Annotated in this window: 41 protein-coding genes (2 of these 41 only partly in view); 28 read left to right on the top strand and 13 right to left on the bottom strand. The window is 34.8% G+C overall.

Annotated features, from left to right (window positions below):
• The 9 genes from FG27_RS15385 to FG27_RS15425 form a co-directional block, all read left to right on the top strand.
• On the top strand, positions 1–355 hold the final stretch of the coding sequence (locus FG27_RS15385) for a class I SAM-dependent DNA methyltransferase (RefSeq protein ID WP_037320637.1). Its footprint begins 1,199 nt before the window's first position; only the last 355 of its 1,554 coding nucleotides appear in the window; the start codon falls outside the window, past its left edge; it ends in the stop codon at positions 353–355.
• Positions 355–1,491, top strand: a complete 1,137-nt coding sequence (locus tag FG27_RS19020; protein WP_156101244.1) for a restriction endonuclease subunit S — start codon at positions 355–357, stop codon at positions 1,489–1,491. The genes FG27_RS15385 and FG27_RS19020 overlap by 1 nt, the downstream gene beginning before the upstream one ends.
• Positions 1,492–1,569: 78 nt before the next feature.
• Entirely contained in the window at positions 1,570–1,917 is a 348-nt protein-coding gene (locus FG27_RS15395) for a hypothetical protein (RefSeq protein WP_037320639.1), read from the top strand.
• A gap of 9 nt (positions 1,918–1,926) precedes the next feature.
• The gene (locus FG27_RS15400) at positions 1,927–4,905 is read left to right on the top strand and encodes a cold-shock protein (protein ID WP_037320642.1); all 2,979 of its coding nucleotides are present in this window, start codon (positions 1,927–1,929) and stop codon (positions 4,903–4,905) included.
• Between the two features lie 7 nt (positions 4,906–4,912).
• Positions 4,913–8,359 carry a DEAD/DEAH box helicase family protein gene (locus tag FG27_RS15405; protein ID WP_037320645.1) on the top strand — a complete coding sequence of 1,149 codons (3,447 nt, stop codon included), beginning with the start codon at positions 4,913–4,915 and terminating at the stop codon, positions 8,357–8,359.
• Positions 8,360–8,389: 30 nt separating this feature from the next.
• Positions 8,390–10,828: an McrB family protein gene (locus FG27_RS18750; protein WP_051935884.1), complete on the top strand. Its 2,439-nt coding sequence runs from the start codon at positions 8,390–8,392 to the stop codon at positions 10,826–10,828.
• The gene (locus FG27_RS15415; RefSeq protein WP_037320648.1) at positions 10,812–12,038 is read left to right on the top strand and encodes an McrC family protein; all 1,227 of its coding nucleotides are present in this window, start codon (positions 10,812–10,814) and stop codon (positions 12,036–12,038) included. The genes FG27_RS18750 and FG27_RS15415 overlap by 17 nt, the downstream gene beginning before the upstream one ends.
• 134 nt (positions 12,039–12,172) lie before the next feature.
• Entirely contained in the window at positions 12,173–12,895 is a 723-nt protein-coding gene (locus FG27_RS15420; RefSeq protein ID WP_037320651.1) for a hypothetical protein, read from the top strand.
• 113 nt (positions 12,896–13,008) lie between these two features.
• Positions 13,009–13,374: a hypothetical protein gene (locus FG27_RS15425; protein WP_037320654.1), complete on the top strand. Its 366-nt coding sequence runs from the start codon at positions 13,009–13,011 to the stop codon at positions 13,372–13,374.
• 155 nt (positions 13,375–13,529) lie between these two features.
• Here FG27_RS15425 and FG27_RS15430 read toward each other — a convergent pair whose 3' ends face one another.
• Both FG27_RS15430 and FG27_RS15435 read right to left on the bottom strand, forming a co-directional pair.
• Positions 13,530–14,237 (bottom strand): LytTR family DNA-binding domain-containing protein, encoded by a 708-nt coding sequence (locus FG27_RS15430; RefSeq protein ID WP_037320658.1) that lies wholly within the window; start codon positions 14,235–14,237, stop codon positions 13,530–13,532.
• On the bottom strand, positions 14,221–15,282 hold the full coding sequence (locus FG27_RS15435; protein WP_037320671.1) for a sensor histidine kinase: 1,062 nt from the start codon (positions 15,280–15,282) through the stop codon (positions 14,221–14,223). Before FG27_RS15435 ends, FG27_RS15430 begins: the two co-directional genes overlap by 17 nt.
• Before the next feature lie 129 nt (positions 15,283–15,411).
• On the opposite strand from FG27_RS15435, the gene FG27_RS15440 reads away from it, so the two are divergent.
• Entirely contained in the window at positions 15,412–16,221 is an 810-nt protein-coding gene (locus FG27_RS15440) for a DUF5694 domain-containing protein (RefSeq protein WP_197051693.1), read from the top strand.
• Positions 16,222–16,802: 581 nt separating this feature from the next.
• Here the strand turns inward: FG27_RS15440 and FG27_RS15445 are convergent.
• Positions 16,803–18,206 carry a PAS domain-containing sensor histidine kinase gene (locus FG27_RS15445; RefSeq protein ID WP_369794125.1) on the bottom strand — a complete coding sequence of 468 codons (1,404 nt, stop codon included), beginning with the start codon at positions 18,204–18,206 and terminating at the stop codon, positions 16,803–16,805.
• A complete protein-coding gene (locus tag FG27_RS15450; RefSeq protein ID WP_037320678.1) occupies positions 18,154–19,497 on the bottom strand; it encodes a sigma-54 dependent transcriptional regulator in 1,344 nt (447 codons plus the stop codon). The genes FG27_RS15445 and FG27_RS15450 overlap by 53 nt, the downstream gene beginning before the upstream one ends.
• A 204-nt stretch (positions 19,498–19,701) precedes the next feature.
• Between FG27_RS15450 and FG27_RS15455 the strand changes: the two genes are divergently transcribed.
• The 10 genes from FG27_RS15455 (at position 19,702) to FG27_RS15500 (ending at position 36,689) form a co-directional block, all read left to right on the top strand.
• Complete coding sequence (locus tag FG27_RS15455) at positions 19,702–20,952, top strand: efflux RND transporter periplasmic adaptor subunit (protein WP_037320680.1); 1,251 nt, start codon at positions 19,702–19,704, stop codon at positions 20,950–20,952.
• Between the two features lie 39 nt (positions 20,953–20,991).
• Entirely contained in the window at positions 20,992–21,669 is a 678-nt protein-coding gene (locus FG27_RS15460; protein WP_037313935.1) for an ABC transporter ATP-binding protein, read from the top strand.
• A gap of 74 nt (positions 21,670–21,743) precedes the next feature.
• A complete protein-coding gene (locus FG27_RS15465; RefSeq protein WP_037320685.1) occupies positions 21,744–24,176 on the top strand; it encodes an ABC transporter permease in 2,433 nt (810 codons plus the stop codon).
• Between the two features lie 9 nt (positions 24,177–24,185).
• Positions 24,186–26,546: an ABC transporter permease gene (locus FG27_RS15470; RefSeq protein WP_037320686.1), complete on the top strand. Its 2,361-nt coding sequence runs from the start codon at positions 24,186–24,188 to the stop codon at positions 26,544–26,546.
• Positions 26,547–26,557: 11 nt separating this feature from the next.
• Positions 26,558–28,942 carry an ABC transporter permease gene (locus FG27_RS15475; protein WP_037320687.1) on the top strand — a complete coding sequence of 795 codons (2,385 nt, stop codon included), beginning with the start codon at positions 26,558–26,560 and terminating at the stop codon, positions 28,940–28,942.
• A 10-nt stretch (positions 28,943–28,952) separates the two neighbouring features.
• Positions 28,953–31,343, top strand: a complete 2,391-nt coding sequence (locus tag FG27_RS15480) for an ABC transporter permease (protein ID WP_037320692.1) — start codon at positions 28,953–28,955, stop codon at positions 31,341–31,343.
• A 10-nt stretch (positions 31,344–31,353) separates the two neighbouring features.
• Positions 31,354–33,762, top strand: coding sequence for an ABC transporter permease (locus tag FG27_RS15485; protein ID WP_037320695.1), 2,409 nt, complete (start codon positions 31,354–31,356; stop codon positions 33,760–33,762).
• Positions 33,763–33,794: 32 nt separating this feature from the next.
• Complete coding sequence (locus FG27_RS15490; protein WP_037320697.1) at positions 33,795–34,538, top strand: head GIN domain-containing protein; 744 nt, start codon at positions 33,795–33,797, stop codon at positions 34,536–34,538.
• A gap of 62 nt (positions 34,539–34,600) precedes the next feature.
• On the top strand, positions 34,601–35,266 hold the full coding sequence (locus tag FG27_RS15495; RefSeq protein ID WP_037320700.1) for an ABC transporter ATP-binding protein: 666 nt from the start codon (positions 34,601–34,603) through the stop codon (positions 35,264–35,266).
• 7 nt (positions 35,267–35,273) lie between these two features.
• Complete coding sequence (locus FG27_RS15500) at positions 35,274–36,689, top strand: TolC family protein (protein ID WP_037320702.1); 1,416 nt, start codon at positions 35,274–35,276, stop codon at positions 36,687–36,689.
• 92 nt (positions 36,690–36,781) lie between these two features.
• On the opposite strand, the gene FG27_RS15505 is transcribed toward FG27_RS15500, so the two are convergent.
• Positions 36,782–38,428 (bottom strand): hypothetical protein, encoded by a 1,647-nt coding sequence (locus FG27_RS15505; RefSeq protein ID WP_156101245.1) that lies wholly within the window; start codon positions 38,426–38,428, stop codon positions 36,782–36,784.
• A 239-nt stretch (positions 38,429–38,667) separates the two neighbouring features.
• On the opposite strand from FG27_RS15505, the gene FG27_RS15510 reads away from it, so the two are divergent.
• Positions 38,668–39,030 carry a hypothetical protein gene (locus FG27_RS15510; RefSeq protein ID WP_037320706.1) on the top strand — a complete coding sequence of 121 codons (363 nt, stop codon included), beginning with the start codon at positions 38,668–38,670 and terminating at the stop codon, positions 39,028–39,030.
• Between the two features lie 205 nt (positions 39,031–39,235).
• Here FG27_RS15510 and FG27_RS18755 read toward each other — a convergent pair whose 3' ends face one another.
• From FG27_RS18755 to FG27_RS15525, 3 genes are all read right to left on the bottom strand, one after another.
• Positions 39,236–39,415 (bottom strand): hypothetical protein, encoded by a 180-nt coding sequence (locus FG27_RS18755; protein ID WP_156101246.1) that lies wholly within the window; start codon positions 39,413–39,415, stop codon positions 39,236–39,238.
• A gap of 820 nt (positions 39,416–40,235) precedes the next feature.
• Positions 40,236–40,943 carry a LytTR family DNA-binding domain-containing protein gene (locus FG27_RS15520; RefSeq protein WP_037320707.1) on the bottom strand — a complete coding sequence of 236 codons (708 nt, stop codon included), beginning with the start codon at positions 40,941–40,943 and terminating at the stop codon, positions 40,236–40,238.
• A complete protein-coding gene (locus tag FG27_RS15525; RefSeq protein WP_037320708.1) occupies positions 40,927–41,988 on the bottom strand; it encodes a sensor histidine kinase in 1,062 nt (353 codons plus the stop codon). The genes FG27_RS15520 and FG27_RS15525 overlap by 17 nt, the downstream gene beginning before the upstream one ends.
• A gap of 129 nt (positions 41,989–42,117) precedes the next feature.
• On the opposite strand from FG27_RS15525, the gene FG27_RS15530 reads away from it, so the two are divergent.
• Positions 42,118–42,927, top strand: coding sequence for a DUF5694 domain-containing protein (locus FG27_RS15530; protein WP_037320709.1), 810 nt, complete (start codon positions 42,118–42,120; stop codon positions 42,925–42,927).
• A 47-nt stretch (positions 42,928–42,974) separates the two neighbouring features.
• Here the strand turns inward: FG27_RS15530 and FG27_RS15535 are convergent, their stop codons facing one another.
• The 4 genes from FG27_RS15535 to FG27_RS15550 form a co-directional block, all read right to left on the bottom strand.
• Positions 42,975–43,445, bottom strand: a complete 471-nt coding sequence (locus tag FG27_RS15535; protein WP_037320713.1) for a hypothetical protein — start codon at positions 43,443–43,445, stop codon at positions 42,975–42,977.
• A gap of 28 nt (positions 43,446–43,473) precedes the next feature.
• A complete protein-coding gene (gene lgt, locus FG27_RS15540) occupies positions 43,474–44,316 on the bottom strand; it encodes a prolipoprotein diacylglyceryl transferase (protein WP_037320716.1) in 843 nt (280 codons plus the stop codon).
• Positions 44,317–44,483: 167 nt separating this feature from the next.
• Positions 44,484–45,359, bottom strand: a complete 876-nt coding sequence (locus tag FG27_RS15545; RefSeq protein ID WP_037320719.1) for a retropepsin-like aspartic protease — start codon at positions 45,357–45,359, stop codon at positions 44,484–44,486.
• Between the two features lie 124 nt (positions 45,360–45,483).
• Complete coding sequence (locus FG27_RS15550) at positions 45,484–48,216, bottom strand: hypothetical protein (RefSeq protein ID WP_231563339.1); 2,733 nt, start codon at positions 48,214–48,216, stop codon at positions 45,484–45,486.
• A 620-nt stretch (positions 48,217–48,836) separates the two neighbouring features.
• Between FG27_RS15550 and FG27_RS15555 the strand changes: the two genes are divergently transcribed.
• The 3 genes from FG27_RS15555 to FG27_RS15565 all read left to right on the top strand — a co-directional run bounded on the left by FG27_RS15555 (position 48,837) and on the right by FG27_RS15565 (position 51,928).
• Positions 48,837–49,715, top strand: coding sequence for a hypothetical protein (locus FG27_RS15555; RefSeq protein WP_156101247.1), 879 nt, complete (start codon positions 48,837–48,839; stop codon positions 49,713–49,715).
• On the top strand, positions 49,708–50,730 hold the full coding sequence (locus tag FG27_RS18760) for a helix-turn-helix transcriptional regulator (protein WP_051935886.1): 1,023 nt from the start codon (positions 49,708–49,710) through the stop codon (positions 50,728–50,730). The genes FG27_RS15555 and FG27_RS18760 overlap by 8 nt, the downstream gene beginning before the upstream one ends.
• A gap of 85 nt (positions 50,731–50,815) precedes the next feature.
• Positions 50,816–51,928 (top strand): carboxypeptidase-like regulatory domain-containing protein, encoded by a 1,113-nt coding sequence (locus tag FG27_RS15565; RefSeq protein WP_081912634.1) that lies wholly within the window; start codon positions 50,816–50,818, stop codon positions 51,926–51,928.
• Between the two features lie 243 nt (positions 51,929–52,171).
• Here the strand turns inward: FG27_RS15565 and FG27_RS15570 are convergent, their stop codons facing one another.
• Complete coding sequence (locus FG27_RS15570; RefSeq protein WP_037320733.1) at positions 52,172–54,445, bottom strand: hypothetical protein; 2,274 nt, start codon at positions 54,443–54,445, stop codon at positions 52,172–52,174.
• A 361-nt stretch (positions 54,446–54,806) separates the two neighbouring features.
• Here FG27_RS15570 and FG27_RS15575 point away from each other — a divergent pair, with 361 nt between their 5' ends.
• From FG27_RS15575 to FG27_RS15585, 3 genes are all read left to right on the top strand, one after another.
• Positions 54,807–55,877, top strand: a complete 1,071-nt coding sequence (locus tag FG27_RS15575) for a serine hydrolase (protein ID WP_037320736.1) — start codon at positions 54,807–54,809, stop codon at positions 55,875–55,877.
• A 5-nt stretch (positions 55,878–55,882) separates the two neighbouring features.
• Positions 55,883–56,980 carry a serine hydrolase gene (locus FG27_RS15580; protein WP_037322365.1) on the top strand — a complete coding sequence of 366 codons (1,098 nt, stop codon included), beginning with the start codon at positions 55,883–55,885 and terminating at the stop codon, positions 56,978–56,980.
• Positions 56,981–57,281: 301 nt separating this feature from the next.
• On the top strand, positions 57,282–57,671 hold the 5' portion of the coding sequence (locus FG27_RS15585; protein WP_037320739.1) for a GNAT family N-acetyltransferase. The gene runs 132 nt beyond the window's last position; the window shows 390 of its 522 coding nt (coding positions 1–390); the start codon lies at positions 57,282–57,284; its stop codon lies beyond the right edge, outside the window.

Below are 57,671 nucleotides of genomic sequence, written 5' to 3' on the forward strand. Positions count from 1 at the left end.
TGATGATAAACGGAATGCCTTACTTGATGAAGAAGTAACCGAACTTACATTTAAAGAACCTGAAAAAGCTTTGGAAAAAGCCAGGGGCAAGAGTGATATCCCGCAGATATTACTGGATTGGAAAAAACTGGCTAAAGGACAAGGTGACTTCACCGATCGCACCTCTCAATCTTTCCTGGTACCTAAAAAGGAAATAAAAGATAATGACTATGACCTTAGCATTAACCGTTATAAGGAAATTGTATATGAGGAAGTGGAGTATGAAAAGCCAAAAGGACTTATTGCTTCTATAAAAGAACTGGATGCCGAACGTCAGAAAGCTTTGTCTAATCTTGAAAAGATGATAAGAACATAATGAGTCAATATGTAAAATATGATATGCGACCTTGGCAAGAGGTGTTGACCATAAAAAATGGCAAAAATCAAAAAAAAGTTGCAAACCCAAATGGGGAGTTTCCTATTTATGGTAGCGGTGGAGTTATGGGTTACGCTGATAATTTTCTATGTAGGGCAGGTAGCACTATAATAGGAAGAAAGGGATCAATCAACAATCCTATCTACGTTAATGAAAACTTTTGGAATGTTGACACAGCTTTTGGCCTAGAAGCTGGAGATGATTTAGATGCAAAATTTCTTTACTACTTCTGTATAACCTATAATTTTCTTAAACATAACAAAGCCACTACTCTTCCAAGTTTGACTAAGGCAGATTTGTTGAAAATTGAGATGCCACTCCCTCCCCTAAAAACCCAGCATAAGATCGCGGCCATTTTAGATGAGGCCGATAAGCTGCGCCGGTTGAATAAAAAGCTGATCAAAAAATACGAGCAGCTTAGTCAGAGTTTGTTTTTGGAGATGTTTGGGGATCCGGTGAGTAATTCTAAAAATTTCGACACACCTTCATTAAGTTCAATAACAACTAAAATTGGAAGTGGCGCGACACCTAAAGGAGGGAAAGAAGCATATTTTTCAGAAGGCATTAGCCTTATCCGAAGTTTGAACATTCATAATAATAATTTCAAATATAAAAATTTGGCTTTTATTGATGAGGGTCAAGCAAAGAGATTGAGTAATGTTACTGTTGAGGAAAATGATGTGCTTTTTAATATCACAGGTGCTTCTGTTTGTAGAACTGCAATTGTACCTAATGGTATACTACCAGCAAGAGTTAATCAACATGTAGCAATATTAAGACCAAAAAAGAATAAACTAAATTCGATATTTCTCTGTCATTTGCTAATATCGAAGAATTTTCAAAAAAAATTAGAAGATTTGGCTTCAAAAGGTGGAGCAACTAGACAGGCCATCAACAAATCTCAACTTGAAAATTTACCCATTCCATTGCCTAAGATTGAACAACAATTAGGTTTTGAAAAATCTATCCATATGTTAGAAAAACAAAAAACTCAAGCTCAACAGGCACTGGCGCAGAGTGAAGAATTGTTCAACAGTTTGATGCAGCGGGCTTTTAAGGGGGAGTTGGTGAAATAGGAATAATAAAATCATTGAAAATTTTTTAATCTTAAAATTTAAGCTCGTATAAAACTCTAAATAGAAAAATTTTAAAATATGCAACCATCATCTGAATCTGCTAATATATATCCCAGAACGAAGGAGAATATAAAGAGCATTTTTCTTTATTACTTTCCCTATGAACGTCATTCAACTATCGATAAGTTAGTAGAGGATGTTTATGATGCCCGGGGTTTAGAATTAAATCAGATTGAGTTTGTAGTCAAGGCTATTTCAGAAAATTATGATTATTTAAGAGAATTGCTTGCTCCTAGTGGTTTTAGTGTAGCAGTTGCCTACACGTATGGTTCCAACGCATTATATGGATTCCCTAACATAGCTAAAAGAAATCACCAAGTAAGCACGAGATTTAAAGAAAGGGTATTGGGGAACGAAACCTACTAAAAGATTTCTATGACAGGAAGCCAGATTATAAGAGATTTAAAAATTTCAGTTTATGAGCTTTTAGAATATGGAAGGCTGCTGGAAGTAAACCTGAAAGATCCCAAAGTTGAAATTTCAAACCAGACTTTTCAGCAAATTAAAGATTTACATAATAATGAAATAACCAGAGACCGCGTTTTTGAAATAGCAATGACCCAAAAAGCAGATGTTATTGGAGCCTTTAGGGATGATCAAGTTTATAAAATTCCAGCTAAGATAAAATGGTTTGGAAATGAATCTACGGGTGGTGATTATGGTTTTTTAGAAGCCCCCGTATTAGGAGATGTCTTTTTTCATTATGACGCCGTAGAAAATATCGAAAGGGCTAATTTAAGATCTGAAAAATTTGTTTTGGCAGAGTTGCCAAAGAATGATTTTGAGATAAATAAAAAGAAATCAGCAAGTAAAGTATTGGATTTAGAAGCAGAAAAAGATATTTTCTTTATGCTTCACTGCTTCTCACGAATTTTCAGATCGGCTACTGCCAATCTGCGTAATTATAATGAAGGGCCAGATACCATTCTGGAACAGTTTCATAAAAACATACACGAGCTTCAGTTTGATATAGGAGAGACTGAAAGAATTTATTTTACAAAGCTTGTTTTACAACTTATCCGGGAAAAATATATTCCATATAAGGTGAATATTCACTTTGAAAGATTAATTCGGGTATTCAAGAGTGAAAACTTCACACCTAAAAATAAGGAAGAGATAGATGAAATTACCAGGAAGTTTATACTCAAAGAGAACTATAATTTTGGCGAATTTAATTTTGTCCTGGAATTTAGAAACTTTTGTGATCTAAATATAGATTGGGAACTCGATGAGTCTATTCGTGAGGTTTCTCCAGAGAAGGATTTATATTATTGGTGGAGCAAACATAAACTGAATGTTCCTGTAGTCTATATTTTAGATAATATAATCGAAAAGGTAATTCTAACTCCCGAGGGTAGTAAGAATAGTTTAGATAGGCTTTCTGAGGAGGAGCTTAATGAGTTATTTAGAAAGGTATTTCAAAATATCTTAAATGATCAAGAAAATAGATATACCTCAGAACAGATAGGTGGTTTTGTTAAGCTTTCATTTGACTTCAATAAGAGTTTGGATTTAAGTCTGTTGGGGGAAGAAAGATTATTTGAATTATGGAATGGAGAATATATAGATTATTTCCCTGTAAATGCTGTAAGAGCATACCTTAAAAATAAACGAAAAGAGGAATTAGAATCAGAAAAGGATACTCTTTTTATATCCGTAAAAAGAGCTAGAGAATTTATAAAGAAACTAGATTCCCAGCATCTTCGAGATTTAGTGGCATCTATAGCTCTCGATGATGATAAAATAAAAACTCCGGCACAGTTTGCGGAAATTAAATATTTATTTGACAATTTAGGGAGAAGTAAAGCCGAGGAAATCGGTATAGTTGATTTAGCGCTTGAGTATTCTAATGAATTTTATAAGCTACAATTATTTATTGCAGATTTCACAGATAATATAGACTATGATGAAGCTGTCCTTTATACCGGAATTTTAGAAAGTAAAAAACAGAAGCTGTTTTTTAAAAAGCTTATTAAGCTAATAGAAGAAAAAAAGCTTCAGCTGAGTCTGGAAGATTTAAACAGGGTTATTACTATTGATTATGAAACCAGTGAAGGCGCCAGGGAAATAGATGGTGTTGGCCTGGATTTTAGTTTAAGTGTTATTCTTAAAATTCTAAATGATTTAAAGAGTAAAGAGCTTACCAAAACAGAAACTATATTTAGTATTGTTGCAAGTCAGATAAAACGGCCCAGTGACCTGTTGGTAATTGATGGCTTTTTTGACTCATGCGATGGAAGAGGTATTATTGAGCCAAAAGAAAAATCACCGGGAGATGATGCTATTACACAGGAATTTAGAACTGTAAAAAGTGAAAAGCGGAAACCGAGGTTTTCGACGATTTGCGATGGTAGAAAAGCCATAAACAGGGCCACCGGAGAGCCATCTCTTTGTCAGAAATCAGGAAAAGAATTTTGGTGGTGTGAAAATGATAAATGCTTTGAAATTGCCAGAAAACCTCATAAGCCCTTACACTGGAAAGATTATAGTTTGGCCGATATTTTACGGGTTCTGGAAATAGAATACAATGAAAATCAATATGAAAAACTACTTGGAATTATTAATCGGGCGAATAGGTATTTTGAACATCTCAGCTGTCGAAAATGTAATAAAATTCTTAAACCGGCAGATAAGGACAATTACGGTTTCTATAGAGTAAGTAATTTTCAATGTCAGGATAAGGAATGTGAGGAGCACAATAATATTATTTACTTATCACACTGTGCTAATGGAGCTTGCCAGGATATTGTAGATAGCAGGGATTCGGTAAAATGCAAGCCTGAAGGTTACCATCAAAACTGTGGATGGTATATCTGTAACAATTGTTTTGCCTGTTGTAGCTCTGAAAAAATTAGCGGCAGAGTAAATGCTTATAATTTTTCCGGTCAAGAATACAAATGCCATACCGAGGGGCATCGGGACAAAGGGATATTGTGCTGTAATAAGTGCGGAGAGGAAATGACCGAGAAGGAACAACACGGCAAACTTTATAAGAAACAACTAGATTGGTTTATCGAGCAAAAAGAAAACCATAGAAATATTGTGAAATATGGTACGCGTCGAGATGGGAAATGGTGGTTTATTTGGAGCCAGGGGACTTTTTCTTTTGAGGATTTTAGAAAACATTTAAAAAACCTGTATTCTACTGGGTTTAATATACCCGATTATAATATTTTAGAAAATACTACGCAGTTAATTGCGGAACCATATCGAGAGAATAACGCACCAGTTTTTATTTGCTCTTCCTGTGATAATATATATAAAACTACAGATTTAGAGGAATTTGATTATGCCAGGCAAAACAGTATTTCTAAATATCACAACAGAATTTTTACCAATCAGAATGTTGAATAATTGATCTATGAGCAACTTTAATTTTCTACAAAAAGAATTTCCGGGCATCTATAAAGAAGCTTTCAATGCAGAGAATCATACTTTTCGGGAGCCGAGATACTCAGCGCTACTTTCAAGAAGTACTTTAGAGAAAGCTATTTATTGGCTCTATGAAAATGATGTAGATCTTGAATTGCCTTACGATACAAAATTGGGAGCTCTTCTTCACAATCAGGATTTTAAGGATATCCTAAAGCCTACAATGTTTAGGGAACTTGATGTTATTCGGCTTGCTGGAAATAATGCAGCTCACGGTAAGAAAGTGAGTCAGTATGAGGCTCTTCAATCTATTAAAAATCTATATCGATTTTCATCTTTTATCAGCGTTTACTATAGCGAAGAAAATCCGGAGATTCCTTTATTTAATGAAGCTATAATTCCACATGGGAAAACTGAAGATCGTAAACTAAAGGAAATAAAACAGGTTGCCGAGAAGCTGCAGGAAGAACTAAAGCAAATGAAAGCCGAAGCCGAAAAGCAAAAAGACCTTTCGGCTCAAAATGAGCTTTTAAATCTTCAGCTAAAGCAACAAGAAGAGAAACTAAAGACCAGAAAAGAGGAGCGTAAAAAGACTACAGATCCCGATAAAGCTATTCCGCCTTTAACTTCAGAAGTTGAAACCCGTAAACAATTAATAGACTTGCTGTTACGAGAGGCTGGCTGGGAAAATTTAGAGACTGGAAAAGACCTGGAATTTAAAGTTAATGGTATGCCTCCTTCCACCAACCCAAGCGGAATTGGTTACGTAGATTATGTGTTATGGGGTCGCAACGGTTTACCTTTAGCTGTAGTAGAAGCAAAGAAAAGTCTCTACGATGCTGCAAAAGGAAAACACCAGGCTTTTTTGTATGCAGGCTGTTTAGAGAAAGAATTTAACCAGAGGCCCATAATATTTTATTCAAATGGTTTCGAAACCAAGTTATGGGACGATACCTTTTATCCTGAAAGAGAAGTTCAGGGTTTCTATACGCAGGATGAATTGCAGCTTCTTGTAGACAGGCGGCAATCCAGAACTGATATTAGGGAATATATAGCTAATCCTGATATTGCCGGCAGGCCTTATCAGCTTGAAGCAATTCAAAGGGTGTCTGAAAGTTTTGTTACTTTAAAAGATAGTCAATTAAAGGGTAAAGCCAGAAAAGCTTTACTGGTAATGGCTACAGGTAGCGGAAAAACCCGTACTGCAGCTTCTATTGTAGATATGCTTACAAAATCTAACTGGGTGAAAAGAGTGCTTTTCCTGGCAGACAGGAATGCATTAGTTACTCAGGCTAAAAATTCTTTTAAAGAGCACCTTCCTCATCTTTCTGCAATAGATCTTACCAAGGAAGTTGAAGATACCGGGACCAGGATGGTTTTTTCTACCTATCCTACTATAATGAACAAAATAGATAGTCTTAAATCTGAAGAGGGTAGATTCTATGGTGTGGGACATTTTGATCTAGTTATAATCGATGAGGCACACAGGTCAGTTTATCAAAAATATAGATCTATTTTTGAATATTTCGATAGTCTGCTTATAGGATTAACTGCAACCCCTAAAAAAGAGATAGACAAGAATACCTATTCCCTGTTTGAAATTGAAGATGATAACCCAACCTTTTCTTATGAGCTTGATCAGGCTGTAAAGGATGAATTTTTGGTTCCTCCAAAAGCTATTGAAGTACCCATAAAATTTCCACTGGAAGGTGTGAAGTATAAAGAACTCCCGGAAAAGGACAAAGTGCAATATGAAGAGCTCTTTGGGGATCCTACTACCGGAACAGTAAGTATAGAAGAAATTGACAAAGGAAAAATAAACACCTGGCTATTCAATAAAGATACGGTAGATAAGGTGTTAGCTCATTTGATGGAAAATGGTATTAAAGTTGGGGGCGGGGATAAATTAGGGAAAACAATCATTTTTGCTAAGAACCATAAGCACGCAATTTTTATTGAGGAACGTTTTAATAAGAACTATCCGGAATATGGAGGTTCTTTTCTAAGAGTGATAGATAACCAGGCCGATAAAGCTCAAGATTTGCTGGAGAAATTTTGCGATGATAAAGAGGAAATGGAACCTCAAATTGCGGTTTCAGTAGATATGATGGATACCGGAGTAGATGCACCCCGGGTAGTAAATCTTGTATTTTTTAAAAGGGTAAGATCGTATTCTAAATATTGGCAAATGATTGGCCGGGGTACAAGACTAAGACCAAATCTTTTTGCGCCCAAAGAAGACAAAGAGCATTTTATGATTTTTGACTTTTGTGCCAATTTTGATTTTTTTGAGGAATTTCCAGATGGAATCTCTGCTACCACCAGCAAACCTCTTTCTCAACAAATCTTTGAAGCGAAATTGGATCTTGTGATTACCCTTAGAAACAAGTCAGATACTTCTGAGCAAGAAGATCAGTTAATGACAGATTTCACCAATAACCTTCATAAAACCATTAGTGATCTTAATGAAGATCGGTATTTAGTAAGAAACTCCTGGAGGCAAGTTAAAGAATATAAAGACAGGAAGAGGTGGGATAATTTAAGTAAGGGAGATGAAAATGATATTAAAAAGCACCTCTCTAAACTCCCCACGTTTAAAGATGATGAAGATGAACTAGCGAAAAGATTTGATCTTCTAATTCTTAATTTGCATCTCGCTTTATTGAGTGGTAGCCGAGCGCAGGAGAATTATATAAATAGAATTTATTCTATCGGAAATCAATTGGAGAAAAAACGAAATATTCCTGCTGTAGCAGCTAAAATTAATACAGTTAGAGAAATACAGGATATGGAATTTTGGAAACAGGTTTCCTTAATGCAATTAGAAAAAGTAAGAGAGGACATAAGATCTTTAATCCAGTTTATTGATAAAGAAACTCAGGATCCGGTTTATGCAAATTTTGAAGATTATTTAAACAAGGACGGTGTAAAAGAAAGAGATATTCTGCCTACTTACACCCGTATGAAGAGTTACAAGGATAGGGTGGAAGCATTTATCCGAAAAAATAAAAATCAGTTAGTAATAGACAAGCTTTACAAGAACATCCCAATAACTGAAAAAGAACTTAAATCTCTAGAGAGCTTTTTTGCCAGTGAAGAATTAGGTTCAAAAGAGGAGTTTAAAAGTCAGCTTAATGGAGAACCGCTGGGCAAATTTGTTCGAAAAATTGTAGGTCTGGATGTGCAGGTTGTTAACCAGCTTTTTAGTGATTTAATACAGGATGAAAATCTCAATGCTAACCAAATAACCTTTATACAAAAGGTAATTGATTACCTGAATAAAAATGGAACCTTAGATAAAAAACTATTGTCTTCTTCAGTTTTGGTGCAATCCTATGAGAGGGGGATATTAGATTTATTTAAAGGAGAGAATGAAAGGATAAGTAAGATTATTTCTATTGTAGACAAGGTAAATGAGAATGCGGGGATAGCATAAGGTTGAGAGTTTTATTGTAATAAAAAGATTATGAGTTTCCATCCAAAGAAAATAAAAGAAAAACATGTAATAGCTGCAGTTTCAAAAATCCAAACTGAGCAACCTGAGTTAAGACCTTCTACCAGATGGTTGGTTAGAATTGGAGAGGATACTTATCCTCCGAAAGAAATTATGCAATATGCAAGAGAGCAATATGATGGTTCGGATTATTGGAGCTATGGAGGAGGCCCGCCTACTAATAAATATTTAGAAAGAATGGGTTTCGAAATTCTAGATATGAATACTGGAGCCGATCCATTACAAATATTTATCAATAAATATAAAAAGCATTTAGCAAAAAATGGCTTAATGGACGAGGCTTATAAATGGCAGTTAGTAGAAGAATACAAAGGACGACCAGATATAAGAAAAGAAGATTTAGAAAATGAACTTAGATCAATTAATTTCTCAAATTTAGTATATGGAAATGCCATTACGGCAATGCGCCATATTGCTAATCAACGAACCGAAGAATATCGAGAATGCTTCTTAAAGTTATTTAATGAAGAAAATTCACTTAAGGATAGGATTCAAAGTTTTGATAATAAAACCTCGGAGCTTTTCCATTCAATATTTCCAGAAAACAATTTAAGTCATCATCAAGATGAACGAACTATATCGATCTTTTTGTCATATCGGTTTCCAGATAAATACACATTTTATAAAGACTCCTATTATAAAAAGTTTTGCAAGGCTTTAGGAATAAAACATAAGCCCAAGGGGCTAAAATATATTCATTATCTAGAGTTGATTAATGGTTTTATAGATGATTATATTTCTAAGGATCAGGAATTGCTAAATATGGTAGAACAGTTGCTGCCGGACAATGCCTACAAAGATGATAATAATCTTCTATTGGCACAGGACATCCTTTATACCGTATTGGATAAAAAAAATAAATCTGGAGATGAGGATTCAGGAATTGATGATATAGAAGAAAACAATTTAGAAATTATGGGCATACCGCTTAATCAAATTCTTTACGGGCCTCCGGGAACAGGTAAGACTTTTAAAACAAAAGAGTTAGCTCTCAATATTGTAGAGCCAGATTTTGATACAGAAAAAACTGATGCTCGGAATGAGATAAATCAGAAATATGAAAGTCATTATAAGAAGAAGAGCATCCATTTTACGACTTTTCATCAATCCTGGGGTTACGAGGATTTCGTAGAAGGAATTAAGCCAATACTTAATTCAACTGAAAGTGATTCAAACACAGTTAACTATTGTATTGAAGCTGGTATTTTTAAAAAGTGTTGTGCTTACGCTGCACACAACTGCTACAAATTGATGAAGGAACAGCAGAGAAACTCATCAATTGAATACGATTTTGATGAATTGTATGAGGCTTTTATAGATCAGTATAGAAATATTGATTTTGAACCAACATTCCCAACATTGACTGGTCGTGAAGTTGAGATTTTCGAAATAAATAAAAATGATTCGATAAGGGCTAGGGCAAAAGGTTCAACATCTATTCACGTTGCGCCTCTAACAAAAGAAAATATTCAGAAGCTATATGATTCTTATCCAGACATTGATGATATAAATAATCTTCAAGAAGTTAAGGAAACAGTTGGAGTGAGTCCTAGAACTACAGAATTTTATGCGATTTTTAAAGGATTAAAAGAATTTGAGAATCAAAAATTTAAACCGGTAGAAAAAGAAAATACCGATTTAGAGGTTAATACGGTAGATGAAACTGATATTATTAAAAAGTTTGATGCCGGTGTGTACAACAATGCCGTTATTCAATTTTCACAGAAGGCCAATCCTGTAGTATTAATTATTGATGAAATTAATCGAGGAAATGTATCTGCTGTCTTTGGAGAATTGATAACACTTTTAGAGAATGATAAAAGATTAGGTGCAAAGGAAGCTCTAAGTGTTGAATTAGCATATTCTAAATCAAATTTCGGAATCCCGTCCAATCTTTACATAATTGGCACAATGAATACAGCCGATAGGAGTGTGGAAGCTCTTGATACGGCCTTAAGAAGACGTTTTTCTTTTGAGGAAGTAATGCCTGAAGCCGATTTATTGAATCACATAAATTTTGAAGACTTCAATTTGGGGGATTTATTAAATAACATTAATGAAAGGATTGAAGTCCTATTGGATCGAGATCACACGATAGGTCATTCTTACTTTATTAAAATAAAAAGTGGAGATATTGATGCTTTGCGTGAAGCTTTTGAAAACAAAATCATTCCATTACTCCAGGAATATTTTTATCACGATTATGAAAAAATTGCTTTGATCCTTGGCGAGGGCTTTGTAGAGCGAAAAGAATCAAATGTGAGTTTTGCTAAATTCGATAACCTGGATAAACCCGAGTTACTTCATTCCTATGAACTGCGAAAGAATATAGGTGATATTGAAGCTGCTATAAGAAAACTTCTAAATAGAGGTGATGAAAAAGCAACGTGAGGTTATTAAGGTTTTTGAGTATGAGGTTTTAAAACTGGGAGATAAATTTAAAAAGAGTCACTTAAAAGCTTTTTCTAATTTCAATGCCTTGCATGAAGATCGGTATTTCGATATCCGTTACAATGGGATCAGGTTTAAAAACTTTGTAGGTGTTGTGCAGGTGGATGGACTTACGGTGGAAATCCTTCCTAAAATAGATTCCCGGGAAACCGACAAGGATCTTTGGCAGGATGTGCTTATCGAGATGCTTAAAACCACCAAAAAATTGAAGGTTCAGAAAATAGGGCAGGCTAATGTCAATAGGCAGAACATTCATCTTTTGGATATCTATTTTGAATGGTTTTTGACGGAAATAGAGTTACTGATAAGACAGGGGTTAATCAAGCAGTATTATACAGAGGCAAAAAATGTAAATGCCCTGAAAGGAAAATTGGAATTTGCAGGGCATATTAGGAAAAATCTTATTCATAAGGAAAAGTTTTATACCACGCACCAGATTTACGAGAAGGATCATCTGATTCATCAGATCCTGGGACTGGCGCTTTCTATTATTGAAAGTTTCTCTAAAGGCACTTATCTCTACTCCAGATGTAAATCTGTACAACTGGATTTTCCAGAGGTAAAATCGATAAAAATAAATCATACTACTTTCAGCCGGATTAAAAAGTCGAGAAAATCTACACCTTATAAAACTGCCCTGGAAATTGCTAGGTTTATTATTCTGAATTATGCACCAAACATATCTTCAGGGAATGAAAAAATGCTTGCATTACTTTTTGATATGAATAGCCTTTGGGAGGAATATGTGTTAGTTAAGATGAAGAAAGAGGCTTTGGTGTTGGAAGATACAGAAGTATATGGGCAAAGCTCTAAAGAGTTCTGGCAGGGAATAACTATCCGACCCGATATCGTGGTTAAAAAGAAGGATAAGGTATATGTGATCGATACGAAATGGAAAAACATTCAAAATTTCAAACCTTCTACTCAGGATCTCCGTCAAATGTATGTTTACAATGATTATTGGAAGTCTGTCCAATCGATGTTACTGTATCCTGCTACTAAAACCATTGTCCCCGATTTCAAGAATTTTAAAACAAGGGATCATCAATGCGCTGTGGGACGGTTAAACATAATTGAAAATGGTAAATTAAATGCAGAGATTGGGAAAGAGATTTTGGAGTGGTATGACTTCTCTGATGTAAAGAATTAAATAACATTATTTCCTGATTTTTTATGAAAATACTTCTCCTCTAAAAATTTTCTTAATTTTTTCTTAAAAAAATATTAACTTGCCCGTTATTACAAGACCCTACACATCTTTAAATAACTAATCAAAATTTACAAATGAAAAAAATTACACTTGTATTCTTAGTGTTGCTATCTATTCTTCCTAAAAACATGCAGTCTCAAGGTGAAGGAGAGGCCATTGCTGCAGTCGCCGGTGGTTTATTAGCAATTGGCGCTGGTGTAGCAGCGGTAGAACAAATGAAAGAACAGGCTGAACTTACAGCTACTCAATGGATCTTGGAAAATCAACCTAATCTTGAAAGTTTTTCACTTAAAACACTGGATTTCGATGGAAAAAAACTTAAGGATATGTCGTCCGCATCCGTAATGACCTTCAAAATTCAAGAGTTTGAACCATCGGACAAACCTGACCTTAATGGTAAGAAACAAATACTTTTCGGTTTTACTAGCTATGGCTGGATTAGCGAGTATGGGATCGATTTCACCAAGGTTAAATGGCATCTTATCGATGCAGATGAGTGGATGAATATGATGATAGCCTATGCCAAGGTATCTTCTGATAAATCTAATGAAAACCTTATCGAAGAAACCTTGAGAGATGGTAAGATCGTTAACAAAGGGGTGAAAACTAGAAAAGGAGAAGATATTCCATTTTATAAATTAGATGGCGATATGTACCTGGTAACAGATTATTCTCCTGAAATGAAAATAATTTATAATGAAAAATCTCTTGGAATATTTTTGAAAGAAACCCGGGATTTAGTTCAGATAAGCCGTGGAGCCATCATTGATATTCACGAATTCTTTTATGAAGGTTAAAGTTTACTAGAGTCTATATCTTCTGAACTCCAAAACTTCTCTTTTACGGTTATCCACAATTTATTTTAAGTTCTAACTTTTAACTTGTGGATAACCTATTATCTATTTAAAACATGAAAATAAATTTACCTTTAGTATTATTCCTTTTTACAATTTTTATGGGTAAAGCTCAATCCTGTGATGAACTTCTGGCAACCGTTAAAGAGTCCGGGTATGGAACCACTTATACAAGTTATGATAGTGATGCGATCTCTAAAGTTACTTTTTATGATCTCAGGATAGATTATGAGACTTTCTATTTCGCAGTGGTTTGCTTTAAGGAGGAATATTCTTTGAGTTGTTCTGAATATCTCTACCAGGTAGGTTCTAATACCAAGCTCAATTACTCGATGAATTATTTGAACAGTGCCGGTAAGGCTTTTTGGAAATATATTGAACCTTATAGTGAAAATCTTAGTTGTTCACCGGATTTTAATTGAGATTTTCAGAAACTTTGGTCAATAAAATGAGCTTTATATTATGGTCCTATTTAGTTTGATATTTATTCCGGTTTCAGCTTAGGAACTGAAGCAAAGAGTAAAAAAACAAAACCTTATATCAGTAGGTGAATAAAATAGCTTAATAAGCGACGAAGCTAATTGAATTTTGCTTTAATAACCTTGCGGTACGTTTCTCCTATTGGTAAGCGAATATCTCCATCCAAACAAATACTATTGCCTTCAAGCATTTTTATTTTTCCGGAAGGAATAATATATGACCTATGAATTCTTTGAAATTCATTTTTTGGTAGCCTCTCTATAATATCCTTCATATTCTCGTGCGCTATTATTTTATCGGTTTTGGTGTGGATCCTGATATAATCCTTTAGACCTTCAATATATAGAATTTCTTCAGGAATTATTCGATATACCTTTCTCTCTGCTTTAATATAAAAATCCCTGCTTTCAGCAGTGTAGTTAGAAGCATTTTTAAAAGAGTTCTGCCAGGCTAAATATTTTTCGACACTTTCATAAAACCGCTGAAAAGTAATAGGTTTTACCAGGAAGTCAATAACCTTATACTTAAAAGCATCTAAGGCATATTCCTGGTAAGCGGAGGTGATAATAAAATTATGATCGGAATGATTACGCATTTCCATAATTTCCATACCGCTAAGTTCAGGCATCTGAAGATCTATAAAAACTAAGCTATTCGTGTACTCCTTAAGAAGCTCGAGAACTTTATAAGTATCACTTCCTGCATAAATAATATTAAGGCTGGAAACCTTTTCAGCATAATCCTTTAGTAAACGGACTGCAAAAGGTTCGTCATCAAGAATTATGGTATTAATTGATTTTTCCATCGAGCTTAATTTCTAAGTTGGCACTAAAATTTTCTTGATTTTGGTTTATCACAAAAGAATGCGCATCGGGATAATTTATAGCTAAGCTTTTTCTAAGATTATCCAGGCCTATTCCGCCTAATTTATCTTTTTTCTGGTTACTAATTTTATTAGTGATTTTAAACAAAAGCCTATTACCGGTTTGCTTAAGATCCAAAAGAATTGGGTTTTCCTTATTATACTTTCCGTGTTTTAAGGCATTCTCCACCAGAGGGCTTAGTAAAAAAGGAGGTATTTGAACTTTGGACTTATCTACAGTAATTTCAAAAATTACAGTATTTTCATCTTCGTGCCTTAATTGGTCGAGTTCAATATAAGATTTTATATAATTAATCTCCTGCTGTAAATCAATCCTCTCTTTGTTTGTTTCGTAAGTGGTGTATCGCATCAGTTCCCCCAGTTTTTCAATGGCCGGCAGCGCTTTATCAGATTTAAAATAAACAAGAGAATAAATATTATTAAGGGTGTTAAACATAAAGTGGGGGTTGAGTTGAGCTTTTAGGAACTTTACTTCGGTTGCACTTTTTTCTTCAATAATATGTTTATTGTATTCCAGGAGTCGAACATTAAAAATCAAGATCCAAAGTATGGAACTAATTATTAGCGGGAAACTTCCATAATATAGATTATCATAAATATAGTAGCTAATAGAAGTTCCTTCAAAATAATTACCGTGGCCGATAAATTGTTCAATTAAGACTTCTTCCAGGATGTATCTCAGGAAGATAAATACAATAAATCCAGAGGCAATACCGATAAGAATTCTTTTCCAATTGAGCTTTTCAAATACCTTTGGAAGGATGAGTATATAATTAAAATAGAAGGTGGCTAGAAAAACGATACTAGCTGAGATCTCGAAGATATCTAATTTTCTGATGTTAAAAAGATAGGGGTTTTCAAGATCAAATTGAATAAGCTCGAAGTAAGTAAAGAGTAACCAAAAAAGGCCATGTAAAAGGAACTCTTTTCTTTTAGTCATTGCGCCGATATAGGGAAAAGGTTTCATAAGTGTAAAACTAAAACATTCTAAGCAGGAGTAGGGACGGGTTTGTCGAAAAGTAGAAGGGGTTTGTAGAAAAGACCATTCCGCCTCCCATATAATTATGATTTTTGAGGAAACTTAAAAATTAAAGAAATGAGATTTACATTGATTATTATGGTGCTTCTGAGTATTCAGTTACAAAGCCAGGAATTACAAGATCCAATAAAATTTGAAAACACGGTTAAGGTATTAAATATGGGGACTTTTCATATGGGATATACTCCAGATGCTACTACTACCGAATTCGATGAGCACGATCAAAGAAATATTGATAAGGTTCATCAAATTGCTCAGTCCATTGCTGAATTTAAACCGACTGTAATTATTGTAGAAACCTTGCCCGATAATAATGAAGTTCTACAGAGTAATTATAAAGATTATCAGCAAAACCCTGAAATGAATTTTAAAAATCCTTCAGAAGTGGAATTATTAGCATTCGAAGTAGGTCGTCTGGCGGGCACTAATCGTATTTACGGGATAGACTTTAAAGAAGGGTATAACTACAGAATCGGAGAGAAAATAAATGACAACTACGGGTATGAAACCTACCGGAAATATTTCTCAGTATTAGATTCCTTACAGAAGCAATATCCTGAGGAAAAAATGTCTGTGTTGCAAAAATTACAAATGAGTAATACCCCGGGATATAAAGATATGTTGCTCAATATGAATGCTGATATCTTAACTCATATTTCAACGGAAGGAAATGCAGAAGGAGCAGATGAAGCTGCAAAATTGTATCATCGGAATTTAGTTATGTATTCCAATTTTAATCAAATCGAATTAAATGATGATGATCGTGTCTTTATCCTTATGGGAACTACCCATACTGCTTTTTTTGATATGTGGTTAAAAAGGAGCCCAAAATATGAAGTAATAAATACCAATAGTTATTTGAAATAATATGGATCTAAACTTATCCATTAAGTGAATAACCAAATTAAGAAATTTTAAAAAAATAAAGCCAGGCGAACGCCGTTTTTGATTTCCTATGAAATTAATGCTAGCCTGTAATGGATAGGGCGGAGAGGAATTAACCTGGTTAATTCTTTCTGCTGCTTCAAAGGCCTGGTTATTTGATCTTATGGAAATAGGTATGGCCACCCCAATAATGGCTGCACCACTCCGGCTAAGGTCCACGGGGCATCCTGATTGGAAGAAATCCTTAATGATGTTAACTGGCATAGGAGAGAACACTAGAGAACTCAACTTCTAGGTAAAAGTATTGCTTCACCACACTAGTGAAATAACCGGTAAATTGACTTTAAAGCTTTTTTTTTACTAAATTACGTAATTATCAGTTAAAATAAAAAAGACTGAATATTTGCTAACATTTTTTCACTTTTTCTGACATGTTAGAAATAGGTTTGTACCTAAATTGTACCTCAAAATACAGGAAGTGTAGGTAATTCCTGGAAAGACGATTTCTGTATTGGAAAGTAAAATTCATAGAAAGGTTTTGAACTTATTCATCTAATAAATTTTTAAAATTTAGGGGGAGTCTCCTTAAATATCAAACTAATTAAAGTTCCTTTATTTTCCTTACTGGTAACTTGAATTTTCCCGCCGTGTAGGGTCATAATCTGTTTGGAAAGACTTAATCCAATGCCGCTGCCTTCTTTTTTTGTAGTGAAGAAAGGAACGAAAATCTGGTCTTTAATTTCCTCAGGAATTCCCGGTCCATTATCGGTGACCGAAATTACCACCTGCCCGTCAAATTTCTTTTCAGCTAAAACCTTTACTTTTGGGTTAGGAATGTTTTCACAAGCCTCCGTGGCATTAAGGATGAGATTTATTAAAACCTGTTCCAATAAATAGGCATCTGCTTCCACTTTTAAATTGGCATCATTTAATTCAAAATGTAAAGTTATATGCTTGCTCTTTCCCGGTTTTAGAAGGTTTTGTAAATTTTTGAATAACTCACTTAATTGAATTTGCTCTTTGTCAATATTAGTGACTTTACTCAAACTGCGATAGGTTTTTGCAAACTTCAGCAAACCTTCGCTTCGTTTTTCAATGCTGGATAAGCCGGCATTAAGATCTTCAATATTCAGGCTATTTTCCTTCGGATTTTGCTCATGCATCTCTGCCTGAAACTTCAGTGTACCAGCCAATGAAGAAATAGGGGCGATGGAGTTCATAATTTCGTGCGTCATTACACTCAGCAACTTTTTCCAGGCTTCAGATTCAGTTTTATTCAGGGTATCTTCAATATTATGAAGCACAATTAATTTAAATGATTTTTCTCCAACATTGAAAAGCGCATTCGATATTAAGACTTTAATGGTCTCTTTTTTAATTGGTATTTCCAGGGCGTTTGCTTCGGAATAAAAAATTTCAAAAAGAAGTTGGTGTACTTCTTTATTTCTACTTTTAACAAAACTGATATTTTTAAAAGAAGGAAAATCTAAAGAAGCCTGAAAAGCTTCATTCGCCCAAAGAACTTCGCCGTTTTTTGTGTTATAAGCGAGAATCCCAATATCAATAAGTTCCAGTATTTTTTGCAAATACAGATATTGCGTTTCTTTTTCTGAATTTATTTCCCGCACCACCTTGTTCACGGTATTAAAACCTTGATATAAAGACTGAATATCCGGAGATTTGTTTTTCTCTATATAATGCCGGGAAAAATCTCGGTATTTAATCGATTCAAAGAAATCTTCAATAATATTAAAACGCCGACTTAAGAAACGGAAAAACTCATAAGTGATAAGGGTTAATAAAACCAGCGATCCTGTGCCGAGCAAATAATATGTTTCCAAGGCAGAGAATGCTAAAATCCCAATGACGATAATCAAAAGAAAAATCCGAATAAAGACCCCGGTATGATAGCTTTTAAAGGTCATATTTCTCCAGTCTTCTATAAAGTGCGGCTCGTGTAATTCCAAGTTCTTTCGCCGATTTGGAAATATTCCCCCTGTTTTTATCGATAACCTTTAAGATGGTATTCTTTTCGACAGTTTCAAGGCGGGTATCTTCAATATCATTACTTTCAGTTTTACTTTCTATTGCTGAAAAAGAAAGGTCGTTTGCACCAAGCAAAGTGCCTTCAGCCATGATAACCGCACGCTCAATCACAAATTGCAATTCCCGGATGTTACCTGGGAAGTTGTGATTTTTCAATTTACTCAAAAACCCTGGGTCTAATTTAAACGGACCTTTCGCATATTTTTCAGCATAAAGTTCCAAAAAATGTTTGGAGAGTAAGGTAATATCTGTACCTCGCAATCGTAATGGCGGCACAATGATATCTACCGTGTTTATTCGGTAAATTAAATCTTTTCTGAATTTAGCTTCATTAGATAATTCTGAAATATCCAGGTTGGTGGCGCAAATCAGCCGAATATCTATCGGGATCACTTCATTAGATCCTAGCGGACTAATTTGCCGGTTTTGAAGTACAGTGAGTAATCTTGCCTGTTGGCTAAGACTTATATTCCCTATTTCATCAAGAAAAAGTGTTCCGCCTTGAGCAGCTTCAAATCTACCTTTCCGGTCTTCTCTGGCATCGGTAAAAGCACCTTTTTTATATCCGAACAATTCACTTTCAAATAGGGTGGAAGTAAGCGCGCCCACATCCACTTTTACAAAAGGCTTGTCTTTTCTATTTGAATTGTCGTGAATGGCTTTTGCCACCAGGTCTTTTCCAGTACCGTTTTCACCCAGGATTAAAATATTGGCATCGGTAGGGGCTACTTTTTGTATTTTCTGAAAAACTTCCCGAATTTCAGCGCTTTCCCCTATTATTTTAGATCCGTCGGTGTTGGTTTTTATCGATTTTCCTTTGCTTTTCCTGTTTTGAAGCATTTCCTGCAAAGATTCGATTACCTTTTTATTCTGCCAGGGTTTCACTATAAAATCGGAAGCGCCTTCTTTTAAAGATCTTATGGCAAGATCGATATCACCATAAGCGGTAATGAGAATAACATCGGTATCGGGAGTAATTTCCTTAATTCGCTTAAGCCAAAAAATACCTTCATTTCCCGTATTTACGAGCCCGTTGAAGTTCATATCCAAAATCACCACATCAAAACTGGATGAGGTGAGAAGGGAATTTATATTTCCGGGTTGTTTTTCAACAGTAATTTGAGCAACAAAAGGTTTTACCAAAAGGCGAAGCGCGGTCAGTACGTCCGGATCATCGTCAATAATAAGTATTTTGGCATTCTTAAGTTGCATAGCTACAATATTACAATTTAATCAGAAAGCTTCAGAATTTCAACAAGACAAATAACCACCACAACAAAATTGTATTATAAGCGAACAGCAGGTGTTCGAAAATGAACACTTTTTATTCATTGAAAAACGCTAAATATATGATTTACAACCGCTTAGTTTTATGGCACTGTATTGTCTATAAACTAATAGGAAACAAATTATTTTATGGATATACCGCTTAAAAAGAAACGCTTTACCACTAAAAAGATCGCCATTATAGGAGGATCGGTTTTAATCGTTGCACTAATCGTGTTCGTATTAATTTCTTCTACAGGAAATTCCAAATTGAATGTTGAAAAAGAAAGGATAAGCATTAGTGAAGTAAAGAAAGGAAATTTCCAGGAAAATATACCAGTGAACGGAGCAGTACTGCCAATAAAAACCATTTACCTGGATGCCGTTGAAGGTGGGCGCGTAGAAGAAAAATTTGTGGAAGATGGGGCCTTGATGAAGGAGGGAGAGCCCATTCTAAGGCTTTCGAATACCGATTTGGAATTAAGCCTGGTCAATCAGGAAACCTCGGTGTATGACTTGCTCACTCAAATGCAAATTTCGCAAACCGCTGCCAGGCAAAACACTATTAACCGATTAAACCAATTAACCGATGTTGAAAATAGCTTAAAGGAGGCCGAAAGGGTTTATAAATTAAATTCACGCCTACTGGAAAAAGGAGCTATAGGCAAACAGGAATACCTGGAATCTCAAAATAATTACACCTATCAAAAAGAAAGGATGAAATTAGCAAAAGAGGTTATGGAGCAAGATTCGATTGCTACTAAGCAGGAAATTAATCAAAGTAGGGAATCTTATCAACGCACTCAAAAGGCGCTTGAACTTATGCAGAAAAAAGTAGAAGACTTGGTGGTTAGAGCGCCAATAGATGGCCAGCTTACCTCATTGGATGCTGAAATAGGTGAGTCAAAGACCAAAGGGGAGCGCCTGGGACAATTGGATGTGCTAAGCGGGTATAAAATTAGGGCGGAAATAGACGAGCATTATATTTCAAGAATTGTAACTGGTCAGGAAGGAACATTCACAAGTAACGGAAAAGAAGCCCTACTGGAGATCAAGAAAGTATATACGCAGGTAAATAATGGCAGGTTCCAGGTAGATATGGAATTTAAGGAAGAAGAACCAAACGGCCTGCGCCGCGGACAAACGTTTCAAATTAGGCTGGCCCTTAGCCAGGAAAAAGAAGCGATATTAATTCCGAAGGGCGGATTTTTTCAGCAAACCGGAGGAAACTGGATTTTTAAATTGAGTGAAGATGGAAAAACGGCGTATAAAGCGCCCATTCAATTAGGGAGTCAGAATACCGAATACTATGAAGTTTTAGAAGGGATTGAACCTGGTGATAAGGTAATTACTTCCAGTTATTCTAATTTTGGTGATATTGAAGAATTGATTTTAGAGTAAGAATATTAAAAATAAAATTAAAAGATAAATCTGATCAAAATGATAAAAATTACTAACCTCGAGAAATACTATCAAACCGAAGAGGTTCAAACCATAGCACTTAATAAACTTTCATTCGAAGTAAAAGAAGGGGAGTTCGCCGCGATTATGGGACCTTCAGGTTGTGGGAAATCTACCCTATTAAATATTCTTGGACTGTTAGACGATCCAGATGGCGGTAGCTATTTGTTTAATGGAATAGAAGTGGCCGGTTATAACGAAAGAAAGAGGGCACAACTTAGAAAGCATAATATCGGGTTTGTATTCCAGAGTTTTAATCTGATTGACGAACTAAGCGTTTTTGAAAATGTGGAACTTCCGCTGATTTATACTGGGGTAAAACCAACAGAACGCAAAGAAAGAGTACATCAGGTTTTGGAGAAAATGGGCATTATGCACCGTAGGAAACATTTTCCACAGCAACTATCGGGCGGACAGCAGCAAAGGGTGGCTGTTGCCCGGGCTGTGGTGAACAACCCCAAACTTATTCTTGCCGATGAACCTACCGGAAACCTGGACAGTAGCAATGGGAACGAAGTGATGGATTTGCTAACCGAACTCAACGAAGCGGGAACCACCATCATCATGGTAACACACAGCGAACACGACGCTAAATTCAGCCATCGAATCATCAGGATGCTGGATGGTGAGAAAGTAACAGAGAATGTGTTGGTGTAAAAAGCTCTCTCTAACTTCCCTGAAGCGGGAAAAGAAATGAATGTAGAAGTTCATCAATCAATAAACGGACAATTATGATTCGGAGTTATATTAAAATGGGATTAAGAGGTTTAAAAAACCAAACCTTTTTTACTCTTATCAATACCTTAGGGCTTGCCATAGGAATGGCAGGTGGACTATTGATTGCACTTTACATTTATGAGGAACTCAATTATGATAAGATGTTTGCCGATTCTGACCGTATCCATAGAATCGATATGGAAATCAAATTTGGTGGAGCAGAGATTAAATCCGCTGAAACGGCTCCACCTTTGGCTGGCACGGTAAAGCGCGATTTTCCCGAAGTTGAGAATACAACCCGATTTAGAATCCTGGGGAGCAATCTTTTTAGAAACGTCAAAAAAACAGACAATATCAAGGAACTCCATACCACTTATGCTGATTCTACATTTTTTGAAATGTTCGGTTTAGACCTCATTCAGGGCAATAAAGAGTCTGCACTACAAAAACCCAACACATTAGTCATGACCAGAACGGCTGCAGAAAATCATTTTGGTAGCGTAGACGTTGTGGGTAAAAAACTCCTCCTAAATAATAAAGAAACTTATTTAGTAACTGGTGTTATGGAAGATCTGCCCGAAAATTCTTTTCTTAAGGATTACTCCATATTCATGGCCATGGCGGGTAACGTGGCTTCCCGCGAAGATATCTGGGGCGGCAATAATTACTTCACTTTTATAAAGCTATCGCCAGGTACCAACCTGGATAACTTCCAATTACAACTGGACGGTTTACTAGAGAAATATGTTCTTCCCTGGGCTGTCAAAACCTTTCCGGGTATGACTGCGGAATCCTTTGCCGCATCTGGAAACTATATAAGATTCCACACCATACCGCTAACTGATATTCACCTTCATTCTGATAATAAGATCGAGATGTCTCAGAAAGGAAACATACAGAACATTTACATCCTATCGTTCATAGGTTTCTTCCTGGTTTTTCTAGCCAGTGTAAATTTTATGAATCTCTCTACGGCAAATTCTCTCAAAAGAGCTAAAGAGGTTGGGATACGCAAAACGCTTGGCTCCAGTCGAAGACAACTAATTATTCAATTTTTGACAGAGTCTGGCCTAGTGGTTTTTGCATCTATGATACTGGCTGTGATCGTGGCTTACATAGCTATGCCATTTTTTAATGACCTCGCTGGTCGTAGTATATCCATTCCTTTTGACGAACCTATATTTTATGCCTGGCTAATTTTGATAACGATCATTTTAGGGTTAATCTCGGGCAGTTACCCGGCATTTGTTATTTCTAAATTTGTTCCCGTAGATACCTTAAAAGGAATAAGGGTACAAGGCACCAGTAAATGGAACATCCGTAGTTTTTTAGTAGTTTTTCAATTCAGCATAGCAGTATTCTTAATAGTAGGGACACTAGTAGTTTTTCAACAGTTACAATTTATACAGGGTAAAGATTTAGGATTTGATAAGGAACAGGTACTCATTATCAACGACACTTACGCTGCCGGGGAACAAATAGATGCACTGAGAAAGGAAATACTTAATTTAAGTGCGGTTCAAAATGCGACCGTAAGTAGCTTTATGCCAGTGCCATCTTCACGTTCCAGCACTTCTTTTTTTCAGGAAGGAAAAATGGATCAACAATATGCCATACAAACGCAGATCTGGAAGGTTGATGATCATTACCTCAATACGCTTGACCTTGAGCTTATCAGTGGTCGCAATTTCAATGGACATTCCATTGCAGACTCAACGGCAGTCATTATTAATGAATCCACACTCACAACCCTTGGTTTGAATGCAGAAGAAGCATTAGGGGTTAGAATCACCCAAGAAGTAGAATTGGGTGAACCTTTATATTATAATATTATAGGGGTGGTTAAAGACTTTCACTATGAATCGCTAAGGGAAGAAATAGGTGCGCTGGGGTTGTTTATGGATCGATCTACAGGCTCTATTGCTGTCAAGTTGAAGACAGCCGACCTTACTGACGTGATTGCAAGTATAGAAAATATTTGGTCAAAGATGGCGCCTGGTCAGCCTTTCGATTATCGTTTTATGGACGCTGCTTTTGAAACGTCCTATAAGGAAGAACGTCGACTGGGCAGCATTTTTATGGTGTTTACCTGTCTTTCCATTTTTATTGCTTGTTTGGGTCTTTTTGCTCTGGCAACATTCAATGCTCAGAGAAGAACAAAAGAAATTGGCGTGCGAAAGGTTCTAGGTGCCAGTGTGAGTGAGATCACTTTAGGTCTCACTACCGACTTTCTTAAGTTGGTAATTATCTCGACCCTTTTTTCCCTGCCTCTAGGATGGTATTTTATGAGCATATGGCTTCAGGACTTTTCATATCGCATCCAGATCGGGTGGAAAATCCTGGGCTTTTCAGCGCTGCTAGTCATTTTTATTGCTATCGTTACTGTAAGCTTCCAGGCCATTAAAGCCGCAATAGCAAACCCGGTAAAAAGTTTAAGAACAGAATAAATCTTTAAAATGATCAAGAACTATTTTAAAATCGCATGGCGGAATATCTATAGAAATAAAGGCTATAGTGCCCTAAATATTTTTGGATTAGCTATAGGAATAACTTGTGCAAGTCTTATTTTGCTTTGGGTAGAAGATGAGGTAAATTTCGATGAGGGAATTAAAGATAAAAATTTAGTCTTTAATGTTCCTACCAATCAGAAATATGATGGAGCGTGGCGTACTTTTTTTATGGCAACCCCGGGACCCTTAGCTTCAGTTCTAAAAGAGGAAATTCCGGAAATAAAAAAAGCTGCCCGACTTCGCGATGAAAACTTTCTTTTTAGCGTAGAGGATAAAGCCATAAAAAGTAAAGGAGCTTATACCGATGAAGATCTCCTAGAAATATTCGATCTTAATTTTATTGCGGGCAATCCAAATGAAGCCTTTAAAAATAAAAATGGAATTGTACTAACACAAATGCTTGCAACTATACTTTTTGGGAGTAACGAAAAAGTTCTGGGTAAAACAATACAGGTTGATCAAAAAACTAATTATACAATAACTGGAATTATTGAAGATCTCCCTGAAAATACTACTTATTCATTTTCATGGTTAGTTCCTTTTAGAAATTTTACCGATGGTAAAGAATGGACCCAGGATTATGGAAGCAATTTCACGGACACTTTTGTAAAATTAGATCCAACAGCAGATGTTGAAAAGGTAGATAAAAAAGTAAGGGCTGTTCTTCCAGCTAAAACTGGTGACAAAGAAACTGAAGCAATTTTGTTCTCCGCGAAAGACTGGCACCTGCGGGGCTATTTTAAAGACGGTAAAATAGCTGGCGGACGAATTGAGTATGTACGCTTGTTTAGCTTTATTGCACTAATCATTTTAATCATAGCCTGTGTCAACTTCATGAATTTGGCAACCGCCAGGAGTGAAAAACGTGCTGGCGAAGTGGGTATGCGCAAAGCCCTTGGCTCAGGAAGAAAACAGTTAATTTTTCAATTTACTACCGAGGCTATTTTGAACGCAGTACTAGCGGGAATTTTAAGTATCGTAGCGATTATCATAATACTTCCAGAATTTAATTCTCTGGTAGATAAGAATCTAAGTTTAAACCTCATTCTTCCTTCACATATTCTTTCATTGCTATGCATATCACTTGCCTGTGGGATACTGGCGGGTTTGTATCCGGCTTTCTATCTTTCTAGCTTCAAGCCAATTGATGTTTTGAAAGGGACTCGCAAAAAAGCGGGAAGTGCTTCCCTAATACGTAAATGTCTGGTTGTGGGACAGTTTGCGATTTCTGTAATCTTAATAGTGAGTACTATCGTAGTTTATGAGCAAGTTCACTATGTGAAAAACCGAAATATAGGTTTACAAAAAGAAAATTTGATAGAAATTCCGGCTGCTGGTGGTGAAATAATCAAAAATTTTGAATCGATTGTACAAGAATTAAAGTCTTCTGGTACGGTTGAAAGCGCTGGTCTTATGAATTCTCAAATTTTATCTGGCGGAAATAATACTTCAAGTGTAAGTTGGCCTGGACGACCTAATGATAAAGATATCCTGATCTCTTTTAGAACTATTACCCCTGAATTTTTAAAAGCTACCGGAATGAAATTAAAAGAAGGAAGGGGGTTTGGTAATTCCCAGGCAGCTGATAGTAGTAATGTTTTAATATCTGAAACTTTCGCCAAACTAATGATTACTGAAAACCCAATAGGTAATAAAATACAATGGCAGGAAGAAGAATTTACTATTACTGGAATAGTTGAAGATTATTTATATGATGATATGTATGGAAGTAGCGATCCTGTGATGTTCTATCATCAAGCTGAAGGTGCGGATTATATGTATGTAAAACCAAAACCAGGTATATCAACAACCCAAGTTTTAGAAAACGTGGAAGAAGTTCTTAAAACACAGAATCCTGGTTTTCCTTTCGAGTACAGGTTTGTTGATGATGCTTTTAATGCCAAATTTAAAAGTGAACAGCTAGTAGGAAATTTATCTCAGATTTTTGCTTTAATAGCGATAATTATCTCGTGCATGGGGCTTTTTGGACTTTCTGCTTATATGGCTGAGCAAAGAAGAAAAGAAATAGGTGTACGTAAGGTTTTAGGCTCTAGTGTTCTAAATATCGTCAAATTACTGTCTAAAGATTTTTTAATATTAGTAATTATTGCACTTCTTTTTGCGATACCACTAGCTTGGTTTATTATGCATACCTGGCTACAAGATTATGCTTACAGAATAACTATTTCAGCGTGGATATTTGTATTTGCGGGAGGAAGCGCCATAATAATTGCCTTACTAACCGTAAGCTTCCAGGCCATTAAAGCTGCAACTGCAGATCCAGTAAAAAGTTTAAGAACAGAGTAAATCCTACAAAAATGATCAAAAACTATTTTAAAATCGCCTGGAGAAGTTTAGGGAAAAGCAAGACCTATACTTCTATAAATATCTTAGGCTTGGCCGCTGGAATGGCAAGTTTTATTATTGTTTTGTTGGCTTTGAATTATGAATTGAGTTATGATACATGGGATCCAGAACTTGAAAAAGTTTATAAAGTCTCTTCACGCATGCAAGACGAAGTCATGGAAGCCACACCAGCACCACTTGCTTCTTTTTTAGCTGAAAAACATCCTAATATTGAAGCAGCAACATCTTTACAAGGAACTGGAGATTTTGAAGTTCTAATTAGTACTGGTGAGAAAAGTATCTACGAAAAAGGATTCACCTCTGCCGATTCCCTATTTCTTCAAGTTTTCCCATACCAGCTTGTTTGTGGGGACAGGGCTACAGCACTTGATGCTCCTAATTCAGTAATAGTTAGTGAAGAACTTGCAAAAACTCTTTTCGGGAATAATGAACCTATGGGAAAAACTATTAGAGTTTTTGATGCAATGGAAGCAGTGGTTTCTGGAGTTTTTAAAATACCAGATACACCTTCGCACCGGAGCGTTCATTTAGTAATGAGAGATCCTTATGAAGCACAAAATTTTTTCTGGAATAATCATTCTTATGAAACCTATATAAAATTAAAAAACCCAATTGCTGAAGTTGAGCTTGAAGAAGATATTAATCGAATTTTTTATGAGGAAAGAATTAAGGTTGATGAGCAGCTCAATGAAGCGTCCAACAATGGTAATAGAACTATTCTTTTTACTGATGCTGTTCCAAATATTCAAAATTTCTCAAAACACGGAAATAGCAGTATTAAAACGGTTTCCATTTTATTCATTCTTGCAGTTTTATTATTGATTACAGGAGCAATTAACTTTAGCAATCTTACCGTTGCAAAATCTATAAGTCGGGCAAAAGAAGTAGGGATTCGAAAAACACTGGGATCTGGCAAAAGAAAATTGATTTTTCATTTTATGAGCGAAACAGCATTGCAATGCCTTATAAGTTTATTATTTGCTTTAGTGATTGTTATTATTAGTCTGCCATATATCAATATATCACTAAAACTAAATCTTAATTTCTGGGAACAAAATTATGGAGAACTTTTATTGCAATTAGGAATTTGCCTATTCGTAATCACAATGCTTTCAGGAATCTATCCCTCACTTTATTTATCCCGATTAAATCCGGTAAAGGTTTTAAAAGGTGATTTTTCTGGAGGAAAAAAAGGTTTGGGACTTCGGAACGCATTGCTGACTTTTCAGTTTGTAGTAACGGCATTTTTTATTGCAGCCATTTTTGTAGTCAATAAACAACTTGATTTTATGCAGAATGCAGATAAGGGTTTTAAAGATGATCAAGTGTTACGGATAGAAGCAATGCAGGATACTCGAGAACAAGGCTTTGCCCAAACTCGTAATTCATTATTGGCTATTTCAGGTGTTTCAAAAGTAGCAAAAACAACCACAGTTCCTGGCGACAAAATGGCCGATTCCTCTACAACCTATTTTAATTATAAAGGAGAACAAATACGTATGGGGTCTGTAAAAGTAAGTACAGATTATTTTGAAACCCTTCAAGTTCCTCTAGTAAGTGGAAGGTATTTTAATGAAAGTTATGCCGACCAAAATACCCGTAGCGCTATTATAAATGAAACTGCAGCTAAAAAATTGAATGTTGCTAATCCTATTGGAGAGCTAATTTCTTTTGGAGGATGTGATGAAGGCGAGGTAGAGATTGTTGGTGTAGTTAAAAACATTAATGTTCACGGCTTTGAACTGGCTATTAAACCTGCAGTTTACACGATAGAAAATAAAGCTTGTATGTTTCAATCTGGAGGTGCAATACTGGTGAAATTACAATCAAAAAATGTAAAGGCTTCATTGACGGCAATTGAAAAGGAATGGAAATCTATAGAACCTAACTTTCCTATTAGATATTCCTTTATAGATGCAAATTTTCAGCAACTATATAGCTCTTATTACAGGCTTCAAAAAATTATTACATTTTTTGGTGGAATAGCAATTCTTATTTCCATAATGGGATTATTTGCTTTAACAGCTTTTATTATTCAGCAACGTAATAGGGAAATAGGAATAAGAAAAGTATTAGGAGCCAATATAAAATCTATTACAGCTTTAATTAGTAAAGACTTTCTACTTCTCGTATTTATTGCAACTCTTATATCTATTCCTTTAAGCTGGTGGTTTATGAAGCAGTGGCTTAACGATTTTGCCTATCAAACTAGCAACGATTGGTGGATTTATGCAGGTTCTGCAGTTTTGGTATTACTAATAGCATTAATCACGGTAAGTATTCAAACCATAAATGCTGCAACTGCAAACCCTGTAAAAAGTTTAAAAACCGAGTAATTCCTAAAAAATGATCAAGAACTATTTTAAAAACGCGTGGCGAAGTATAAAGTCCAACCTCCTATATTCTTCAATAAATATCGGTGGCTTAAGTGTAGGAATTGCTGCGTCATTATTAGTGGCTACGGTAGTAATCAATGAACTTAGTTATGATAAAAATTGGAGTAAAGGGGAACGAATTGTTAGGATAAATCAGGAAGAGCCGGCAACTGGTTCAAAAAAAGCCTCAATACCTTTACCACTAGGCCCAAGTTTGGCAGCGAATTTCGATCAGGTTGAAAGTTATTCTTCAGTAGAGAGTATCAACAATACTTTTTTATTTAACCAGAATAAAATTGAAGTGTCAACTCTTGAAGTAAATCCGAAAATTTGGAATATACTGGATTTTCAAATTACTAGCGGCGATCCTGAAATTTTTCAAGAGGGATATCCGAATTTGGTTATTTCTGAGAAAATTAAAAATTTATACTTTCCAGCAACAAATCCGGTAGGTGAAATTATAGAGAATGTCTCGAATTTTGGTGAGAATGAAAAATTTATTATTACCGGCATAATTGAAGATTTACCTGTAAATAGCCATTTAAGGGCTGAGGCGCTAGTAGTTAAAAAATCTAATGCCAACACTTTTTCTTCAAATGGTTTTATGCCTTACGGAACGCAGTACCTGCTTTTAAAAGCTGAGGTGTCACCCGCGTTATTTTCTCAAAAAATCAATCAATGGTACAGGGAGAATGTGGAAGATAATAGAGAAATAAATTTTTCACTTCAGCCAATTGGTGAAATCTACTTAGGGTCAGAAGAAATTTATCAGAAAGTAAAAGGGAACCAGAATAATATAAATATTCTAACCGGTATAGCAATTCTCTTATTGTTGATTGCCTGTATTAATTTTATCAACTTAAGTACGGCACGAACCATCGAAAAAATAAAGACTACCGGACTTCGTAAAATACTTGGAGCAAGTAGGAAAGGACTTATTTTACAGTTTCTAACGGAATCTTTTCTTTTTTTCGGAATTAGTTTTTTACTTGGGCTAAGCATCTATTTTTTCTCGTTGACCCCTCTGGAGAATTTCACTGGGAATTTGTTGCCATTAACTTTTATTAGCAACCTAAAGCTTGTCTTTACAGCTGTAAGCTTAATTATTTTAGTGAGCCTAATTACCGGGCTATATCCAGCGTGGGTAATTTCCAGACCAGGAAGTACTGTGGTAACCAGTAGTTTCTTTAAGGCGCCCATAGAGTCAGAAACTTTTCGAAAAACACTTATCGTCACTCAATTTGTAATTACAGTAGGAATTATTATAGGTACGATGGTGGTTCAGGAACAACTTCGGTTTTTAGGTCAGAAAGATTTAGGGTTCGATAAAGAAAATCTCCTCCGTATTTCATTTACCAATTGGGGAGAGAAGGGCAGTGCATTTAAAAAGGAAATTTTAAAGATACCGGGTATAGAAAGAGCCACTATTGGTCAATGGATTCCATCTAGTGCAGGGGGTACATTTTCGCAGAATGTGGAAGATCCTGAATTTCCCGGAGAACAATTAGAAACATTTTATATAGATGGTGATCAGGATTTTCAATCTACTCTTGAGCTTCAATTGGTTAAAGGCAGAACATTCAGAAAAGATTACTCTGCTGAACAACAATTAGGTCCTGAAACATCCAAAGAGGAAGAATTAAATCAAGATCAAAATCCGGTTTTAATTACGGAATATACGGCTAAGCGACTTAAAATTGGAGAACTAAATCGACCTTATGAAACGATTAAAGGGATACCTGTGGGTATTATAAAGGATTTCCATAACCAATCCCTTAGAAATCGAGTATCTCCCACAATAATTCGTTCCGTGAGAAATCCTGATTTCGGGAATATGCTTATTATAATTGATACAGAAGATCCTCAAAAAATAATTCCTAAAGTAGAGAAAGCTTACAATACTTTTTATCCGGAAAATCGATTTGATTTCTCTTGGATATCCGATGACCTTAAAAATGAATTTAGAAAAGAAACTATGTTAAGTAGCATTCTAAAAATTTTCAGTCTTTTGATCATCCTTCTTTCTTGCCTGGGTTTATTCGGTCTTATCACTTTTACTATTCAGAAAAAGACAAAAGAGATCAGCATTCGAAAAGTATTGGGAGCTTCCGTTGGTCAAATTGTAGCTATTTTCTCCAAAGATTCTATAAAGCTCATCTTACTGGCAAGTATTATTTCAGTACCACTTACCTGGTATTTTTTAGAACAGTGGCTTACTAATTTTGCTTATCGTACTGAAATAAGCCTTTTAGTTCTTGTTGAAAGCATAGGAGTAGTTTTTTTCATCGCTTTAGGGACAGTCGGAATACGAGTTGTGAAAGCAGCAATGAAGAATCCTGCTAATAATCTTAGAACCGAATAATCCAAGAATTATGATCAAAAACTATATAAAATCCGCGAAAAGAAATATTCTAAAGAATAAGGGCGTATATGGTATTAATATCATTGGTCTTAGTCTTGGCTTGGCTTCCTGCCTGCTTATTCTTCTTTTTATTCTGGATGAGGTAAGTTATGATGGGTACAACGAAAAAGCCGACGATATAGTTCGGGTGGTTTTTAAGGCTGAAATTGGAGGTGAAGAAATTAGTGAGGCAGTGGTTATGCCTCCAGTAGGACCGACTTTAGAAAAGGATTTTCCGGAAGTGTTGACCGCAGCCCGTCTTAAACAAATGAACGACCCGTCGCTTTCCTATAATAATAAGATTTACAGGGACTTTGATTTCGCTTATATAGATCCTGAATTTCTTGAAGTTTTTGATTTTAAAATAATAGACGGAAATAACACGAATCCTTTAGAAGATCCTAATTCGATTATTTTAACGAAAAAGCAGGCAAAACGCTATTTTGGGACTGAAAACCCTATTGGTAAGCGCTTAAATTCTAACGAGTGGGATAAACAATATACGGTTACCGCAGTTATTGAGGAAATTCCCGAGAATTCCCATTTTGAATTTGGAATGTTCGCTTCTATGAAGGGATATGAATATGCGAACAGTACTTCCTGGGTGAATTCTGATTTTCATACCTACCTGCTTTTAAAAGACGGAGCTCAATATAAAGACCTGGAAGCAAAATTACCGGGAATTCTGGATAAATATATGGGCCCCCAAATTCGGGAAGCGGTTGGCGTTTCCTATTCAGAATTTAAAGATAATAATAGGGTAGGATTATTTTTGCAACCGCTTACCGATATTCACTTAAACCCCGATTTTGTAAGTAGTGGACATTTAAAGCCCGGAATGGATATTAAATACTTATATATTTTTGGAGCGGTGGCCATCTTTATGTTATTCATTGCCTGTATAAATTTTATGAATTTAGCTACAGCTGCAGCTTCAAAAAGGGCTAAAGAAGTCGGAATTAGAAAGGTATTAGGTTCCGGGCAAAAACAACTTATAAAACAATTTTTAACCGAATCCTTTCTAGCTACTTTAATTGCGGCCATCCTTGCCATATTATTAGTGGTATTTTTTCTACCCACCTTTAATGATCTGGCCGGCAAATCTTTACAGGTTGTTGATTTACTTCAATATTCTATTGTGTTATCAACCTTGGTACTGATTGTTTTAGTTGCCTTTCTAGCCGGTGGATATCCAGCCTTTTTTCTTTCCTCCTTTAAACCGATTCAGGTCTTAAAAAGCAGGTTTTCAGCTTCCGGAAAAAGCAATTTAAGAAACGGGCTTGTGGTATTTCAATTTATTATTTCCGCAGGACTTATTCTTGCTACCATTGTGGTTTACCAGCAAATGGCTTTTATTCAGAATAAAGATCTAGGTTACAATAAGGATCATATTCTGGTTCTAAGGGGTGCGCAGCTATTGGGCGAGCAATGCGATGCTTTTAAAAACCAGATTTTAGGAGATCCTAGGGTGAAATCGGTAAGCAATTCCTCATTCCTACCAGCCGGTGTTACCGATATCAATATGTCTGGTATTTTACTTGATAATGAGTACCATAGAAGAATGTTTATCTATAATGTAGATGAAGCTTATATTCCCACTTTAGGTTTGGAGCTGGTAGCCGGTAGAAATTTCTCAAAAGAATTTGGTGCTGAAGAGGATAAAGTCATCATAAATGAAACCGCTGCAAATTCCTTAGGTTTTCATCAAAATCCCATTGGGAAAACCTTTATCAGGGATACAGATGAAGGTGGCCGTGAATTAACCATAATAGGCGTGGTAAAAGACTTTCATTTTAAATCCTTACACCGGGAGATCGAACCTTTAATTTTGATGAATAATCCTTATGGCGGCTTAATTGTAAGAACCAACACCGCCGATGTCGCTTCACTGTTAAGTTATATTGAAAGCGAATGGCAAAAATTCAGTCTTAAAGAACCATTCAGTTATACTTTTTTAGATGAATCTTTCAATAAAACCTATCTCAGGGAGCAAAAGATGGGAAGCATTCTCAGCATTTTTACCGGGCTCACCATATTTGTAGCCTGTATGGGATTATTCGGCCTGGTAACATTTGCTGCAGAAAGAAGGGTGAGGGAAATTGGAATCAGAAAAGTTTTAGGCTCAAGTGTTCCAGAGATAATAAGTTTGCTTTCCAAAGATTTTATCAAGCTGATTTTCATCTCTTTTATCATAGCATTTCCACTTGGCTATTTTCTAATGGAAAAATGGCTCCAGGATTTTGCTTATAGAATTCAAATAGAATGGTGGTTTTTTCTGCTCGCGGGATTACTTACTACACTTATTGCGCTCATCACCATCGGATTTAAAAGTTTTAAGGCTGCATCAGCCAATCCTATTAAAAGTTTAAGAACAGAATAAACACTTAAATAAACCACGACTAAAACCAAATTATGCAAAATATCTGCTTCTATTTGACACTACCATTATTGTCCATTTGTAATTCATTAATTGCTCAGGAAAAAACACCAGTAGATGAATTCGATAAAGTAATAATTAGCCCTCATATTCAGGTAAGTTTCGTTGAAGGCAACGAAGAGTCAGTAACCATTGAGAAAAATACTGAGAGCGAAGAAAAACTGAATATTGAAGTGAAGAACAAAACACTTCGGGTTTACCTGGACGACGCTAAGGAATTTACAAAGAAAGAAAAGATTACTGAAAATGGACGGGAAATGAAAAAGCCAATTTATAAAGGTACAGTTGTTACTGCAGTAATATCCTATAAAACCTTGAAGGAATTGTCACTAAGGGGCGAAGAAAATATAGTATGTGAAAGTCCCTTGGAAGAGAATAAATTTCGATTGAAGATTTATGGGGAATCAAATGTCACTTTAAATGAAGTAGATATTAAAAGTCTTCGAACTTCGATATATGGCGAAAGTATTTTAAATATTAAAGCTGGTGAAATTAAGGAACAGAGTATCAGAGCTTATGGAGCTAGTAAGGTGAATGCACTTGAAGCTAAAACCCAAACTACCAAGATAACTGCTTATGGGGAATCTGATTTCTTGATTAATGCTACTGAAGAAATAAAAATCACAGCTTATGGAGAAGCTTCTTTGGAATACAAGGGAAATCCTGAGATAAAGAAGGGACTGGTTTTAGGAGGCTTAAAAATCAACAGATCTGAATAAAAACATGTTTGACTTCAGCGATATACACCAAAAAAATAAGAAATAAATAATAAGAATAAACAATGATACAACTCAACCACATTTATAAATGGGTAAAAACCGGCGGAAGAAGAATTTTCCTGCTCAACGATTTAAGCCTGAATATTGAAAAGGGTGAATTTCTTTCCATTATGGGGCCATCGGGTTCTGGAAAGTCCACACTGCTCAATGTAATTGCTATGCTGGATTCTTTTGATGAGGGCGAATATTTTTTTGAAGACGAAGCAATTCACGATTTAAAACCGAAAAAAAGAACTGCTATTTTCAATGAAAATATAGGGTTTATTTTTCAGGCTTATCATCTCCTGGATGATCTAACGGTGTATGAAAATATTGAAACCCCATTGTTATATAAAAAAGTAAAAAGTTCTGAACGAAAGGCATTGGTAGCCGATATGTTAGACCGATTCAATATTGTTGGTAAGAAAGATTTGTTTCCGCACCAACTTAGTGGGGGGCAGCAACAATTGGTTGGGATTGCCAGGGCGCTGATAATTAAACCCAAACTAATCCTTGCTGATGAACCTACTGGCAATCTAAATTCCAATCAGAGTGATGAGATTATGCAACTTTTTAAGGAATTAAATAAGGAAGGAGTTACCATAATCCAAGCCACACATTCAGAAAGCAATGCGGCTTATGGAACGAGGACTATCAAACTTCTAGACGGAAGTATTTCAAAAAAATAAAATCAGTATGTTTCAAAAATTTACTTGCCTACTATTTCTTGTTTTTGCTATTTCAGGATACGCTCAGGATTCAGAATTACAATTAAACCTGGGCGAAGCTATTGAAGTTGCTTTGGAAAATAATCTTGATGTTAAAAGTTCGGTTTTAAGGGAAAGAACTTCGGAATTACAATTCAAACAAACCCGCAATAGTAGGTTGCCCGACCTTAATGCCAGTTATAGTTATGGATTGAATAATGGTAGAAGTATAGATCCATTTACCAATACCTATATAGATGAAGAATTAAGCTTTTCTAATGCAGGAATAGGTCTGGGGGCGACTATTTTTAATGGTTTTCAAATTAAAAACAGGATTCAGCGAGACCGTTTGAATTTGCAAGCGGCTGAAATGGAAGTACAGGAAGCCCGGCAAGAAATGGTGCTCAATGTTACGCTCGCTTATTTCCAGGTTTTAAATAATAAAGACCTGTTGGAGCTGGCAAAAACAAGACGAATTTCAACTCAGGATCAGGTAGAGCGTTTGAAAACACTAAATGATGAAGGGGAGGGTAGCCCGGCGAATTATACCGATATCCGTGGACAGTTGGCTAATGATCAAGCTATTATTGCCGACACCGAAAACAATTTAAAAGCCTCAAAACTTGAACTGAAAAGGCTGTTGAATATTGAAACTGAAATTGAAGTTGCTCCAGAATACTTTTCATCAGAACCAGAAGAATATATCCTTACCGCAGATGAAGTTTTTAAGGAATCTCTGGAAAATCTAGCTACTTTCAAAGCTGGGGAGTTGAGAATTGAAGCTGCAAAAGAAGATGTACAGGTTTCCAGAAGTTTATATTCCCCTGAAATTTCCTTTTTCGCCCAATTAAACACCAATTATTCCAGTCTTGCCAGGCTCTTTAATGAAACCGGAGCGGCTATTGTTGAAACCGGACAATTTGTTCGGGTAGGTGATAATAATTTTTCGGTATTAGAGGAGCAAACAAATTTCGTAGCAGAAGAAATTCCATATCAGGATCAATTGATCAATAATTTAAATTCCAATGTGGGAGTAGCGGTAAGCATTCCTATTTTTAATGGGTTTAGGGCAAGAAATACAGTAGGGCTTCAAAAAATAGCCCTTGAAGAAAGAGAAGTAGAATTTGAACGAACAAGAAATGAATTCGAGCAAGCTATTCGTGAAGCTCATAACGATATGGAAACTGCATTTAACCGCTATGAAATTTATAAAGAACAGGTAGCTGCTTACACAGAATCTTTTAGGGTAAATGAAATTAGATTTAACAGTGGGGTTTCTAATATTGTTGATTATATCATCAGTAAAAACAACCTGGATAATGCTAAAATAAATCTAGCCAATGCGCGCTATGAATACATTTTCAGAACTAAGATCCTGGATTATTATAGGGGTTTTTCCATTTAAAAAGAATGGGTAGATTAACTATTGCTATCTCTAACTTAGTTTATACGGATTTATTCCATAAAGAAAAGCTACTTCAAAGGCTATTCAATTCTTTAACGCTCCAAAGTTTTATTAAATACAAGAATCTCATTATTCTCTACAGAACTAAAATGAATGGTATAGTTTCCGGGGGGTAATGAAAATAAAATAGGTTCTTGCGATTGCTTTTTTAAAGTTGCCTGTAAAGGAACACTACCATTCTTATAAATATCGTATTCAGATTTCTTAAAAATTTTTATGAGTATTTCATTAGCATTTAAATCTGCAAACCGCTTAGGCTCGATTGTGAATTCCTGAGTTTCCATTTCCTGATCGATACTTTCCTGAAAATTGGACTCCAGGTTATTGATCACAAAATAATCAACCGGCTTATCTAATTTTTCAAAGGTGCTTACCATACTCGTAGGTATCAAAGACAATTCATTTTGGGAGTTTCCTATCACATCAGACTGGTTTATGGTAAGAGGATTTAATCCTGTTAGTTCTTTAAAATATGCGGCCATTCGCTTACCTGATTTGGTTTCTTCTTCAAGAATATGATCCAGCCCGGCATAGACAAAGATCTTATGATTAGGATCCTCTTCTAAGATATGCTGGAGATTTTGGGCCTGTCCTAGCTCTCTATTGATCTCCTGGTTTTGATTTTCATAGCCCACTAATATAAAACCCAATTCTTTGGCCTTGCGAATTAACTGGCCAAAATTGGGTTCTCTTATATAATACCCTGCATTTAAAGTAGGAAAGCCTCTTTCATTTATTTTTCTATCCTGGTTTGGGAATAGTGCTTCCAAAGCCAGGTGGGTATATCCGTTCTCTTTTAATTTTTTCAATAGTTTTATTGCAAATACACGATGTTTTGGATACCAATGATTTTCATTAAGCATTACCACTCGCGTTTCTTTGGCCAATTCAGATATTTCATCGAGAACTCCTTTGTTCACTTTGACCTCTGGATTTTGTAATAAGGTGTCGAGAATTGGTTTCAATTGATTTTTACGATTAGCCTCGAATTCCTCAATTTGATTTTTATAGTCTTCGTTATTTGAAAAAAAGGAATTTATGGTTGCCAGATATTGAAATTGCATCCACTCATTGGCTTCAGTTTTTTCTACAGGCGCTGTATTTAATTTCTTTCTCGCTTTTAGGTAATTCGGAGAATCTTTAACTGCATTGAATACTTTATTATAAGTGAGTTCTTCCTTTACTTCAGCGCCTATTGAAAGTGAATTTATGATGGATTCCCCGTCTTTGACGAGGGAGTGTAAACTATTATTATTGTTTTTCGCCTTGATATATAAATAAGCGGTTTTATCCGGGTTTATTTTTTTAAATAGCACCGAATTAGATAAAGTATCCCTAAAAACCAAAGATCCTTTACTACCATTGCTAACATCGAGTTTTCTGTTGTTTTCCTGGATAAATAGGAAGACCTTGTATTCCGGGTTTACATTTGTGGTACCGTAAGCTAATAGATCTTTAGCCTTTAGGCCTTCTAAGTTTTGAATTTTTCGTTTGATTTCCTTTAAGGGCAGATCACTTAATGATTTTAATTGAGTGTCACCGAAGTATTGCACTTGAAGCTCGAGTGATTCATTGTATAGCCTGCTTTGAATATAGTAATTGTGTTTGCTTAACGGATGATATGGTTGACATGAAACGAGAAGGAATAGGATTGATAAAAGAAGTAATAATTTTTTCATAAACTTTAGAAGTTAATAATTTTGATGATTTACAATATAAAACTAATTTATTAGTTTTATAATTTCTCAGGATATTTCATTCATTTTAATGGGGAAAGAGTAGGTAGCTCTTCTAGCTAAACTCTGGATTTTTTTTGAAATTTATATCTCGATGCAAAACGTATTGTTTGATAATTTTGCTCAGCTAACCAGTTACTTTAAAATTATATTTTTCCTATATTTAATAAATAATTCACCTTATGAAAAAAATTTACTGTCTTTTGGTACTTATACTAAGTAGTCTGACTTCCGGATTTGCACAATCTGATACCACAACTATCAAGAATAAAAATATGCTTCCCAGTTTAAAACAAGTTGTGTATTCAGCAGATGCTGACGCTATGGATTTTAGGCTAGCTTTAGATTTAAGAGGGGTAAATCTTGTAAATCATTCTCTACAAAATATTAAAGATGGAGATTTTGCTATTTCTTTATCAAATTTAAAAATGAAAAATTTCTTTAACCGTAATGATTTCAGGATTACGCCAGCCGATGTGTTAAAAAATATAATGCCTGATTATGATTTAACCAGTAAACCTCTTCCTTCAAGACCACTTTTTTAAATTTTTCTAAACAAGGAATTATTTAAATTACTCTGGTGGGAATAATTTTTTTCTAATATTTTCACTACTTATTTTCGGGATTTAATTTTCCTAATCTTGTCTCGTCATCTTTATCCGTGTACTTTACTAGTACCGAGCATATCAGTCTATTCTTAGTGTCTTTTTTTAGATATAAGTTGTCCAGTTTCTGTAAATCCCTGAATATTTATATAATATTTTTCAAAACCATTTTTTTCGAAACTGAAATTAAATGAATTAGGAAACTAAGCATAGGTAGAATTTTGTCTCCTTCATTTTTCACTATGAATTGATTTTCATCATTGATAATAAAATCCATAGCGAAACTTCGGTCATTTCTGTTTATTGATTGAATTTTAAAATCCATTCCAGCGTTTTGGAGCATCCTGGTTGCCTCACCAAAGAACATTTGGTTCGATATATGCCCATACCTGGATGAAACCACATTCACGATCTAGCATTACTAACAATGGCATATTCCATGCCTTTACGTGTTGGCACGCCGGTTAAACTTTCTAGGATCTTAATTCTGATTTTACGAAAAAATCATCCTGTTCTAAGCTTGATACAATATTGCATAGCAAACCACTTCAATAATACTCCAAAAGCTTTTATAAAAATCATAGTAAAATTTAAGAAGGAATAAAACCATAAAATAGGAATTAATACTATTTTTAGAGTGATATATTATAATTTAGCCGTGAAAAGGTTTATTTGAAATCTTATCATCGCTCGAAGTTCAAAACTTATAATCAAAGAATTTATAAGATTCAGAATTTATGTATACTCCACCATTAAAGAAATTTTCAAGAACTGACTACTTCGATAATACTCAGATTAGTAATGATATGGCTGATAACAGATTTTATTATTTTTTTACGGTAAAGGAATAGGAACAAGAAAAGACCTTATAGATTTAATTGTAGTATCCTGGGTAATGAATGATGCAGAGAATTTATTCATTATTGCACATAATTCGGGGATAGATCTAGTTGGAAAAACAAGATCCTTAAACAGCTGAAGATGCTAATGCAAGATGGTGCAATAAACCTGGCATCTAATGTACGTTCTATATAACTAAGTTTAGCGTTGAGTTTAGTACGGTAACACATATTATATATTTTATTGGATTTACAAAAACATCGCAACCTCTTAAATTTTATTTTTGGTAAAATAAGGAAAGGAAGCTAGGTAAATCTGGCTTTAATAACCTTGCGGTATGTTTCTCCAATAGGTAACCGAATATCTCCATCCAGGCAAATACTATTGCCTTCAAGTATTTTTATTTTTCCAGAGGGAATAATATAAGACCTATGAATTCTTAGGAACTCATTTTTTGGTAGCATCTCGATAATATCTTTCATATTCTCGTGCGCTATAATTTTATCGTTTTTAGTGTGGATTCTAATATAATCCTTTAGGCCCTCGATATATATGATTTCTTCAGGAATGATACGGTAGACCTTTCTTTCTGCTTTAATATAGAAATCCCTGCTTTTAACAGAAGAATTAGAAGCAGCTTTAAAAGAGTTCTGCCAGGCTAAATATTTCTCGACACTTTCATAGAACCGCTGAAAAGAAATAGGTTTCACCAGGAAGTCGATTACCTTGTATTTAAAAGCATCTAAAGCATACTCTTGATAAGCTGAGGTAATAATAAAGTTATGTTGGAAATTATTGCTCATTTGCATGATTTCCATTCCACTGAGTTCAGGCATTTGTAAGTCTATAAATACCAGGGTATTGTCATACTCCTTAAGCAGCTCAAGAGCTTTGTAAGCATCACTCCCTGCATAGATAATATTAAGGTTGGAAACCTTTCCAGCATAATCTTTTAATAAACGAACCGCAAAAGGTTCATCATCAAGAATTATTGTTTTAATTAGTCTTTCCATCGAGCTTAATTTCTAATTGGGCACTAAAATTCTCTTGATTCTGTGTGATCACTAAAGAATGCGCATCGGGATAATTAATAGCTAAGCTTTTTCTAAGATTATCCAGACCTATTCCTCCTAATTTATCTTTTTTCTGGTTATTAATTTTATTCGTGATTTTAAATAACAGCCTATTGCTGGTTTGTTTAAGATCCAAAAGTATTGGGTTTTCCTTATTATACTTTCCGTGTTTCAATGCATTCTCCACCAGGGGACTTAGTAAAAAGGGGGGTATTTGAACATTGGAGTTCTCAATACTAATTTCAAAAGTCACAGTATTTCCATCTTCGTGTCTTAACTGGTCAAGTTCAATATAAGATTTTATATAATTAAATTCCTGCTGTAAATCAATGCGCTCTTTATTGGTTTCATAGGTCGTATACCGCATTAGTTCCCCCAATTTTTCAATTGCCGGCAATGCCTTATCAGATTTAAAATAAACCAGGGAGTAAATATTATTAAGGGTGTTAAACATAAAGTGGGGGTTGAGTTGAGCTTTAAGAAACTTTACTTCCGTTGCACTTTTTTCTTCAACGATATGTTTATTGTATTCCAATAGTCGAATATTAAAAATTAGAATCCAAAGAATAGAACTGATAATGAGCGGGAAACTGCCATAGTAGAGGTTATCATAAATGTAGAAGCTAAGTTCGGTTCCTTCAAAATAATTACCGTGACCGATAAATTGATCAATCAAGACTTCTTCCAGGGCGTATCTCAGGGAAATAAATACCATAAATCCAGCGGCAATACCAATAAGAATTCTTTTCCAGTTAAGCTTTTCAAATGCCCTGGGGAGAATGAGTATATAATTAAAATAGAAGGTAGTAAGAAAAACGATACTAGCAGAAACCTCGAAGATATCTAATTTTCTGATGGTAAAAAGATAGGGGTTTCTAAGATCAAACTGAATAAGCTCGAAGTAAGAAAATAGCAACCAAAAGAGGCCGTGAAAAAGGAGCTCTTTTCTTTTGGTCATAGTGCCGGTATAGGGAAATGATTTCATTAGTGTAAAACTAAAACATTCTAAGCAGGAGTGGGGATGGGTTTGTCGAAAAGTAGGAGGGGTTTGTAGAAAAAACCATTCAGCCTAGCATTAAAATATGATTTTTGAGGAAACTTAAAAACTAAAGAAATGAGAACCACATTAATTATGATGATACTTTTTAGTATCCAACTACAAGCTCAGGAATTAAATGAACCGGTAAAATTTGAAAACACGGTTAAGGTATTAAATATGGGAACCTTTCATATGGGGTATACTACAGATGCTACTACTACTGAATTTGATGAGCACGATCAGGATAACATCGCACGGGTACATCAAATTGCTCAATCTATTGCTGAATTTAAACCTACTGTAATTATTGTAGAAACCTTACCGGATAACAATGAGTATTTACAGAATGATTATAAAGATTATCAGCAAAACCCTAAAATGAAATTTAAAAATCCTTCAGAGGTGGAATTATTGGCATTCGAAGTAGGCCGACTTGCGAAAACAACACGTATTTATGGAATAGACTATAAAGAGGGATATAATTATGGAATCGCAGAGAAAATAAATGACAACTATGGAATTGAAACCTATAAGAAATATTTCACCGTATTGGATTCTCTGCAGAAAAAGTATCCGGAGGAGGAGATGACTGTGTTACAAAAATTACAAATGAGCAACAATCCGAGATATAAAGATATGCTACTCAATATAAATGCTGATATCCTAACCCATATTTCAACGGAAGGAAATGCAGAAGGAGCAGATGAAGCCGCAAAAATGTATCATCGGAATTTGGTTATGTATTCCAATCTTAACCAAATCGAATTAGAAGAAGATGACCGTGTCTTTATCCTTATGGGAGCTACCCATACTGCTTTTTTTGATATGTGGTTAGAAAGGAGCCCAAAGTATGAAGTAATAAATCCCAATAGCTACTTAAAATAATATGAGTTCAAATTTATCCATTAAGTAAAGAACCAAATCAAGAAATTTTAAAAAGATAAAGCCAGGCCAACCCCATTTTGGTTCCCTATGAAATGAAAGGTAACCTGGAGAGGATTGGGCGGTGAAGAATTAACCTGGTTAATTCTTTCTGCCGCTTCAAGTGCCTGGTTATTTGACCTTATAGAAATAGGTATAGCCACTCCAATAAAAGCAGCACCAACCCCTGCTAGTGCCCAAGGGGCATCTTGATTAGAAGCCGCAATTCCTATTGGAATTCCTACAAAACTACCTCCGATACTTCCTAAAATGGTTGAGATTGTATTATTTTTTCTTGCTTTTTTTATTAAACGTGTAGCTTCTGTATCTGCGATCATCAACTTTTTCATTGCTTTCAGGTCAAGCCTTTGATTGTTCATTGTGAACTTATAGCCAAGAAAAACCTTTTCAGATTCGATTTGCTGAGCAGATAATGAAGTGATACTTAAAAATAGGAGGAGTAATAAACTTAGTGTTTTCATTTTAGAAGGATAATTAAAGGGATTTTTATTAGTTCCGAATTTGCTTTTTTCTGCTTACTGTTACAATTATTGTCACACCTATTAGCATAAATGGTATGCTCAACAACTGGCCCATATTTAGCGTCATTTGATTCTCGAATGCAACCTGATTTTCCTTAAAAAATTCAATAATGAATCTGGCCAAGAAAAGTAGGATTAAAAATAAACCAAAAATAATCCCATTGGGTTTTTTTAATGGTTGAGCCCTATAAAATGCGTATAATATTGCGAATATCACCAGATAGGAAAAAGCTTCATAAAGCTGGGTAGGATGCCTCGGAATTAAATCGTCTCGTTCAAAGACAACGCCCCAGCTACCGCTTGTGGGCTGGCCGTATATTTCGGAGTTCATAAAATTTCCAAATCTTATAAAAGCTCCGGTTATTGGTGTCGCTATGGCAACCCTATCTAAAACCCAAAGTAATTTTAGCTTATATTTTCTACAATAAAGTATTATAGCCAGTAATACCCCTATAGCCCCTCCGTGGCTGGCCAGTCCCTGAAAACCGATAAATTGGTAACTGCCATTAATTTCTTTAATTGGAAGGAACATCTCCACTGGATGTTCTAGATAATAACTGGGTTCGTAGAACAAGCAATGGCCTAGCCGGGCACCGATGATCGTTCCCAGGACAATATAGGTAAGCAAGCTATCCAATTGCTCAGTAGGAATTCTTTCCTTTTTATAGATATGCTTTACCACAAAATAACCCAGAAAAAGGCCGGTCACGAATAAGAGTCCATAGTATTTTAAAGGGAAGTTTTCGGTAATCCATAGGATTACCGGATCTGTATCCCAGTATAAGATGTTACCTTCTAATCTATTAGTCAATCCACGTGAGTTTTAAATAGAAATGGAATTCATTCAGTAATTTGTGGGACATTGGTAATTAGTTGCCAATGATAACAATATGTTACGTTTCGGTATTTGTTTTTTTAATAGGATTTCTTTAATCACGCCCTTATAGCTAAAAAGTTAAGATCAGCTTTCAGGTTTTACTACTGTACTATTAATTTCTTATTCGGGATATCAATAGTGATTACTTCACCAATCCAGTTGATCCCCATAATACCTTCATAAATTAAATCATCAATAAAAGTGGCTTTAAAATTTTGTACTGAAGTATTTTCTCCTTGATCGGTTAGCTTATCTAATTCCGTGAAATAATAGTTGTTTCCTTCTTCGGGCTTGAAGCTGCTCGGTTGATATTTACGTTCAACCTGCGTTGAATCAACACCCAAACTTTCCATATATCTGGAATTAAATCGGTAAACATCAAATCCGGCTCCGCTATCCAGGCCTACGTTTAGCGAAAGTTCATCATTAATTTTTACTGGTGTAGAAATACCGATCCTAATATCCCTGTCATTAGTTATTTGAATGGGCATTTCAAACTCTTTATTATCTATAAGTTGATTAAGAGATTTTTCTGATTCAACACTCAATATTTTATTCTTGAAGTCAATGGTTATTTGTCCATCTTTAAAAGGGGTCAAAGAGATCAAACCATCCAAAGGAAATTCCAGATCGTAAACCGCAAAAGTTTGATTCGTAGTTTTGAAACCTCCAATTTCCAGGGATTTAGAATTCCATAGATCAGATTTTATTTCTTCTCCCGTCGCCCGATGGCCTGTATAGAAATGATTGGTTTTTTCAAGATCCTCGATTTTATCAGCAAAATCTTTGGTCAGCAAGTTGATGCCAGCGCCGGTATCAAAAACAAAATTTCCTTTAACTCCGTTGATGGTTGTTGGAATAATAATATGTCCGTTAGGAGTTTGGGTAAACGGGATTTTAATCTGTTCAGCGAGTTTTGATTGTGAAAAGCTTAAAATTGTAAATAATAGGAATAGGCTTGTTATTACTTTGGTCATAGAAGGGGTTTGATTTGATTTTTAAAACTGTAGTTAGATTCTATAATTAGAACAAATTACTAGATTTTTTTACAATTTAGTAGATAAAAAAGACCGATTAGACTTGTTAAGAAATTAGCACCTATCATTCAACTATGGAGTAGCTTTTCTGCTTGTAACCTATTCGCCCATTTTCGCTAATTCCTTCTACGATGATAATATAATCTCCGGGAATATCAGGATTGAAAAATTGTAATGAAGCCTTTCCATTTTTACCTACTTCAACTTCTGGAGCCCAATGCACCAAAGTTCTAAAATCCGTTTTCTTTTCACCTGGAGCTAACGATGCTTTATATTTTGGCGCATAGAATTCTTTTTCCGGGCTAAAGGTATTGATTGAAGTACGCAAAGTTCCTGGCGCAGGATTCCCCTGCGCATAAATCCCCCCGCCACCTTTAGTGGAAATAGAAATAATATGTCCCAGGGACGGGGATTTTAAAGGATCTGCACCAGGAAACACCTCCAGGTACCTACTTTTAAAGAATTTGGCATATTTAATAAGTTCTACTCGTTCTACAACCCCGGGATCCATATGGGGCACAAGATCATATTGGTGTTTTTTAAGAAGTTGGCCATCTACTAAAAGTAATGTTGGTTCGCCCCGGCCGGCGCGAATGTGCGCCAGCATAAACCCATCTGGAAAACGTTCAATTTCAATTTGATCTCCGTAATTGAACAATAAAATACTATAAAGCCCGTAAGACCATTTTTTTTCTTTTGCCCTGATTTCATCTCCCCGGATAACCACATCGGGTTCTCCATATTTTTTGTGACGCGCCAACTCTTCTGATGTAGCCCCTTTCCCAGAAAGTAGTACTTCGTCCAATTGGTTCATACCATCTACGGAAAAAGAGTTTCTGTTATTTTTTCGTTGTTGCTGTATTTCCCTTACCGTTTGGTTGTCGACCTCTGATTCTGTATAGTTCGGAAAAACTTCAAATGAAATATTTGGAGACTTTGCCTGCTCAATTAGAATCTGATAATCAATTTTATGCTTTGATTTATTGTGGGTGTTTAAGAATACCGGTAATGTACCGTGCTCGTCTTCAAGTAAGAAACTAAACCTACCCACATTATCGGTTTTGCCACTATAGAAGCTAGGCCCACGTCCAAACGTAGCCAAATTTATGCTAACATTTTTTGGTAAGCTTTTCTCCTTGTAGGGTAGATGTAGGTTCCCATTTAATTCGATACCTTTTTCGGGCAGGAATAAGGAATCAGTCGGTATAGTTGCCGGGTATTTATAGTTTCGCCATCCCTGGGTGAGGAGTAGTGCATCCAGGTCTTCAAAATGATAGAGACTATCTTCCTGGAAATAGTAAGCAGGTTCTTCTATGTCTCCACGAATTTCAGAACTTAATAGAAAATAGGATTGTATGGTTTCACCTTTCCCCTGGTGCCAGAATTTTTTATTAATAGCCATAACAGAGAGACTAGGCCCGGTTGAGTCAGGGATGTTGATATTTAGGCTGGTCTTTTCTCGGGCGATATAATTTTCTTGATCAGTCTCAATTTCAATTTTCAATTTATTCTTTCCTGTTTCATTAAAGAATAGGCGTTCTCCCACTGGCCTTCTTTCTTTATTCAATAAGGTGAATTTGAGAATTCCCTGGGGTAAATTTTCGGCGGGAAGTGCTTTGGTAAGATATCCGTTTTGTAAGGGGCCTTCGACCAAAAAGTAATCCCGACCTCTACTTGAAATATTGATATATACATAATCTGACTTCGCTTTATTTGAGGCCACCTTAATCAGTACTTTCTTTTTAATTTTAGAGATGGAGAGAATACTGCCCTCGGAGTAAACTTTGGGCAGTGGATATGTTTTGTTTTTATAAGATTGAAGTTTGGCATAATAAGACTGTGTACTATCCGCTTTAATGTTAGTGGTCCCCATGCCTAAATGGTTCGTTTCGAAATCTTTTATTTTCTTACCCTGCTCGTTAAATATGCTTCCTTTAACCGATATTCCTTTTCCATCCTGGCCTATAGCTTTAAACCCTAAAGTATTTTGAAAGCCATGAATTATTTTTCCACTTTCAGGAAGAAATTGGAGATCTGGCGTAGTTTTCTTTAAAAGGATGGTTTGATTATATTTTAAATTATTATTTTCATTTAAACTAATATTTAGCCAGTCTATCTCATCAGAAATTTTATGGTTTAAGGAAAAAACACCTTTAGTTTTATTTACCAGAACAGTGTCTTTTGTGTCTTTCCCTTCCAGGTATAGCTGGATTTCTTTCTGATCGGGAAGTAATTTTTCTTTTACCGTTCCGGTTAAAACAGCTTGTCCATTTCCAGTTGAATTATAGGCTATATTTTCAATGGGTTTGATTTTACTCCAATCGGCATAAGGCACAATCTCTATATATTCCTTAAAAATAAAACGATCCCCAAAATTTTTATTCCAACGGGTATAAGCCCTAACTAGGTAATGCCCCTCTTCAAAATCGCTTGTAAGATCCAAAGCACCGTGACCTATTCCGTTTTCTAGTTTGATTTTTTGGTGTAGAACTCTTTCTTCATTCTTATTTATTAATTCAACGTGCAGCACCCTGCTTTTGGTTGTAAGCTTATTATTTTTCGCATCGGTTACTATAGCTTTAAACCATATTGGCTCATCTAATGCATAAATTTCAGAACTTAATTGCAAGTAAATTTTTTCGGCACCATATAATTCTATCCGGTTATCCTGGCTTTGCAGCAGTAAAGGAGCGACGTATGTTACTAATAACAGAACATTAATGACTTTCTTACCTAAGTAATCCTTCAGCTCTATTTTATTACCAAAATGCTCAAGTGCCATCATACTTAATTTCACGAAATTTAATTAGGAGGATTACCAAGTTCGAGTTTCTATAGTATTTTTCAGTAAGCTATACTATAAGAATTGGAGAGCTAGTATATTCAGCTTTTTTATCAATCTCGTATATAGAAATTTCCCACAGGCTTTGTTTCTAATTTGATTTGGACCGATTACCATTAGCTAAATTTCACTCTATAGCCTTTGTAAGGTAAAACATATAATCTCCTATCTTGTTTATTTAAACTTATTTAGTATTAATACTAAAATATAAATTTTTGTAAATTAAACTGTGGTCTATAATAACATGCATCAACAAGAACTTATAAAATCGTTGCTTGCTAGCGATTAAAGAACATGGTCAGCTCTACTTATCCAAATTCCTAATCCCGGGAAAATAGCTCTTAATTTGGAACAATTTTTTCTAAAAACAAGAAAAACCTATACTTCCTACCCTCTTTCATACCTTTTTCCTACCCCTTTTACACCAGGTTTTTCGAAGTCTAAAAATTAGATTTGCCTCAAACGAACTTATTAATATTAATTTTAGAGCTATGAAGACAAACACAATTTTATTATTTATTTTTCTTGCAAGCAGCAATGTTTTGTTGAGTCAAGAGGTTCAGGATTCTTTGGAGGTGAATTCAATTTATGCACCGAATCAATTAAATGATAGTTTTTCGGCAGAAGAAAGTTGGGAGATACACAAAGCAGCTTATATAAAACAATTAAAGTCTAGAGGATTGCCTGATAATGAAATTAAAAAAAGTATGGTCACCTATGAGAAGAATAAAGAGGAATTTATTGCAAGGGTAAAAGAGCAATATAGGCTGGCGGCTATTCAAAGAAAAAAAGCTTTCGAACAAAGAGCATTGATGCAAATTGAAAGAGAGAAAGCTGCTGAACATAGGAAGTTGGCTGCTGTTCAGAGACAAAAAGCTGAGGAATTAAGAAGGTTAGCTAATCTTGAAAGGAAGAAGGCAGAGGAACAAAGAGGAAAAGACACAGGTCAAAGAGAAAAGGCTAATGAACTTAGGAAACAAGCTGAAATTGAAAGAGCAAAAGCAGAGGAGCAAAGAAAATTAGCTGAGATCCAGAGAGAAAAAGCCAGAGCACAAAGAATGAAGGTTCAAGAATGGAGAGATAGTGCTGAAACCATTCTCTTGAAAAATATTACACTCTCAAGTCATTCCGATAATAATAAACCAATAGCTTTTAAAGTTACTTCAAAAGGGAGTTTGAAAATTGGCATCAGGGCGCACATAAGTTTGGGAAATACTTTAATTGAAATTTATAACCCTCAAGGAAGCAAAGAGGGAGAACTCTCTTTAAAGTTCAATTCAAAATCTGGTTCGGATGACGATAGAGATGAGGTAGAGTTTACCTCAGGTGCTCTTGATAAAACGATCTCAGATACTGAACTTGGAGAATGGCAAATAAAAATTTCTTCTCAAAGATCTGAAGGAACTGTGGCTATGTCAGTTTTGCAGTATATAAAACCAACTATAGATGAATAATATATTAAGGAATACTATAGCCATTCTCTTTCTAATATTTTGCAGTCAAATTAAAGCATTTTCTGAAAACCCAGGTGAAATATATGGTAAACTGATATTGGACGATACCTGGGAAAGAAAAATATATGTTTCATATATAAAAACATTCGATAAGGAGTATGCTGTTTCTAATGATTTGATAATTACGAGCGCAGTTATTGACAGTCTCGGTAATTTCAAAATTGATTTGGATAAGATACCGGAAAAATGGTCTTTTTTACGATTGCATATAGTAAAAAAAGGTGTTTCTCCAAACTCTCTGGTTATTGGGAGTAGAGATGAAAATTTCATATTTCTAATAGCGAAACGAGATTCTAGAATAGGAATTTTCAATACTGAAGGTCTACCTATATTTTCGAATTCAAGAATAGAGGGAGCGGACTATATGAATACAGTGGATCATATAAAAGGGTTATCTAAATACCCAAATTCTATAGACTATGAGAATTCAATAATAGAAAAAGAATTTATTGTAGAGGTGGTTTCAGAAAAACTGAAAGTGGTGGCAGATACCAGTTCAATTCCTTTGGTTTCGCTTTATGCGATTTACAAGACAGATTTCCAATCAGATTATATAGAAAACCCCGTATTCTACGAAAACTACCTATCAAAATGGGAAAAAGAAAACAGTTCTTATTTTAAGTCTTTTAGGCAAAAATTCCCAACCCGTGAGAGTAGTTTCAAGACAAATAAAATTTCACTATACATTATTTTTTTGGCAGGAGCAGTGGTGGTTCTCTTAATTGGCGCCTTAATCTATTTTAAAATCAAGAACCAAAAAATCAAGAAATTAAGCGTGCAAGAACGAAAAATATTCGATCTAGTACAAAATGGATATAGCAATAAAGAGATATCAAATGAATGTAATATTGAATTGACTACGGTAAAATCGCATATAGGAAGTATATATTCTAAACTTAAAATAAAATCTAGAAAGGAGGCAATGAATTTTAAAACCAGGTCATTTTTAAAATAGTTTATAAAGTATGTCGGAACTAATTTAATCATTCTCATTAATAAAAGTTTTAAATAACTATATTAGTAGTTATTTAACTAATATTATGGGTGTAATTTTTAGACTACTAAATTTGTGTTCGTACAAGAAGAATATTTATTTTAATTTATCCAATGAGATTTTCTTTTTGTCTAGATATAGGAGGTTATGTTTATTACTTCTTCTGGCTATAATCTTTTTAACGCAAACAAATGTTTTCTCTCAAAATCAATTAACTGGAAAAGTATACCGGGCTAAGGATTCCACAGCAATTTACGGAGCTTCAGTTTACTTTGACGGTACAAGCATAGGAGTTTCTACAAATAAGTTAGGCTATTATGAAATCTTATTCAAGGAAAACAATTCTTCTCTCATTATAAGTTCCCTGGGCTACGAACCTGTAATTATTAATCAACAGGACTATAAGTCATTAAATTCATTGCCAGATGTTTATCTTAAAGAGAAACTTGAAGAATTAAATACAGTACATCTGGAAACTGATCCCTGGTCGAGACTAAGAAAATTACGGATATTTAAAAGGGAGTTCCTGGGTTCAAATAAATCAGCTTCTGCTTGTAAAATTATTAATGAGGATTCAATTGAATTAAGATATATTCCCTCATCTAAAACACTTGTAGCCAGTTCTGACGAACCTTTAATAATAGAAAATAAATATTTGGGTTATGTTGTAAAATATAACTTAACCGATTTCAAGGTGAATTTTAAAATGAGTAGTAGTGGTTTAATATTACCATTTTCAACCTATTCTGAAGGTTTTAGTTTTTTTGAGCCTTTAAAAAAGAGATTATCTAAGAAAATAGTAAGGAACAGAAAATTGAGCTATTTGGGATCATCATTACATTTTATGCGATCTCTTTACAATAAAAAACTTGAGGAAAATAGTTTCAAAATTTTCTATGAAAGATTTCAGGTGCCAACCTATAAATATTTTGAAATTGTCCAAAATAAAAATATGATTCAGGTGGAATTGCTGGTTGATGAAATAGCGATATTATATGGTGATATTCAACAATCTGGATTAATAACAAACGGTAAATTTACAATTGATTACCTGGGAAACCATTCCCCACCTGAATCCATTATCTTGAAAGGTGATATGTCATACAAACGTATTTCAGAACTTTTACCCTTAGATTATAATTTTGAAATGTTTCAATAGGGTCATCGTTAAATAAATCTTGATTTTTTATAAATTGAAAATTTAGAAATTGAGCAAGAAATATTATGAAACAGCAATAGTATGATATTGCCGTAAGTTAGGATATACAACTTGCGGAGTTAGCCTCTCCGGTCAGCATTCCGTTTCTATATATCTCATGCTTACAATGTTTCTTGGAATTTTGTTTCAAATCTATTATGTAACAATTTAAATTAATTTGAACACTTAGTTACAACCCAAAGCTTAGTTGAATTTAAGTTCCTTCATGGTTGATATTAGTCGACCATTTTTTGAAAACCCTTGAATATTTAGATAATAAATCTTAGAATCATTTTTTGGGAAACTGAATTTAAACGATCCTTTCTTACTTTTTACTTGCGGAATCCAAAATGTATCATTAGAATTTTTTTCTTTAAACTTTTTACTTTTAAAAACTTCTTGGTTTTGGTAGGCATTACTCACTATAATTTCTTTATAATTTTCTTCGTTCCAATCTTCCTTCGGTACATCTTCGTAAATACGAATAGTTCCACCTTTATTCCCTTCAGCCCCAATATGCTCAAAATATATTTCATCAATACTACTTAAAGGCATATTAATAAGTTCACTATTATCAAATATTTCAAAGTCGTTAAGATATACTTTTGGAGGTGTGCCAGAAGGTGAATTTGATGGGGATTTAGGACCTATTATGAGATTATATCCATTTCTCCGCACTTTAAATCCCGCTTTTCTAATTAAATCTGTTACTAACGGATTATGCTTTACTAATTCCGGAGTGACTTTAAATTTTTCATACGCCGCTCCGGTGGCTATTCGATTTTCGGCAGCCTTCCGAGCGGTTATTAATACTTCCTCTAATTCTTCGGTGGTCCTACCCCTTAGAGTTTGTCCACTATCTTCTGGATAACCTTTGTTGGAAATACTGTCTGAAGTTGGAAAAGTATCATAGGGGTCTTGGTTGATTGGATTAAAGGCTATAAACAAATCGGGCTTAATTAAAGTCTCGTCTTCTCCCAAAATGGAAACTCTAAATACTTCATCATTGAATAGAATTTTTTCAGATGTAAACTTGCCGAGGGAATCAGTTTGAACTATAAAAAAGTCCATAATATTATCTTTAAAAAAGATAATATCCTTAGATGCCTGAGGTTCATTATCAAGTAAAACCTCACCTTGAAATCTGATCCCATTTTGTAGCTTGTAATTTACTACTGGAGGGTTATAGAAAATCTCATTCCATTTAAAATTACTCCATCCTTCATTAAACAAGGTGATGTCTAATTGTCCGGGGTTTAAGTAAAGATCAGGATCTTCCGGTAAATTACTGTTGATATAAGGTTTAAACTGAAATGAAGAGGTGATCGAATTATAAAAATCGTGCTTGGGAGTTTCCGAATGATCAATCGAAATACTAAACTTTGCAAGATCATTGGCAGTAAGATTATTAAAGCGAGCACTTACAAATATGCTATCGTTTTTCGATTCTATTTTATCAAATTTAATTTCCGGGAGATCTAACTCGCTGAAAATCATTCGTTCTGCAATCGGATTTAATCCTTTATCCATTAGCGTAATTATATTGACCCCGGCACTAAGATTTTCTCTGGGAAAAGAAATTAAAGTATTTTCCTGGGTAATACTAAATTTTTTCCAGTGCAGTGCTCCATCCTTATGAAGCACTAAAAAGAAATCCTCGTCCGATATTGAATTTTTATTGGTGGTGAGATTAATTACAACTTTATCTTTTAAAAAGTTATTGGTACTCATAGCAATTCCTTTAGGATTTGCTGGCGGCAGCTTTTTCTTCAAAAATGCACCAGATTCCATACGAATTTTAAGATAATATGTTTGATTCTCCTGATAGTACAGGGTGAACTTACCCTCACCATAGTCATTGGTTAGCACAGGACTATCTGCTTCCTCACCATATTTATCTACAACTCTTACTTCTTTTATCGATGGACTTTTAGGATTAAAACCTTCTATTTTAAAACCAATGGTATTTGAGGTATTTAAAACTAAATTTTGGGCCTCGCTAGTTATTACGATACTGTCAAGATTTTCCGTATTCTTTTGTAACAATGGAGAGCCCACTACGATTCGTTGTGAAAATGGGACACTTTCCTTGAAGTTTTTCATCCAATTGGTATATGCTTTAACTAAGTAAATACCTGGAGCCAAATCCTGAATAATAGGTATATTTCCAGAAGCAATACCATTTTCCAATAAAAAAGAAAACTCCGTTAGCTGATTCCCATCCTCATCATATAGTCCGCAATAAAGTGTTCTTTCCCACTCGAACGGTACTCCTTGAGTTTGCTCAAATAAGTATGCGGTAAACCAAATTTTATCAGGAGAAGAAAATTTTGATTTATTTAAATGCAGATGAACCAGTGGCCTAGGTAATTCAAAATAGAGTGCGAATTGGTCTTCAGGAAAATTGTTGAAATCTTGAGAAGAAATGGAAGAACTACTCCAAAAAAGTAAAATAAGAAATGGCACCCTTTGTAGCATTGTGAAAGTATGGTAATCTCTTCAGTGGATTTGTTGTAATTTGTTCTTTACAATTGTATTAGGAATACTCAACTTAGTATTAAAAATACTTTTTAAATAAAAAAGTTAAGGAAAAAGAATTTTAAATCTATCAAAAATTTTACTTTTTAATAAAATAAAGAGCCTTTAAGATATCTCTTCTCATAACTATGAGATATTGGTATTTTCTTTTTAGGCGTTTTATGGGAAACTATGAATTTTGCAAAAAAAACGTAATTTTAGAAATTACAGAAAATGGTAAAACCTGCAATTCCACTTTTCAAATGTAGATACTTGCAAAATTTAAACCGTTATACACTATTTTTATCAAAATTCAATTTCAATGAGAGTTAAAATTCTACTGCTATTTACCTTAATATTTACTTCAGCATATTCGCAATCTACCAATTATCAAATCAAAAGCTATTTAGATAGCATCGATGGTTCAAAGTTTTCAGGAACAATATTAGTAGCGAAGGATGATAAAATAATTGAGGAAAGGGCTTATGGACTATCAAGTATAGAATACGACGTAAAAAATAAAATTGATACTAAATTCAATATAGCCTCAATTACAAAATCATTTACGGCTGTGGGTGTTCTCAAGCTTTATGAAGAAGGAAAAATTGATTTAAATAAACCAATTGGAAATTACTTAGATAATTATCCTAACCAAAAAGTATTAGATTCCGTAACAGTCCATCACTTACTTACCCATACGGCCGGTACAAAAGCTATTTACGGAGAGGAATATCAAAGCTCTAATAAAAACAAGTATAGAGCACTTGATGATTATTTACCTTTATTTGCCAACGATTCATTAGCATTTTCTCCTGGAAGTAAATATGAATATAATGGAGGAGGTTTTGTTTTATTAGGTTTAATAATACAGAAGGTAACCGGAGAAAATTATTATGACTATTTGAAAAAAAATATCTTTAGACCATTAAATATGGGTGATACCGAAGCACCTGAAATAGACGGGCTTAACTATAATACAGCTAATGGCTACTCTATTTACTTACGTGAAGACGAATCTTTAGCTCAAAATGATTATTTATTATCAAAGGCTTCAGGAGCATCAGGCTATTATTCAACCGCTAAAGATCTTTTTAAATTTTCAAAAGCTTTGAGAAATCATAATCTCCTGAGAAAGGAAACTACAGATCTTATGCTACAACCCAAAGTTAAAGGTTACAATACCCACCTGGGCTACGGAATTGATGTAGATAAAAGATATGAAGAAACCATTATTGGACATCTTGGCGGTTGGTATGGAATAAGATGTGAATGGATGGATTTTTTAGATTCTGGCTACACGGTAATCATTTTATCCAATATTGATAATGATGGGAAGGAAGAGGTTTCCAATTTTTTTAGGTCTACGATTACTAAAAAGAAAGCATTAAATTGAAATTTATGAAAGCTTCAAAAGCCTTAATAGCTTTATTTATAATATTTTATACTTCAATTAGTTCCTCTCAAAGTGATTTGAAGATAGAAGAAAAAATAGATTCATTTTTGAATGAATTATCTGGAGATGATTTTTCAGGAACAATACTGGTTGCACAAAAGGATAAAATAATTGCCGAACGGGCTTATGGACTTTCAAGTATAGAATATGATGTGAAAAACAACATTGATACTAAATTTAATATCGCTTCTATTACAAAAATGTTTACGGCAGTGGCAGCTTTACAACTGTATGAACAGGGTGAAATTGCGTTAAAGAAACCAATAGGGGAGTACTTACCGGATTACCCAAATGAAACCGTTAGGAATTCCGTTACAGTCCATCAACTTTTAACGCATACTTCGGGATTGAACAACTTCTATGTGAATGATTTAGATAAAATCAAAAATTCACATTACCATAAAATATCAGATTTTGTACCATTATTTGCAAATGATACGCTACTATCTAAACCAGGAACTCAATATGATTATAGCGGAACTGGATTTGTGGTTCTGGGATTAATTATCGAGAAAGTTTCCGGAGAAAATTATTACGATTATATAAGAAAGCATATTCTGGAGCCTTCAGAGATGATCGCAACCTCGGAAATTGCCGTAGATTCAGTCGTGAAAAATAAAGCAAGCGGATATACTTCACATTTTGGTCAGAACAAAACCCTGAAGAAAAATGAGTATTACTTGACCAAAGCATCCCCAGCCGGATTTTATTATTCTACGGTTGGAGATTTATTTAAGTTTTCAAAAGCTTTGAGAAATCACAAGTTATTAAACAATGAAACAACATCTTTGATGTTGGAGCCAAAAGTAAAAGGCTATAACACCCACTTAGGATATGGAATTGATATTGATAATAGATACAACCAAACCATAATTGGGCACAGCGGCGGTTGGTACGGTATTCACGCTGAACTTATAGATTTTACAGAAGATAATTACACGGTAGTTATATTATCGAATATTGATGATGGCGGGAAAACCGGGGCTTCTAAAGTAGTAGATTTCTTTAAAAATTTGATAGCTGATAAACAAAGCACAGAATAAAAATAAACCTGCGTAGAATCTAAACTCCTTGCTTCCTTGCAACTCCGAAAGAAAATGAAGAGTCTTTCCTTAGGAGGCTTGTTAAAATGAATTATTTGTTTATGAAAACCTTGATACTTTTTTTGATAAATTGGTACCGAGAAACAATTAACCACTGCTCGGGGATTAGAATTTAGAGGTGTGGATATTCTCGACGATTTTACTTGAAATAACAGCGTAAAAACGTACAGAATATAAAAGAATTATCCAGAGTTAATAATTATTATTTAGGCTGAAAAAAATCCAAATTTAACTATACAATTTGAAAGAAATTGCAAACATAAAAACCGACCGGCTTTTACTTAGGGGGATAAGAGCTTCCGATATTGAAAACATCCATAAAGGGCTTTCCAATCCGGAGGTGATCAAACATTACGGGGTAAGTTTTGAAAGCCTGGAAGCTACAAGAGAGCAAATGGATTGGTTTGCTGATTCCAGGCAATTTTGGTGGGCAATTTGCTCTCCTGATAATAAATTATTCTATGGAGCTGGCGGTTTAAATGATTTATCTTTAGAACATAAAAAGGCAGAGATCGGGCTTTGGTTATTGCCAGATTTTTGGGGTAAAGGAATTATGACAGAGGCAATGCCATTAATTTGCAATTTCGGTTTTGAAAAACTTGGTATTCATCGCATTGAAGGTTTTGTGAAT

This window comes from Salegentibacter sp. Hel_I_6 (assembly GCF_000745315.1).
In the GTDB taxonomy this organism is placed as follows: Bacteria; Bacteroidota; Bacteroidia; order Flavobacteriales; family Flavobacteriaceae; genus Salegentibacter.

Excerpts from the sequence above, each read along its gene's own strand:
- FG27_RS15440 (WP_197051693.1), top strand. The coding sequence starts at position 15,412 with ATGAGATTTACATTGATTATTATGGTGCTTCTGAGTATTCAGTTACAA.
- FG27_RS18760 (WP_051935886.1), top strand. The coding sequence starts at position 49,708 with ATGAATAATATATTAAGGAATACTATAGCCATTCTCTTTCTAATATTT.
- FG27_RS15525 (WP_037320708.1), bottom strand. The coding sequence starts at position 41,988 with ATGAAATCATTTCCCTATACCGGCACTATGACCAAAAGAAAAGAGCTC.
- FG27_RS15470 (WP_037320686.1), top strand. The coding sequence starts at position 24,186 with ATGATCAAGAACTATTTTAAAATCGCATGGCGGAATATCTATAGAAAT.
- FG27_RS15545 (WP_037320719.1), bottom strand. The coding sequence starts at position 45,359 with ATGACCAAAGTAATAACAAGCCTATTCCTATTATTTACAATTTTAAGC.
- FG27_RS15510 (WP_037320706.1), top strand. The coding sequence starts at position 38,668 with ATGAAAAAAATTTACTGTCTTTTGGTACTTATACTAAGTAGTCTGACT.
- FG27_RS15485 (WP_037320695.1), top strand. The coding sequence starts at position 31,354 with ATGATCAAAAACTATATAAAATCCGCGAAAAGAAATATTCTAAAGAAT.
- FG27_RS18755 (WP_156101246.1), bottom strand. The coding sequence starts at position 39,415 with ATGGATTTTAAAATTCAATCAATAAACAGAAATGACCGAAGTTTCGCT.
- FG27_RS15425 (WP_037320654.1), top strand. The coding sequence starts at position 13,009 with ATGAAAATAAATTTACCTTTAGTATTATTCCTTTTTACAATTTTTATG.
- FG27_RS15570 (WP_037320733.1), bottom strand. The coding sequence starts at position 54,445 with ATGCTACAAAGGGTGCCATTTCTTATTTTACTTTTTTGGAGTAGTTCT.
- FG27_RS15535 (WP_037320713.1), bottom strand. The coding sequence starts at position 43,445 with ATGAAAACACTAAGTTTATTACTCCTCCTATTTTTAAGTATCACTTCA.
- FG27_RS15450 (WP_037320678.1), bottom strand. The coding sequence starts at position 19,497 with ATGCAACTTAAGAATGCCAAAATACTTATTATTGACGATGATCCGGAC.
- FG27_RS15435 (WP_037320671.1), bottom strand. The coding sequence starts at position 15,282 with ATGAAACCTTTTCCCTATATCGGCGCAATGACTAAAAGAAAAGAGTTC.
- FG27_RS15580 (WP_037322365.1), top strand. The coding sequence starts at position 55,883 with ATGAAAGCTTCAAAAGCCTTAATAGCTTTATTTATAATATTTTATACT.
- FG27_RS15575 (WP_037320736.1), top strand. The coding sequence starts at position 54,807 with ATGAGAGTTAAAATTCTACTGCTATTTACCTTAATATTTACTTCAGCA.
- FG27_RS15565 (WP_081912634.1), top strand. The coding sequence starts at position 50,816 with ATGGGTGTAATTTTTAGACTACTAAATTTGTGTTCGTACAAGAAGAAT.
- FG27_RS15405 (WP_037320645.1), top strand. The coding sequence starts at position 4,913 with ATGAGCAACTTTAATTTTCTACAAAAAGAATTTCCGGGCATCTATAAA.
- FG27_RS19020 (WP_156101244.1), top strand. The coding sequence starts at position 355 with ATGAGTCAATATGTAAAATATGATATGCGACCTTGGCAAGAGGTGTTG.
- FG27_RS18750 (WP_051935884.1), top strand. The coding sequence starts at position 8,390 with ATGAGTTTCCATCCAAAGAAAATAAAAGAAAAACATGTAATAGCTGCA.
- FG27_RS15465 (WP_037320685.1), top strand. The coding sequence starts at position 21,744 with ATGATTCGGAGTTATATTAAAATGGGATTAAGAGGTTTAAAAAACCAA.
- FG27_RS15455 (WP_037320680.1), top strand. The coding sequence starts at position 19,702 with ATGGATATACCGCTTAAAAAGAAACGCTTTACCACTAAAAAGATCGCC.
- FG27_RS15490 (WP_037320697.1), top strand. The coding sequence starts at position 33,795 with ATGCAAAATATCTGCTTCTATTTGACACTACCATTATTGTCCATTTGT.
- FG27_RS15530 (WP_037320709.1), top strand. The coding sequence starts at position 42,118 with ATGAGAACCACATTAATTATGATGATACTTTTTAGTATCCAACTACAA.
- FG27_RS15475 (WP_037320687.1), top strand. The coding sequence starts at position 26,558 with ATGATCAAAAACTATTTTAAAATCGCCTGGAGAAGTTTAGGGAAAAGC.
- FG27_RS15430 (WP_037320658.1), bottom strand. The coding sequence starts at position 14,237 with ATGGAAAAATCAATTAATACCATAATTCTTGATGACGAACCTTTTGCA.
- FG27_RS15500 (WP_037320702.1), top strand. The coding sequence starts at position 35,274 with ATGTTTCAAAAATTTACTTGCCTACTATTTCTTGTTTTTGCTATTTCA.
- FG27_RS15505 (WP_156101245.1), bottom strand. The coding sequence starts at position 38,428 with ATGAAAAAATTATTACTTCTTTTATCAATCCTATTCCTTCTCGTTTCA.
- FG27_RS15460 (WP_037313935.1), top strand. The coding sequence starts at position 20,992 with ATGATAAAAATTACTAACCTCGAGAAATACTATCAAACCGAAGAGGTT.
- FG27_RS15520 (WP_037320707.1), bottom strand. The coding sequence starts at position 40,943 with ATGGAAAGACTAATTAAAACAATAATTCTTGATGATGAACCTTTTGCG.
- FG27_RS15480 (WP_037320692.1), top strand. The coding sequence starts at position 28,953 with ATGATCAAGAACTATTTTAAAAACGCGTGGCGAAGTATAAAGTCCAAC.
- FG27_RS15420 (WP_037320651.1), top strand. The coding sequence starts at position 12,173 with ATGAAAAAAATTACACTTGTATTCTTAGTGTTGCTATCTATTCTTCCT.
- FG27_RS15400 (WP_037320642.1), top strand. The coding sequence starts at position 1,927 with ATGACAGGAAGCCAGATTATAAGAGATTTAAAAATTTCAGTTTATGAG.
- FG27_RS15395 (WP_037320639.1), top strand. The coding sequence starts at position 1,570 with ATGCAACCATCATCTGAATCTGCTAATATATATCCCAGAACGAAGGAG.
- FG27_RS15495 (WP_037320700.1), top strand. The coding sequence starts at position 34,601 with ATGATACAACTCAACCACATTTATAAATGGGTAAAAACCGGCGGAAGA.
- FG27_RS15415 (WP_037320648.1), top strand. The coding sequence starts at position 10,812 with ATGAAAAAGCAACGTGAGGTTATTAAGGTTTTTGAGTATGAGGTTTTA.